The sequence below is a fragment of the Streptomyces hokutonensis genome (genome assembly GCF_000376565.1).
GTDB classification, from domain to species: domain Bacteria; phylum Actinomycetota; class Actinomycetes; order Streptomycetales; family Streptomycetaceae; genus Streptomyces; species Streptomyces hokutonensis.
Window position 1 is genome coordinate 1 of sequence record NZ_BARG01000057.1, and the last position, 57,126, is coordinate 57,126.

The window sequence follows — 57,126 nt, forward strand, 5'->3', positions numbered from 1 at the left end:
CTATGCCCACCCACCACCCGACTCGGTGAGTTGAAAAGTCACCCATCGGCCCGACTCGGTGATCCGACGAAGCCGTCCACCGGCCCGACTCAGCGCACCGCCCAAACCACCCACCAGCCCGACTCAGCGCACCGCCGAAACCGCCCACCAGCCCGACTCGGTGAACCGCCGAAACCGCCACCGGCCCAACTCGGTGGACCAACAAAGTCGCCCATCAGCCCGACTCAGCGCACCGCCCAAGCCACCCACCAGCCCAACTCAGCGCACCGCCCAAGCCACCCACCAGCCCGACTCGACGGACGGACCAAACCGCCCACCCGACTCAGCAAGTCGAAAAGTCCCCGTCCTACTGGTCAGAAGAGAACCGCACCGCCCCCGCCGGAATCCGCGCGTCGCACCACACGCGCATACCGTCCCGGAGTTCGTTGTCGGCGCCGATGATCGCGCCGTCGCCGATGACCGTGCCGGTGAGGACGGAGCGTTCGCCGACGCGGGCTCGGGTGCCGATGAGGGAGTCGGTGATGACGGCGCCGGGTTCGATGACGGCGCCGGGGAGGATCGTAGAGCCGAAGACGCGCGCGCCCTCCGCGACGAACGCGCCCTCGCCCACCACCGTGCCGCCCGTCAGCTTGGCGTCGGGGGCGACGCGGGCCGTGGGGAGGACGAGGCGGTCGCCGCAGCGGCCGGGGACCGCGGGGGACGGGGCGCGGCCCAGGACCAGGTCGGCGGAGCCCCGGACGAAGGCCGCGGGAGTGCCCAGGTCCAGCCAGTAGGTGGAGTCGACCAGGCCCTGGAGGTGGGCGCCCGCGGCGAGGAGGTCCGGGAAGGTCTCCCGCTCCACCGAGACCGGGCGGCCCGCCGGGATCGTGTCGATGACCGAGCGGCGGAAGACGTAGGCCCCCGCGTTGATCTGGTCGGTGACGATCTCCTCGGGAGTCTGGGGCTTCTCCAAGAAGGCCAGGACGCGGCCCGTGTCGTCGGTCGGGACCAGGCCGTAGGCGCGCGGGTCCGTCACCTTCGTGAGGTGGAGGGAGACGTCCGCTCCGGTCGCCTCGTGGGTGTCCACCAGCGCCCGGATGTTCAGGCCGGTCAGGATGTCGCCGTTGAAGATCAGGACCGGGTCGTCGGGGGCCGAGTGCAGGCGCGAGGCCACGTTGCGGATGGCGCCGCCCGTGCCGAGGGGCTCGTCCTCCGTGACGTACTCGATGTGGAGGCCGAGGGCCGAACCGTCACCGAAGTGCGGTTCGAACACCTCCGCCAGATAGGAAGTGGCCAGGACGATGTGTTCCACGCCCGCCGCTCTCGCCCGCGCCAGCTGATGCGTGAGGAACGGCACCCCCGCCGCCCTGACCATCGGCTTCGGGGTGTGCACCGTGAGGGGGCGCAGCCGGGTGCCCTTGCCGCCGACCAGGAGGATCGCTTCTGTCACCTGTCGTCTCTGCTTCCTGCCGGGACCGGCCGAACTGTCCGTTTCGGCCGGCCAGTCTATGCAGAACCCCGGTTCCCCTCCCGGTCCGCTCCCTCAGCGGCCCTGGAACCGGGCCGACGTGGAACGGGCCGAGCCGAGCTTGCCGTAGAGCTGCCGTCCTGGGCACTCCGTGGCGAAACCGTCCCGATGGCCGGAGATCGCGTTGAGTCGTACGTTCTTTCCTTTTCGGTAGAGATTGCCACCACCGGACTTCAGGTATGTCTTGCCGCGCGGATTGACTCCGTAGAGCCCGAGCTTCCACGCGGAGAGACGGGCGATGGCCGTCACTGCCGCCGAGGACGGTTTGGCGGTGCCGAAGGTTCCGAGGACGGCGATCCCCATGCTGTTCGTGTTGAAACCGAGGGTGTGCGCGCCCAGGACCGGCTTCGCCACTCCCCCGGCGCGGCCCTCGTAGATGTTTCCGCACTTGTCGACGAGGAAGTTGTAGCCGATGTCGCGCCAGCCACTGCTCTTGACGTGGTAGCGGTAGATACCACGAATGACCGAAGGGGCTTGCGAGCAGCTGTAGTTGTTGCCGGAGGCGGTGTGGTGCACGAAGACCGCCTTGACCTTCTTCGTGTACACGAACCCCTTCTCCCGCAGCTTCTCGTCGGCGCCCCAGCCGCGCCGGGTGATGATGCGCGGGCGCGGCCCGATGTACGGCTGGGACCGGCCGTACATCGCGACCGCCTCCCGCTCGGTGGCCGCCCGGCTCAGCGCCGGGAGCTCGGTGGCGGCGAGGGGCAGCGCGGTGGCGCGGCGGGCGGTCGCGCGGACGACCGCGGGCGGGGGTTCGGCGCCCGGGTCCACGAGTTCCAGGTGCAGGCCGGTGGGGAGCGCGGACGCCTGGGGTTCTACGGCCCGTGTCGCGCCCCGGTCCGCTCTGACACGTACGTCCACCGCGTCCGAGTCCCCCACCCACAGCGGGGCCGTGGAGCCGTGGACGTGGCCCGAGTCGCGTTCGGCGGTGCCGGGGTCGGCGCCGTGGTCCTCGTTGTGGGTGTCGACGTCCTGCCAGCCGGACCACTCACCGGTGCCGGTGGCCCGGGTGCGGACCTGGACCCGGCCGCGCAGTTCGGTGTCGGGGTCGGTCCAGGTGACGCCGACGAGGGAGAAGCGGTGGACGTCGTCCCGGGTCAGGCCCTGTTCGGGGGCCGCGCCCAGGGTGCGGTCGCGGGTGGTGGGGGTGAGGGGCAGCGACTGGGTGCTGCCGGGGAGGTCCGGTTCGGCGGCCGTCGGCGCGGATCTCGCGCCGCTCGTCTGCTGCGCCGCCGCCCGGGCCGGCGCCTCGGTCGGCGCGGCGGCTGCGGGCAGGGTGAGCGGGAGGGCCAGTGCGGCGGCGCAGGTGACGCCGATCGAGGAAGCAAGAAATCCACGCATGCCCCTGATACTGAACATTGTCATACATATCTGTCTATTTGGGATTTGACGGACCGTCGGCTGCGGTTCGTCCGAACCGGTGGTCCCGCACTGCGGGTACGGTCGCGTGCCCGCGTACGCTTTCGCGGGTGAACGCCACCGATCGCACCCCTGCCGACCTGCTGCGTTCCGCGCTCGCCGCGGATCCCGGCCGCCCCCTGGTGACCTTCTACGACGACGCCACGGGGGAACGTGTCGAATTGTCCGTGGCCACCTTCGCCAATTGGGTGGCCAAGACCGCGAATCTCCTTCAGGGGGATCTTGGCGCCGGGCCCGGTGACCGGGTCGTGTTGCTGCTGCCGGCGCACTGGCAGACGGCGGTGTGGTTGCTGGCGTGTTCGTCGGTGGGCGTGGTCGCGGACGTGGGTGGGGATCCTGCTGCTGCCGACGTGGTGGTCAGTGGGCCCGACTCGTTGGACGCGGCTCGGGCTTGTCGTGGGGAGCGGGTCGCTCTTGCGCTACGGCCTCTTGGGGGGCGGTTTCCGCAGACTCCCGCCGGGTTCGCCGACTATGCCGTCGAGGTGCCGAGTCAGGGGGATCGGTTCGTCGCGTTCTCGGCGGTGGATGCGGAGGAGCCTGCCCTTGTCGTGGGTGGGGTGGAGTTGACGGGCGCGGAGGTTGTCGAGCGGGCTCGGGGCGAGGGGGAGGCGGGGGCTCGGGTGTTGTCGGGGCTGTCGTACGACACGTGGGAGGGGTTGAGTGCGGGGTTGTATGCGCCGCTTGCCTCTGGGGGGTCTGTGGTGTTGTGCAGGAATCTCGATCAGCTGAGTGAGGAGTCCTTGGCGAAGCGGGTTGAGAGTGAGCGGGTGACTGTTACGCGCCTCTGAAGGGGGTGGTGCGGGTTGTTCGGCGGGTGCGGGCGCGTTGGGGCTGGTCGCGCAGTTCCCCGCGCCCCTTGGGTACATCCAGTCACCCGAATGGACCCCTACCGTCCGCCTCCCCCACCCCATTCACGCCATGGTCGTAGAAGCAGAACCACGCACTCCCACGACGGCCATGAGGGGTGGAACCGCACGTGTTCGACGACACCGCAGGAGGGGTTCTCGGGCCGGGTGCGGGGGTTTCCGCGTCCGGGGCGGGGCTGATACGGCGGCGGCGTCGGCGGTGGGTGCGTGGGGTGGGGGTCGGGGTCGGGGTGGTCGTGCTCGGGGCCGTGGGGGCCGGGTGGGCCGTCTACGCGAAGCTCGACGGGAACATCACGCCGGACAACGCCGCCGCGGCCGAGCTCGCCCGGTACGAGAAGGAGCGGCCGACCGCCCTTGTGAAGGGGGCGCAGAACATTCTGCTCATCGGGTCCGACTCGCGGTCCGGGGACGGGAACGCCGAGTACGGGCGGGACTCGGGGACCGAGCGGTCGGACACGACGATCCTGTTGCATCTGGCGGCCGACCGGCGCAGTGCCACCGCGGTGTCGTTGCCCAGGGATCTGATGGTGGACGTGCCGGGGTGCCTGCGGCCGGACGGGACGCGGACCGAGCCGATGTTCGCGATGTTCAACTACGCGTTCCAGGTGGGGGGTTCGGGGTGCACGATCCGGACCGTGGAGAAGCTGACCGACGTGCGGATCGACCATCACATGGTGGTGGACTTCCACGGGTTCAAGGACATGGTCGATGCCGTTGACGGGGTGGAGGTCTGTCTCAAGGCTCCTATACGTGACAAGGCCGCCAAGTTGAGGCTGCCCGCGGGCAAGGTCACGCTCGACGGGGAGCAGGCGCTCGGGTATGTGCGGGCGCGGAAGTCGCTGGGCAACGGCAGTGACACCGACCGTATGGACCGTCAGCAGCGGTTCCTGGGCGCGCTCGTCAACAAGGTGCAGAGCGACGATGTGCTGTTCAATCCGGCGAAGTTGTATCCGGTGCTGGACGCGGCCACCTCGTCCCTGACGACCGATCCGGATCTCGCGAGTCTGCGCGGGCTGTACGAACTGGTGCGCGGCGTACGGGACATCCCCACCGAACATGTGCAATTCCTGACCGTTCCACGGGAGTCGTACATCTACAACGCGAATCGCGACCAACTCGTGGAGCCCGAGGCCGAAAAGCTGTTCGCCAGGATTCGTACGGACGCGGCGGTCGCGGTGGCCGGGGAAGTTCCAGAGGTTCCGCGGGATTCCGGTGCAAACACCCTTATTCCGGCGGCCGGTTCGGGGGCCACGCCCGCGCCGACGTTTCGCGGGAACACCGCCGCCGAGGACGGCTGCGGGTAAAGCGCGCACCAAGTCGACGAACTTCTGTTCCGAAAAATAGGGCGGATTGACCGCTTGTAGGGACGTGGAATTTGTCACCGCCGTCACTTGACGCTCAACTGGCCGGATAGTGTGAGCGATCCGGTGTGCTTGCGCACCGGATGAACGAGACCCGAGCGCCTGAAGGGGGAAGGCGCCGCGTGGCCCCGACGGAGGATTCGGTAAACCGTGGACGCGCAAGGCCGTGGGCGGGCGGACAACATCGACCCCGCAGACCAGTGGGTACTCAATCCGAACACTGGCGAATACGAACTGCGACTGACTCCTTCCACACCGCAGTCAGCGGTGCCGGGGCCCCGTAGAGCCACTGCGCAGAACCGCAGTGTGGCGGCGCCGGAGCGGGAGGCGGTCCCGAGGACCCCCGGGCGTGAGGTGCCGGCGCCGCGCAGACGGCGGGGCGCGCCCGAGGAGCCACCCGCCCGGCGCGGTCGCCGACCGGTGAAGAAGAAGGCCAAGGGCAAGAAGATCCTGATGTGGACCGGCGGCGGTCTGGCCTTCGTGCTGGTCGCCGTCTCCGCGGCCGCGTACCTCTACATCCAGCACCTCAACGACAACATCACGACCGCCTCGGACGACGGCGCGAGCACCGGTGGCTTCAGCAAGGGCAAGGCCATCAACCTGCTGGTGATCGGTACCGACAAACGCACGGGCGCGGGCAACGAGGGCTACGGCGACGCCGGCAGCGTCGGCCACGCGGACACCACGATCCTGCTGCACGTGTCCAAGGACCGCTCGAACGCGACCGCGCTCAGCATCCCCCGCGACCTGATCACCGACGTCCCGGACTGTCCTACGACCCAGTCGGACGGCACGTCGAAGGTCATCCCGGGCTCGACGGGCGTCCGCTTCAACACCAGCCTCGGCCAGAGCGGTCGTACACCCAGCTGCACCGTGCGCACGGTCACCGAGCTGACCGGGATCCAGCCCGACGACTTCATGGTGGCCGACTTCAACGCCGTGAAGACGCTGACGGACGCGGTCGGCGGGGTCGAGGTCTGTCTCGCGAAGAACATCGACGACTCGGACTCGCATCTGAAGCTGTCCAAGGGCACGCACAATCTCACGGGCGAGCAGGCGCTGGCCTTCGTGCGGACCCGGCACTCGGTGGGCTTCGGCGGCGACCTGAGCCGGATCACGCTGCAGCAGCAGTTCCTCAGCGCGCTGATGCGGAAGCTGAAGTCCAACTCCACGCTCACCAGCCCCTCGAAGATGCTGAAGCTGGCCGAGGCCGGCACCAAGGCACTGACCGTCGACGACAACCTCAACACCATCGGCAAGCTGAAGGACCTCGGTCTCGAGCTGGGCAAGCTCAACCCGAAGAACCTCACCTTCACCACCGTGCCGGTCGTCGACAACCCGGCGGAGAAGACCCCGGTCACGGTCGTCCTCAACAACACGACCGCCCCGCAGGTGTTCTCCCTGATCAAGAGCGACACCTCCTTCACCGCGGTCAAGCAGAAGGCCGCGCAGGAGAAGGCCGCCGTGGCCGCCCGGCTCAAGGGCACCAAGTCCGCCGCCTCCGCGGTGCGGGTGCGGATCCTCAACGGAGGGGCCGTCGCCGGCAGCGCACAGGAAACTCTTACGTGGCTGCAGAATGATGAGGGCGTGCTCAAGTCCGAGAACGCGGGCAACGCTCCGGCCGCCCTCGCGAAGACGACTCTTGAGTACGCACCCGACCAGGCGGACCAGGCTCGACGGCTCGCCGCCATCATGGGCCTCTCGGGGTCCGCGATGAAGCCGGGCAAGAGTGTGCAGAACTCCCAGGGACTCCCGGCGATGACGCTGACCCTGGGCAAGGACTTCAAGGGAGCCGGCGTCCCGCTCACCTCGACCGCGGGGTCGACGCCGGAGGGGGTCCAGAAGTCCACGGCGGACAAGGTTGAGTGCGCCAAGTAAGTGACCACACGGGTCCGTTCCGCGTCTAACAGGGCGCGGGGCGGACCCGTGCGTCAGGGGCGCGGCGTGGGAGGGGTGGGGACTTGACTCAGAGCAGCGTGCGTGGGGAGGGGCCGGCGGTTGAGGACACGATGTCGCTCACGCCGGCGGACGGGAAGAGACCGGCGGACGGCGGCGGGGGCAGACGCAAGGGCGGCAGACGCCGGGCGCTGCGCTGGTCGGCGATCGTTCTCGCGGTGGTCATACTCGGGACGGCCGGCGCCGGATACCTCTACTACCAGCACCTCAACGACAACATCAACAAAGATCCCCTGAACCTCGGGGACGAGAAGGACCGGGCCGCCGCGTCCAAGGCCAACGCGGCCGGGCAGACCCCGCTGAACATCCTGCTGATCGGTTCGGACGCGCGGGACTCCGCGGAGAACCAGAAGCTCGGCGGCGCGAAGGACACCTTCGGGACACCGGCCCGCGCCGACGTCCAGATGCTGCTGCACGTCTCCGCCGACCGCTCGAACATGTCGGTCGTGAGCATGCCGCGCGACACCTTGGTGGACATCCCCAAGTGCACGGACCCGGACACCAGGAAGACGTACGCGGCCGAGACGAACGTCATCACGAACGACTCGCTGGGCCGCGGCGGCCCCGGCTGCACGGTGGCGACCTGGGAGAAGCTGACCGACATCCACATCGACCACTTCATGATGGTCGACTTCTCGGGTGTGGTGTCGATGGCGGACGCGATCGGCGGGGTGCCGGTCTGCGTGGACGCCAACATCTACTCGCACACCTCCTCCGGCAAGGGCTCGGGCCTGAAGCTGAAGAAGGGCACCACGTCCGTGAAGGGCAAGCAGGCCCTGCAGTGGCTGCGGACGCGCTACGGCTTCGAGGACGACACCGACATCGCCCGCACCAAGGCGCAGCACCAGTACATGAACTCGATGGTCCGCCAGCTCCGCGAGAACGCCACGCTGAGCAACCCGACCAAGCTGCGCAGCCTCGCCGAGACGGCCACGAAGGCGATCACGGTCGACAACGATCTCGGGACGGTCGCCAAGCTCTACGACCTGAGCAAGGAACTGAAGAAGGTTCCGACCAAGCGGATCACCATGACGACGATGCCGTGGGAGTACTCGGGCAGCAGCGGCCGGGTGGTGCCCAAACCGACGGACGCGGAGCAGGTGTTCCGGCTGGTCCGCGAGGACATCGCGCTGGACGGCAAGGACAAGAAGAAGACGACCACCGCGGTGAAGGCGTCCACCGATCCGGCCGCCGCCGACGACCGGATCGCCGTACAGGTGGAGAACGGCACCCGCACCAGCACGACGGGCGCGGTACGGGGACGGGCGACCGCGGTGGCCCAGCTCCTTGTCGGCAAGGGCTTCAAGGAGGCGGTGGCGGACTCGTCGGTGGTCCTCAGCGAGGCCACGACGGTCGTCCGCTACCCGAGCGCCGATCTGGAGGGCGACGCCCAGCGGGTCGCCAAGGCCCTCGGCATCCCGACCGGCGCGGTGAAGAAGTCGACGAGCGTCTCCGGGGTCACCCTGGTCGTCGGCGCGGACTGGAGCACCGGCACCAAGTACAAGGCCCCGGCCGCGGACGACACGACCCCGACGTCGGCCGACGCCCTCAACGGCTCGGACACCACGGCCTGTATGCACGTCGACCCGAACTACGTCTGGTAGCGGTCCGGGCCGTCGTTCCTTGTGGCGGTGCTCAGCTGTTGGACGGGCTGAGCACCGCGGGGCGCCGGGACGCGATCACCCTGCGCGCAAGGGACTTGGGGCTGGCGAGGAAGCCGTAGCCCCAGGACATGTGCATGGTGGCGAGGGCGACCGGGATCTGCAGGCGGGCCTTGAGCGAGAGGCCCTTGCCCGCCGGGAGGGAGCCCAGCGCGATCGCCGCGAGGTAGCCGCCCGGGATCAGGAAGCCCCAGGGCGTCAGGGCCGCGCCGACCACGATGCCGGCCGCGATCGCGCACACGGCGGTCGGCGGGGCGAGGTAGCGGAGGTTGATGGAGCCCTCGTGGTAGCGGGCGACGACGTGCCGCCAGCGGCCGTAGTCCTTGTACTGCTTGGCCAGTGCCTTCACCGACGGGCGGGGGCGGTACGACACCTTCAGCTCCGGCGAGAACCAGATCAGGCCGCCGGCCTCGCGGATGCGGAAGTTCAGCTCCCAGTCCTGGGCGCGGATGAACTCCTCGTTGTAGCCGCCCTGTTGTTCCAGCGCCTCGCGGCGGAACACCCCGAGGTAGACCGTCTCGGCGGAGCCCGCTTCCCCTCCCGTGTGGAAGGCCGCGTTGCCCACGCCGATCTTCGAGGTCATCGCGGCGGCGACCGCGTCCTCCCAGGCGTTCTCGCCCTCGGCGTGCATGATGCCGCCGACGTTCTGCGCGCCGGTCTCCTCCAGGAGGCGTACGGCGGTGGCGATGTAGTTCGGCGAGAGCATGCCGTGGCCGTCGACGCGGACGACGATCGGATGGCGGGAGGCCTTGATCGCGGCGTTGAGGGCGGCGGGCGTGCGGCCGGCCGGGTTCGGGACGGTGTGGACGCGATCGTCTTCGGCCACGAGCCGGGCCGCGATCTCGTCCGTGCGGTCCTTCGAGGGACCGAGGGCGAGCACGACCTCCATCTCGCCGGCGTACTCCTGCGCGAGGATCGCTTGGACGGCTCCGCGCAGATGCCGCTCCTCGTCGAGGACGGGCATGATCACAGAAACGGCGGGGAGCCGCACGTCGGGCTTGGCGTTCATAGGGGGCTCACGTTACCGCGAACGGGGGACACGGACGCGCCCCGCCCGGGCGGCTGCGGCGGTATCAGATCGTATGGGCCTACGGTGCTCAAGATCCCACGTACGGCCCTCGCGGAGGTGTCCCCCATGCCCACGCCGCCCCGCCGCTCCCCCGCCGCCCGTCCCCCGCAGCGCCGCCCACGGCCCCCCGTACGGCCGAAGAAGCCGCGCTGGGCCATGCGGGCGGCGACGACGCTGTCCGTGGTGGTGCTCGCGTCCGCCGGGATCGGGCACGCGGTGATCAGCAGCCTCGACGCGGACATCGCCCGCGTCGACCCCTTCAAGGACATGAAGAACCGGCCGCGCGCGGGCCACGGCATGAACGTCCTGCTGGTCGGCACCGACGGCCGCGACAGGATCACCGAGGACGAGCGGCACAAGTACCACCTCGGCGGCGCCCCCTGCCACTGCACCGACACGATCATGATCGTGCACATCTCGGAGGACCGGGAGCGGGCCAGCGTGGTCAGCCTGCCGCGCGACTCCTACGCCGAGGTACCGGGGATCGCGGGCCGTCCCGCGCACCCCATCAAGCTCAACGCGGCGTACGCGGAGGGCGGCCCCAACCTCACCGTGCAGACCGTCGAGAGCATGACCCATGTGAAGATCGACCACTACATGGAGGTCGACTTCACCAGCTTCATGAAGACGGTCGACGTCCTGGGCGGGGTGAAGATCTGCACCGCCGAACCGCTCAAGGACTCCTACACAGGCCTCGATCTGCCCGCCGGATCGCACACCCTGATGGGCGGTCAGGCCCTCCAGTACGTCCGCTCGCGGCACGTCGACGGCGCCTCCGACCTCGGCCGGATGAAGCGCCAGCAGCGCTTCCTGGCGGCGCTGATCGACCAGGCCACCTCCTCCGGGGTGCTGCTGAACCCGCTGAAGTTCCGCGACGTGACCCAGGCCGTGCTCGGCTCGGTCCGCGCGGACAAGGGCTTCGGCACCGACGAACTCCTCGACCTCGGCCGCGCGATGCGCTCCTTCTCCCCGTCCTCCTCCGAGTTCACCACCGTGCCCATCGGGCAGATGGGATACGTCGTGAAGGGCATCGGTTCCACCCTGAAGTGGGACGAGCCGAAGGCGGCGAAGCTCTTCGCGTCCCTGCGCGACGACAAGCCGCTGACCGTGCACCGGGCGCCGCGCGCCAGTGCCGTGAAGGTGGACGTGGCCCCGCAGCAGATCCAGGTCCAGGTGGAGAACGGGACGGCGACCGCCGGCCTCGGCAAGCGCGTCGACGCGGCACTGGCGGCGACCGGCTTCCGTACGACGCACCAGCCGGTGAGCGCCGCCGACCACGCCGTACGACGGACGGTGATCGCCTACGACCCCCGCTGGGACCGGTCCGCGAAGTCCCTCGCGGCGGCGCTGCCCGGGAGCGAGCTGCGGGCGGTGAACGGGCAGGGGCCGCTGCTGAAGGTGATCGCCGGGAGCGACTTCAAGCAGGTCACCCGGGTGCGGGCGGCGGATGTGCAGCAGGGCGAGTTCGGGGTGGTGACCGGGGACGAGGTGGGGTGTTCGTAGTGAAGTGGGGTGTTTTGTAACAGCGCCGGCGGGCGGGCCTCAGTCGTCGAGGCCCTCCGCCGCCCGCTTCTCGCGCAGCTCCATGATCGCGCGGCGGCGGGACAGCCGGTGGGTGCGGCGGATCTGGGCCTCCTGGCAGCGGCGCTCGTCGCGCTCGGTCTCCGGGATGACGGGCGGCACCGCGCGGGGCTTGCCGTCGGCGTCGACGGCCGCGAACACCAGATATGCCGAGCCGACCTGGGTGGCCGGGGTCGACTCGTTCCACCGCTCGGCCAGGACCCGCACACCGACCTCCATCGAGGTCCGGCCGGTCCAGTTGACCTGCGCCTTCACATGGACGAGGTCACCGACGCGGACCGGTTCCAGGAACGCCATCTCGTCCATCGACGCGGTCACGGCCGGTCCGCCGCTGTGCCGCCCGGCGACCGCGCCCGCCGCGTCGTCGACCAGCTTCATGATCACGCCGCCGTGCACGGTCCCCAGCAGGTTCGTGTCGGCGTTCGTCATGATGTGGCTGAGGGTGGTCCGGGAGGCGGACGTCGGCTTGCCCGGCAGATCTGTCATGGACGCCACCCTATGCCGGGGTGGACATCTGCGGACTTTGTGTTGGCTTCGCAACAGCAGTGCCCTGATTTTCCTACGACCCTTGTAAACGACATGGCCGCTACCTGCACACTGGGCCCCATGAACGATTGGCCCGAGGGATGGTCCGGCGGCAACCGCGGCAACGAGTACGGACGCGGTAGCGCGAACGCACAGCCGGAGAGCGCACGCGTGATGCGCCAGGTACGACGCGGCCCGCAGGCCCCGCCGTACGGCGCCGGAGTCCCCCCGCAGCCGTCGTACACGGGCGGCCAGGGCTATGACGAGGGCCAGAACGGCTACGGCCAGGGCGGCTACGACAACGGCTACGACGGCTACAACACCGGCCAGGTCTACGGCGGCGGCGGCCCGGTCGGCCCCGAGGGCCCGGACGACGGGCGCGGTCCGCGGCGCGCGCCGAACTGGCGGCGCCGTATCAAGTGGACCGCGATCACCGTGGTCACCGTGCTGGTCGCGACCACCATCGGCACCTACTTCTGGGCCGACTCCAAGCTGAACCGCGACGTCGACCTGTCGAAGGTGATCGACCGGCCGGCGGGCGGCGACGGCACGAACTACCTCATCGTCGGCTCCGACAGCCGCGAGGGGCTGACGGCCGCCGAGAAGAAGAAGCTGCACACCGGTTCCGCCGCGGGCAAGCGCACCGACTCGATGATGATCCTGCACGTCGGCGACAGCGGCGACACGCTGATCTCGCTGCCGCGCGACTCGAACGTCACGATCCCGTCGTACGTGGGCTCCACCTCGGGCAAGACGTACCCGAACACGGGCCGGCAGACCAAGCTCAACGCCGCTTACGCGGAAGATGGGCCGACGCTCCTCGTCCGCACCGTCGAGTACAACATGGGCCTGCACATCGACCACTACGTAGAGATCGGCTTCAACGGCTTCGCGGACATCGTGGACGCGGTCGGCGGTGTCACGCTCACCATCGACAAGGGCTTCAAGGACTCGTACTCGGGCGCCGACTTCAAGGCCGGCAAGCAGACGCTGAACGGCGAGGAGGCGCTGGCCTTCGTCCGCACCCGGCACGCGTTCGCCGCCTCCGACCTCCAGCGCACGAAGAACCAGCAGAAGTTCCTGTCCGCCCTCGCCCACCAGGTGGCGACCCCGGGCACCCTGCTGAACCCCTTCAAGCTCTACCCGACCCTCGGCGCCGGCCTGGACTCCCTGTCCGTCGACAAGGACATGTCGCTCTGGGACCTGGCGTCCATGTTCTGGGCGATGAAGGGCGTCAGCGGCGGCGACGGCACCTCGATGAACATGCCGATCTCCGGCTCCACCGGCGGCAACCTCCTCTGGGACAAGGCGAAGGTCAAGACGCTGGTGAACGAGCTGAACAACGACCAGAAGGTCACGGTCTCCGGCAACTGACCGGTGCCACGAAGAAGGGGGCCCCTGTCCACCAGGGGCCCCCTTCTTGTGCTCGCCGCTACGGCAGGTTGCGCGCCATGACGATGCGCTGGACCTGGTTGGTGCCCTCGTAGATCTGCGTGATCTTCGCGTCGCGCATCATGCGCTCCACCGGGTAGTCGCGGGTGTAGCCGTAGCCGCCGAGGAGCTGGACCGCGTCGACGGTGACCTCCATCGCCACGTCCGAGGCGAAGCACTTGGCCGCCGCGCCCTGGAAGGTGAGGTTCTTGTCGCCGCGCTCCGAGGCGGCGGCCGCCTGGTAGGTCAGGGCGCGGGCCGCCTCGATCTTCATGGCCATGTCGGCCAGCATGAACTGGATGCCCTGGAAGTCGGCGATCGGCTTGCCGAACTGCTTGCGCTCCTTGACATAGCCCTTGGCGTAGTCGAGGGCGCCCTGCGCGATGCCGAGGGCCTGGGCCGCGATGGTGATGCGGGTGTGGTCCAGGGTCTTCATCGCGGTGGCGAAACCGGTGCCCTCGGCGCCGATCATGCGGTCGGCCGGGATGCGGACGTTGTCGAGGTAGACCTCGCGGGTCGGGGAGCCCTTGATGCCGAGCTTCTTCTCCGGGGCACCGAAGGAGACGCCCTCGTCGGACTTCTCGACGACGAACGCGCTGATGCCCTTGGAGCGCTTCTCGGGGTCCGTCACGGCCATCACCGTGTAGTACTCGGAGACGCCCGCATTCGTGATCCAGCGCTTCACGCCGTCGAGGACGTAGTGGTCTCCGTCGCGGACCGCCTTCGTCTTCATGCCGGCCGCGTCCGAGCCCGCGTCCGGCTCGGAGAGGGCGTAGGAGAACATCGCGTCGCCCTTGGCGAGCGGGGTCATGTACCGCTTCTTCAGGTCCTCGGAGCCGGAGAGGATCACGGGGAGCGAGCCCAGCTTGTTCACCGCGGGGATGAGGGAGGAGGACGCGCAGACGCGGGCGACCTCCTCGATCACGATCACCGTGGCCAGGGCGTCCGCGCCGGTGCCGCCGTACTCCTCGGGGACGTGGACGGCGTGCAGGTCGTTCGCGACGAGGGCGTCGAGCGCCTCCTGCGGGAAGCGGGACTCCTCGTCCACCGCTGCGGCGTACGGCGCGATCTTCGCCTCGGCCAGTGAGCGGATCGCGTCGCGGAGCATGTCGTGCTCCTCTGACGGGCGGTACAGGTCGAAGTCAGCCGATCCGGCCAAGGTCTCTCACGCTCCAAGGACGCTGTGATGACGGCGCTAATTACCGTTAAGTAACCCAAATTTTAGGGGCCCGCCCACGGGAGTGATACGTGAGCTTGGCGACAGGGGGAAAGTTGCCCGTCAGAGCGTCCGACTATGCTCGGGCGCGCATCCGCCCGTAGACCTTCTGGAGCATCCATGGCCCTCAAGATCACCGTGATCGGCACCGGCTATCTCGGCGCCACGCACGCCGCGGCCATGGCCGAGCTGGGCTTCGAGGTGCTGGGTCTCGACGTGGTGCCCGAGAAGATCGCGATGCTCCAGCGGGGCGAGGTCCCGATGTACGAACCGGGGCTGGAGGAGCTGCTGCGCAAGCACGTCGCCGGTATCGAGGGCTCCACCGGGCGGCTGCGTTTCACCATGGACTGGGCGGAGGTCGCGGAGTTCGGCGACGTCCACTTCATGTGCACGAACACCCCGCAGAAGCACGGCGAGTACGCCTGCGACATGTCGTACGTCGACCGGGCCTTCGAGCTGCTCGCCCCGCACCTCACCCGCCCCGCGCTCGTCGTCGGCAAGTCCACCGTGCCGGTCGGTTCGGCGGACCGGCTGGCCGCGTATCTCGCCGAGCACGCGCCCGCCGGCGCGGACGCCGAGCTGGCCTGGAACCCGGAGTTCCTGCGCGAGGGCTTCGCCGTCCAGGACACGCTGCACCCGGACCGGATCGTGGTCGGCGTACGGAGCGAGCGGGCCGAGAGGCTGATGCGCGAGGTGTACGCGACGCCGATCGCGGCCGGGGCGCCGTTCGTGGTGACCGACTTCCCGACCGCCGAGCTGGTGAAGACGGCCGCGAACTCCTTCCTCGCCACCAAGATCTCCTTCATCAACGCGATGGCCGAGGTCTGCGAGGCCGCCGACGGCGATGTCGTGAAGCTGGCCGAGGCGATCGGGCACGACGAGCGGATCGGCAGCAAGTTCCTGCGGGCCGGGATCGGCTTCGGCGGGGGCTGCCTGCCCAAGGACATCCGGGCGTTCATGGCGCGCGCCGGCGAGCTGGGCGCCGACCAGGCCCTCACCTTCCTGCGGGAGATCGACTCCATCAACATGCGGCGGCGCGGCCAGATGGTCGAGATGGCGCGCGAGGCGCTCGGCGGCGGGTCCTTCCTGGGCAAGCGGGTCGCCGTGCTCGGCGCGGCCTTCAAGCCCGACTCGGACGACGTCCGCGACTCCCCCGCGCTGAACGTCGCCGGCCAGATCCACCTCCAGGGCGGCCAGGTCACGGTCTACGACCCGAAGGGCATGGACAACGCCCGGCGGCTGTTCCCGACGCTCGGGTACGCCGACACCGCCGTGGAGGCCGTGCGCGGCGCCGATGTCGTCCTGCACCTGACGGAGTGGCGGGAGTTCCGCGAGCTGGACCCGGCGGAACTCGGCGAAGGCGTGCGGGCCCGCCTCATTCTCGACGGGCGGAATGCGCTCGACCCGGAGCTGTGGCGGAAGGCCGGCTGGACTTACCGGGCGATGGGCCGGCCCACCGCATAACGGGTCCGGGACGGAGGGGGCCTTGGGGCCGAGGGAGTCCCGGGCGGGTAATTCCCCTGCGGCTCACCGGAATTCCAGGACGGGGGCGACCGCACGTGTGGATGCCGTGCCACCCCGCCCGGAGCCTGGGCCCTGGGCTCCTGAGGCTTGACCGCCCTTGTACGGCACGGACCCGAATGGGCATATGCCACCTCCGGGAATTCCCGCGCCGAGTTCGAATTCAATTCGAGTAATGTGTGGGAATCGGTCTGCCTCCTGCGCGCTTTCTTCACAGTCGCATTGCGTGGAATAACGTCGATGTCACCCGGTCTCACAGTCGGGCCACACCCGAAAGAGAGCCAGGCAACAGGCGGTTAACTGGCCCGTAGTCACGGGGAATCCGCACTCCACTGCACTGAGTCGCGTCCGCCGCATTCCGCGGCTGGATTGACCTGAGCATGCCAGGAGTGTCTCATCATGCCCTTGTTCCGCCGGGCGGAGTGGCCGAGAGATCACCGCGACGAGCTGGTCGCGGGCGCGCTGGTCGGAGCCGTGGTGATCGTGCTCGGCTACGCGTCGGGCATCGGCGCCCCCACCGCCTCCGGCGAGGCCGCCGCGCCCGCCGCCACGCCTCCCGCCGCCACCGCACCACCGGCCGCCGGACCGGCTCCGGCCGACTCCGCCCCGGGCGGTTCGGAGGTCCAGGTCCCGGGCGGCACAGGGGGGTTCCCGGTGACCGGCGGAACCGGCACGGGCACGGGGTCCGGCACCGGCCTCGGCACCGGAGGGACCGGCACCGGGCACGACCACGGCAGCTCGCCCACCTACGGGCCCACGCCGACCCCCGCCTCCCCGTCCCCCACCCCCGCCCCGTCCGGCTCCTCGACCACGGCACCGCCCGCCGACGGCAGCGGCTGCGAGGACGGCGAGGTGCGTGTCGTGGCACCGCTCCTGACCGGACTCACCCAGTCCCTCTTCGGCGTCCTCGACGGCGCGGACGCCGAAGAGCCCACCGCACAGCCCTCACCGTGCGTCGGACTCGCCCCGCTGGACGGCCTGTTGGGCGCCACGGCGGCACCGGCCTCCTCCGCGTCCCCGTCGCCGGAGGCCACGCGATGACGACCGTGACGACCGTCCGCCGCGCCCTCCTGGTTCTGCTCTCCGCCGTCCTCCTCGGTCTCCTCACCACCACCCCCGCCGCCGCCCACACCGAACTGGTCCGTTCCACGCCGAAGGACGGCGCCCGGCTGGAGAAGGCTCCCGACGACCTCACCCTCGTCTTCGACGAGGCCGTCGACCCGGCCGACATACGCGTCATGACCCCGGACGGCGACCGGCTGCCCGTGACCCGGATGCCGGGCAGGGGCAGTGCCACGGTGCGGGTCGCGCTCCCCCACGCGAGCGGGGACACCCTCGCGCTCACCTGGTCCGTCATCGACGAGGAGGACGGCCACGCCACCTCCGGGCGGCTGACCTTCGGCATCGGTACGCGGACCGCCCAGGACCGCGGCGGCGAGGCCACGGCCGCTCCCGCACCCTTCCCCTCGGTGCGCAAGGGCCTCGTCGCCGCCCGCTGGACCGGATATCTGTCGCTGGCCCTGTTCGTGGGCGGCCTCGCCTTCGTCGCCCTGCTGTGGCCGCGCGGCGCGGGCGAGCGGCGGGCGCGGGTGCTGCTCGGCCTCGCCTGGACGTGCGGGCTGGCGTCGACCGTGGCGAGCCTCGGCCTGCAGGGCGCGTACACCGCGCTCGGCGGTCTGCGGGACGCGCTGCGCCTGGCGACGTACGCCGACGTCCTCGTCACCGAGCCCGGCATCGCGCTCGCCGCCCGGGGCCTGTTGTGGGTGCTCGCGGCCGTGGTGCTGGCCGCGCTGCTGCAGGGCGGTGCGCGGACCGCGCGCTCGCCCGGCTGGCGGGTCGGGGCCGGCGCGGTGAGCCTCGGACTGCTGCGGGCCACCGGCATGGCGGGCCACGACTCCGAGGGCACCGAGCCCACTTGGGGCGCCGTCGCCGACCTCGTCCACCTGCTCGGCGTCTCGCTCTGGATCGGCGGCCTGATCATGCTCACGGTGGCCGTGCTGCCGCACCGCGAGCCCGGTGAGCTGGCGGCCGTGGTGCCCGGCTACTCGAAACTGGCCGCCGTGAGCGTGACGGCGATCGTGGCCGCCGGTCTGGTGCTCGCCTGGCAGATCGTGGGGTCCTACGACGCCCTGCTGCACACCTCGTACGGGCATCTGCTGCTCCTCAAGACGGGCGTCCTCGCCGTCGTCCTGGCCGCCGCCTGGTGCAGCCGCCAGTGGACGCGCACCCGCCTCGATCTCGCCGTGCTGCTGCGCGGCGACGCCGCCACCGTGCGGCCCTTCGGTTACTCGGTCGCGGCGGAGACGGGGCTCGTCCTCGTCGTGCTCGCCGTGACGAGTCTGCTGGTCACGGCCAACCCTGGCCGTTGAACTCCCCTATGGAACAAAGGAGTTGCTTTGAAACGCACTGAAGAGACCGGTGACCGGCGGCGCCGCGCACCGGCCGGCAACCGGGCCCTGCTGGTCGCCGGGCTCGGCGCGGCCCTCGCGGCCGTGCTCAGCCTGGGGCTCCTGCAGGCGGCCTCCGGCTCCGGCGCAACCTCGGACACGGCGCCAGCGGGCGCGGCTCAGGCGCCCGCAGCCGCGGCGGCCGAGGTGCGGCCCGCGGCGGCTGCCGAGCCGGACTACCAGGTCGACATCACGAACTACAAGTTCGGCGACGGCAAGCAGCTCGTCGTCAAGGTCGGCCAGACCGTCCGGTGGACCAACCACGACAGCGCGCCGCACACGGTCACCACCACGAAGGCTCCGGTGAAGTTCGACTCGGGCACCCTGAACCAGGGCGACTCGTGGTCGTACACGTTCACCAAGGCCGGGACGTACGAGTACTACTGCGCCGTGCACCCGGACATGGTGTCGTCGGTGAAGGTCGTCGCGGACGACGGCGGCGGCACGGGCGGCGGTACGACACCCACGGCCACGCCGACGGCGACCCCGACCGGCACGCCCACGGCCACCCCGACGGCCACCCCGACCGGCATGCCCATGCCCACCGACACGGCGACCGCCGCACCCACCGCCACGCCGACCGGGTCCGACGGCGGCAGCACCCGGTGCACCAGCGTCCAGGACGTACTGCTGCCGATCCTCCAGCACATCGACACCGCGCACCTGGAACGCTCCCCGGCCCAGCAGGTGCAGGACGCGCTCGCCCTCGACTCCTACATCAAGATGCACACGGTGTGGGTCGAGACGATCCTCAAGCCCGTCACCGAGGGCGGCGGCACGGTGCTCGACAGCACGCTCAGCGTGCTGCTCAACCACATCGACAAGGCACACCTGGAGGAGTCGCTCGGGCAGCAGATCACCGATCTGCTCGACGTCGACGGCTACGTGAAGATGCACACGGTCTGGGCCGAGCAGCTGCTCACGCCCACCGAGGACTTCGTCACCGGCAACTGCTGACCCGGTCCGCGACACGACAAGGACGCCGGTCCGGCCGAGGCTCAGTCGGCCGGACCGGCGCCCGCTCATTCTCCACGTGTTCACCACCACTCCGGAACCGCTTTCACAGGAGACCTGGATGACAACCGTCACTCTCCCCACCGTCCCGCCCCCACCGGAGTCGCACACCGGCACCCGTCGCCTGCCGCTGCCCGGCGACTACCCGGTGGCGCCCGGCCGCTCGCTCGTCGAACTCACCTGCTGGTACGGCCCGTTGCCCACGTTGCGCCGCCGCATAGCCCTCACCGGGGCGTCCCTCACGGTTCCCGACTCCTCCGAACACCCCTTGTTCCGCTTCGAGTTCGACGACCCGCGGCTCTCGGCCCGGCTCACCTCCGAGCGCGTGGAGCCGCTCGCCGGCGGCCGCCGGCTGCAGCTCACCGGCGACCTCGACATCGACGGGACCGCCTTCCCCGTACTGCTGCGGCTGCGCGTCGTCGAGCACGCGGAGGACCGGCTGCTCGTGGTGGGTACGGCCCGGCTGCCGTACCGGCCGCTGCGGCGGGCCACGGGTTTCCGGGCCGGCCGTCCCGCCACGCGGCTGCGGCTGCTGGTCGCCGCGGAGTTCGCGTGAGGGCGGCGGGGCGGGCATTGCCGGGTGCCGCCGTACTCGCCCTTCTCGGTCTGCTGGTGCTGCCCGCCGGACCGGCGTCGGCCGCGTCGTACCACGTGGTGATGAAGGGGTACGCCTTCTCGCCCGCGGCGCTGACGATCACGGCGGGCACGACGGTGACCTGGACCAACGAGGACACCGCACCGCACGACGTGAAGACCACGTCGGGTCCGGTCGCGATCCACTCCCCCATGCTGAGCAAGGGCGGGAGCTGGAGCTTCACGTTCGGCACGGCGGGCTCGTACGGCTATGTCTGCACCGTCCACCCGGGCATGACGGCCCAGTTGGTGGTGAAGGCGGCGGCACCGGCGACATCGGCGGCGCCCACGGCGCACGAGCACGGCGGCTCGTCGTCGGGTTCGTCCGGGTCGGCCGGATCGGCCGGGTCCGGGCAGCACCGCGCGACCGTGCCGGGCCGGACCGCCGCGGCGAGGACACCCGCGCACTCGCCGTCCCCGTCCCACGCGATGTCGATGCCGACGGCGGCGGCCGCACCGGCACCCGCGACGACCGCGCCGCAGGCCGCACAGGTCCAGCAGGCCGCGTCGACGTCCCGTCCGCTGGATCCGCTGCTGGTGCTGGCCGGGCTGGTGGCCGGAGTCGCCGTCGTGTGTCTGCTGCTGGTGGGGTCGCGGGCCGCGCAGGCGGACGGCGGGAGCGAGGCGAAGAGCTAGGACGGCTCTCCGGCCTGCCGGGCACGGTACGTCCGCATCTTCGCGCGCGCCCCGCACACCGCCATCGAGCACCAGCGGCCCCGGCCCGCCGGGCTGCGGTCGTAGTACGCCCAGTGACAGGTCGGGGCCTCGCAGGCCTTGAGGCGGGGCCAGGTGCCCGCGACGAGGGACTGGGCGATCGCCGCCGCGACACGGGAGAGCAGGGGTTCCGCGTCGGCGGGGGTCAGGCGCGCGGAGCCGTCGTGGGCGTCGAGCGCGATCAACAGCGGGGCGCGCGCGAGGAGTTCGCCGAGCGGGGTGACGTCCTGGTGCGCGGGGTGGCCCGCGTGGGCGAGCAGGGTGGCACGCAGGGACTCGCGGAGTTCGCGGGCCTGCGGGACCTGGTGTGCCGTGAGTCCGAAGGGGGCCCGGCCGTCCTCCGTGTCCAGCGCGTCGGCTCCCGCCTCGATGTCCAGCGTGTTCACCAGGGCCTCGATCAGGGCCAGGTCGCCGGGCGCGGGAACTCTCTCACTCATGCTTGCGACGTTACCGCCTATGCGGGAGCATGAGGTAACCGTTACCGCCTGACGCCACATATGGGTAACCCGAAGGAGTCCGTCATGGCCATCGCCGAGCTGGGTGCCGTCGTCCTGGACTGTCCCGACCCGCGCGCGCTCGCCGCGTTCTACTCCGGGATCCTGGGCGGCACCGTCGAGGACGAGGACGGGGGAGAGTGGGTGGATCTGAAGGTGCCCGGCGGGCAGACGCTGGCGTTCCAGCGGGCACCCGGGCACGTACCGCCGAAGTGGCCCGCGCCCGGCGACTCGCAGCAGTTCCATCTCGACCTGACCGTCGAGGACCTGGACGCCGCCGAGAAGGGCGTCCAGGAGCTGGGCGCGACCCCGCTGGACACCGAGGACCGCGCGCGCAGCTTCCGGGTGTACGCCGACCCGGCGGGGCACCCGTTCTGCCTCTGCGCCTGCTGACCCAGGAGATCGTCGTGACTGCCGTTCGCTTCCGTTCCACCGTGATCGACTGCCCGGACCCGCTCGCGCTCGCCGGCTTCTACGCCGGCGTCCTGGGCGGCACGCCCCGCGCCGCCAGCGACGAGTGGGTCGTCCTCGACATTCCGGACGGCCCCCGTATCGCCTTCCAGCGGGTGACGGACTACACCCCTCCCGAGTGGCCGCGCGCGGACCGGCCGCAGCAGTTCCACCTCGACTTCGACGCCGGGTCGACGTGGGAGTCGGTCGACGCGGCGGAGACCGCCGTACTGGCGCTCGGCGCGCGGCTGTTGCAGAAGGTGGACGAGGAGGACTTCCGGGTGTACGCGGATCCGGCAGGGCACCCCTTCTGCCTCTGCCGGATCGACCACTAGCCGGAGCGCTACCCGTCCAGCTCGGCGATCTTCGCCGTCGACGGCTCGCGGCGCTGCTGGGCGGCGCGGGCCGTGAAGTCGGCGCTGCGCAGGGCGCGTTGGACGTTGCCCCAGCTGAGCAGGGCGAGGTCGGGCTCGGACCAGCCGCGGTGGAGGAGCTCGGCGAAGAGGTTCGGGTAGCAGGAGGCGTCGGCGAGGTCCTGCGGGTGGGCGGTGCCGGCGTCGTAGGTGCCGGACAGGGCGACGGACTCCGGGCCCGCGATCCGGCGCACGTGGTCGAGGTGGTCGGCGACGTCCCGGACGGACGGGCCGGTCTGCTCGGCGGTGAGCGGCACCATGCACAGGCCCTTGGCGGCGCCGACCGCGGCGAGGAGCCCGTCGGAGAGGTTCGCCGGGTGCGGGCGCAGGGTGCGGGCGGCGGAGCGGGTGAACAGTACCGGTGCCTTCGAGGCCGCGAGCGCGCGGCGGATCGTCTCCTCGGAGGCGCCGGAGAGATCGGCGAGCACCCCGAGCCGGTTCATCTCGCGGACGACCTCCTCGCCGAACCGGGTCAGCCCCGCCTCGCTCGCCCAGGACACCCCGGACAGCGTGAGGACCCGCAGCCCCAGCGCGTGCAGCGAGCGCAGGATGCCCAGCGAGTCACCGAGCGCGGGCGCTCCGGCGGGGCCGAGCAGCACGGCGATACGGCCGCAGTTGCGCACGTCCGTGGTCTGCCCGGCGGTGTACGCCAGCCGCAGCCCCTCCGGGTGGGCGCGGACCACGGTGTTCACCAGGTCGAGCTGCTCCAGGGTCGCGCCCACCGCCCGGTCCCCGGCCAGTCCCTCCGGCAGGTGCAGCGACCAGAACAGCGCGCCGACATGCCCCTCCCGCAGCCGTGGCACATCGGTGTCCACGGAACTCTCCCCCAGCTCCAGGTCGAACCACGGCAGATGCCGCAGTGCCCACGGCAGCCCGCTGTAGCCGTCGGCGACCGGGTGCGCGGCGAGGATGGCGTGCGCCCGCTCCAGCGGGGCCGCGGCCGGGTCGGAGACGGGGTCGTACGGTTCCGCGCTGTCCGGTGGGAAGGGCCCGGCGGGAAAGGGCTCATGGACCAAGTCGTCGAGCTCGCCGACCTCGGTCGTCGCGTGCAGTTGGTCCTGGAGGTCGGCCATGGCGGGCTCCGTACGTCGTTACGGCAGTACGGTCACCGTCGCACGCTGACGTGGGGGCTTCCTGGTGGGCGGGGCGTTCGGGGTACGGCGCGGGAACAGGCGCTCCCGCGCCGCGCAGCTCACCCGTCGTTCAGCCGTCCAGCGACTCGATCGTCGCGTTGGACGGCCCCCGCGTCGCCCGGATGTCCCGGGCCACGTCCTCCGCCGCGCCCAGCACCCGTACCGCGTTCTGCCAGGTCAGCTTGGCCAGGTCGGCCTTGGACCAGCCGCGGTCGAGGAGTTCCGCGATGAGGTTCGGGTAGCCGGAGACGTCGTTCAGGCCGTCCGGGGTGAAGGCCGTGCCGTCGTAGTCGCCGCCGATGCCGAGGTGGTCGACGCCCGCGACCTCGCGCATGTGGTCGAGGTGGTCGGCGACCGTGGAGACGGTGGCGACCGGGCGCGGGTGGTGCTCCTCGAAGGCGCGGTGCACCTTCATCGCCTCTTCGGTGGTCTCCAGGTGGTGCAGCCCGTGCGCCCGCATGTTGTCGTCGGCCGCGGCCGTCCAGTCCACGGCGGCCTGGAGCACGAACTTCGGCACGAACGTCACCATCGCCATGCCACCGTTGGCGGGGAGGCGTTCGAGCACGTCGTCGGGCACATTGCGCGGGTGATCGCAGACCGCCCGCGCCGACGAGTGGGAGAAGATCACCGGAGCCGTCGACGTGTCCAGCGCGTCGCGCATCGTGGTGGCCGCCACGTGCGAGAGGTCGACGAGCATGCCCTCGCGGTTCATCTCCCGCACGACCGCCCGGCCGAACGCCGACAGTCCGCCGACCCCCGGTTCGTCCGTCGCCGAGTCCGCCCACGCCACGTTGTCGTTGTGGGTGAGCGTCATGTAGCGCACCCCGAGGGCGTACAACCCCCTGAGCGTGCCGAGGGAGTTGGCGATCGAGTGCCCGCCCTCCGCCCCCATCAACGAGGCGATACGACCCTCCGCACGCGCCGACTCCATGTCCGCGGCGGTCAGCGCGGGCGCCAGCTCCTGCGGATAGCGGGCCAGCAACTGCCGTACGCAGTCGATCTGTTCGAGCGTCGTCGGCACCGGGTCGGGCAGGTCCGAGCGGACGTACACCGACCAGTACTGCGCCCCGACACCGCCCTCGCGCAGGCGCGGGAGGTCGGTGTGCAGATGCGCGTTCTGGTGTACGGCGATGTCGCGGGCGTCGAGGTCGTAGCCGACCTGCTTGCGCAGCGCCCAGGGCAGGTCGTTGTGCCCGTCGACGACCGGGAACTCGCGGAGCAGCTCCCGGGCCTGGTCCAGCGACGTCATGCCCGTCACTTCCCGAAGCCGAAGCCGCTGCCGCCGGCGCCGCTCTCGACCTTGGCGCGCAGCCGCTTGCCCTTCTCGGTGGCCTGGTCGTTCAGCTCCTGCTGGAACTCCCGCATCCGGACGAGGAGTTCCTCGTCGTGGGTGGCGAGGATGCGGGCGGCGAGCAGGCCCGCGTTGCGCGCGCCGGCGACCGAGACGGTGGCGACGGGGACACCGGCCGGCATCTGCACGATCGACAGCAGCGAGTCCATGCCGTCCAGGTACTTCAGCGGTACGGGGACGCCGATCACCGGCAGCGGGGTCACCGAGGCGAGCATGCCCGGGAGGTGGGCGGCGCCGCCCGCGCCCGCGATGATCACCTTGAGGCCGCGGCCGTCGGCCTGCTCGCCGTACGTGATCATCTCGCGCGGCATGCGGTGCGCGGAGACGACGTCGACCTCGTAGCCGATCTCGAACTCGTCGAGCGCCTTCGCGGCGGCCTCCATGACGGGCCAGTCGGAGTCCGACCCCATGACGATTCCAACGACGGCGGGTCCTGCGACGGAGCTCATTCGGTGATCGTGCCTCTCAGATAGCCGGCTGCGTGGCGGGCGCGGTCCAGGACGTCGGCCAGGTCGGTGCCGTAGGTGTTGACGTGGCCCACCTTGCGGCCGGGCTTCACGTCCTTGCCGTACATGTGGATCTTCAGCTGGGGGTCGCGGGCCATGCAGTGCAGGTACGCGGAGTACATGTCCGGGTAGTCGCCGCCCAGGACGTTGCACATCACGGTCCAGGGGGCGCGGGCGCGCGGGTCGCCGAGCGGGAGGTCGAGGACCGCGCGGACGTGGTTGGCGAACTGGCTGGTGACCGCGCCGTCCTGGGTCCAGTGGCCGGAGTTGTGCGGGCGCATCGCGAGTTCGTTGACGAGGATGCGGCCGTCGCCGGTCTGGAACAGCTCGACGGCGAGATGGCCGACGACACCGAGTTCCTTGGCGATGCGCAGCGCCATCTCCTCGGCCTGGAGGGCGAGGGACTCGTCGAGGTCGGGGGCGGGGGCGATGACCGTGTCGCAGACGCCGTTCACCTGCTGGGACTCGACGACCGGGTAGGCGACGGCCTGCCCGTGCGGGGAGCGGACGACGTTCGCCGCCAGCTCCCGTACGAAGTCGACCTTCTCCTCCGCGAGGACCGGGACACCGGCGCGGAAGGGGTCAGCGGCCTCCTCCGGGCTGTCCACGACCCACACGCCCTTGCCGTCGTAGCCGCCGCGCACGGTCTTGAGGACGACCGGGAAGCCGTCCCCCTCCGCCGCGAAGGCGACGACATCCGCCGGATCGGCGACGATGCGGTGCCTCGGGCACGGCACACCGATCTCGACGAGCTTGGCCCGCATCACGCCCTTGTCCTGGGCGTGCACGAGCGCGTCCGGGCCCGGGCGCACGGGGATGCCGTCCGCCTCCAGGGCGCGCAGATGCTCGGTGGGTACGTGTTCGTGATCGAAGGTGATCACATCGCAGCCCCGCGCGAACTCACGCAGCGTGTCGAGGTCGCGATAGTCGCCGATGACGACATCGCCGACGACCTGCGCCGCGGAATCCTGAGGGGTGTCACTGAGGAGCTTGAATCTGATGCCGAGCGGGATGCCCGCCTCGTGTGTCATACGAGCGAGCTGCCCCCCGCCGACCATGCCGACTACCGGGAACGTCACTCCCCCAGGGTATCGGTCACGCCGCGGCGGCCCGATTTCCGTACCTCTTACCGTTCTTTTCCGGGTCTCTTCCCGACCTGTGAGCGGCTTCACGGGCGGCGGGGGAATGCGATGGTTAGCATGGCTGGGTCGACGAATCCGAGATGACAGGGGCCTGCACAACCATGGAACGTGGTTCCGAAGGGCCTTTCAAACGGCTCGCGCGCGAGGTCGCCAAGTTCGGCGCGGTGGGCGTGGTGGGCACCGTGGTGAACTTCGCGGTCTCCAACCTGCTGTGGCATCTGACCAGCCTGCAGGCCGTGCGCGCCAATGTGATCGCGACGATCGTCGCCATCGGGTGCAACTACGTCGGCTTCCGCTACTTCACCTACCGTGACCGCGACAAGAGCGCCCGTACCAAGGAACTCACCCTGTTCCTGGCGTTCAGCCTGGTCGGCCTGGTGATCGAGAACGGCGTCCTGTTCGCGGCGATCTACGGCTTCGGCTGGGACAGCTCGCTCCAGCGCAACGTCTTCAAGGTGCTCGGCATCGGCATCGCGACGCTGTTCCGCTTCTGGTCGTACCGCACCTGGGTGTTCAAGGCGCTGCCGGCCGAGGAAGCGGTCCTGGACGCCGAGGCTTTTCCTAAGCCGTCGGAGCCGCAGCCACTGCCCCGCCCCAAGCAGCGCGTGAGCTGAACCGGACCTCGCTCCTCAGCGGACCGTGGGCTCTTCCTCGTCCGCCGGCAGCCGCTTCGTCGGCGGTGTGCGCGACAGGAACAGCCCGAACACCGGCGGCTGCGCCTGCAGCATCTCCAGCCGGCCGCCGTCCGCCTCCGCGAGGTCACGGGCGACCGCCAGGCCGATCCCCGTGGAGTTGCGGCCGCTGATCGTCCGCTCGAAGATCCGCGCACCGAGATCGGTCGGAACCCCCGGACCCTCGTCCGTGACCTCCACGACGGCCTGGTTGCCGGTGACACGGGTGCGCAGGGCGACCGTGCCGCCGCCGTGCATCAGCGAGTTCTCGATCAGCGCGGCGAGTACCTGGGCTACGGCCCCCGGTGTGCCGACGGCCTGCAGATGCCGCTTGCCCGAGCTGACGATCGCGCGGCCGGAGCTGCGGTAGGCGGGCCGCCACTCGGCCAGCTGCTGCTGGATGACCTCGTCGAGATCGAAGGAGACGGCGGAGCCCGTACGGGGGTCACGCGCGTTGGTCAGCAGCCGCTCCACGACATCGGTGAGCCGCTCGACCTGCGTGAGCGCGATCGTCGCCTCCTCCTTCACCGTGTCCGGGTCGTCCGTGAGGGTGATCTCCTCGAGGCGCATGGACAGCGCGGTCAGCGGCGTACGCAACTGGTGCGAGGCGTCCGCGGCGAGCCTGCGCTCGGCGGTGAGCATGCGGGCGATGCGCTCGGCGGAGGAGTCGAGGACATCGGCGACCCGGTCCAGCTCCGGGACGCTGTACCGCTTGTGCCGGGGCCGCGGGTCACCCGACCCCAGCCGCTCGGCGGTCTCCGCGAGGTCGGTGAGCGGCGAGGCGAGCCGGTTGGCCTGCCGCACCGCGAGCAGTACGGCGGCCACCACGGCGAGCAGCGCCACGGCGCCGATGATCAGCAGCGTCCGCCCGACCTCACGGGTCACGGTCGAGCGCGGCTCCATCACGGTGACCGTCTCGCCCTCCTCGCCCTTGGCGGTGGAGCGGATGACGTCACCCGCCGGCTTGGTGCCGACCTCGATCACCGGGTCGCCGGGGATGCGGATCACGGCGTAACGGTCCTCCGTGACCTGGGTGCGCAGCACCTCCGAGTCGACGATCTCCGCGCCGAGGATCCGGCTGTCCACGATGCTGGCCAGCCGGAGCGCCTCGGAATCCACGCGTTCCTGGGCGCTGTTGCTGATCGTGCGCGTCTCGACGATGACAAGGGACACACCGAACACGGCGATGACCACGAGCACCACGGCGAGCGTGGACTGAATAAGACGACGACGCACGGCACTCTCCGGGAAACGGCGACTTCAGCGCCCCGTCAGGGGCGCGGGGAACTGCGCGACCAGCCCAAGACGACGGCCAGTCGCACACATCACACCAGCCACCCACGGCGCAACGCGCGTAGCCGACCTAGCTCTTTTCGAACCGGAACCCGACACCACGCACGGTGGCGATGTACCGAGGATTCGCCGCATCGTCACCGAGCTTCTTCCGCAGCCAGGAGATGTGCATGTCGAGGGTCTTGGTGGACGACCACCACGTGGTGTCCCAGACCTCGCGCATCAACTGGTCACGAGTCACCACCCGCCCCGCGTCCCGCACGAGAACGCGCAGCAGGTCGAACTCCTTGGCGGTGAGCTGGAGTTCCTCGTCACCCATCCACGCGCGGTGCGACTCGACGTCGATCCGCACGCCGTGCGTGGCCGGCGGCTGCGCCGGCTCCGCGGCGCCGCGCCGCAGCAGGGCCCGGACACGGGCGAGCAGTTCGGCGAGCCGGAAGGGTTTGGTGACGTAGTCGTCGGCGCCCGCGTCGAGGCCCACGACGGTGTCCACCTCGTCGGCGCGCGCGGTCAGGATGAGGATCGGGACGGTGTGGCCCTCGGCGCGCAGTCGGCGGGCCACTTCAAGGCCGTCCATGCCGGGCAGGCCCAGGTCCAGGACACACAGGTCGATGCCGCCCTGGATGCCGGCATCGAGCGCTGTCGGTCCGTCCTCGCGCACCTCGACCTCGTAACCTTCCCGTCGCAAAGCGCGGGCCAGCGGCTCCGAGATGGACGCGTCGTCCTCGGCGAGCAGTACACGGGTCATGAGGTGATGGTAGTCCGCCTCGGACAGCGGTCGGGGTGTGATCGCCACGAGTGATTCTTACCTTGGGGCAAGTCGGGTGTGCTCCGGTGAAGGATGTGGTCGGAACCTGTGCCTGTGGGATGCCATCCTGATATCCACCTTCGAATCGGCGCCCACGGTTCCACTTCTTCCTGTGATCCGTGTCTCAAGTCCTTCCATATCCGGCACTGTCCTGCCGTATGGTGACCTGACCGCTTGTAGTGACACCGGGGACCTTTGGCGAGCATTTACTGCTGAAGGTCTTTTTTGTGTGCGGCCCCCGGCCAACAAGGCCCGACCAGCAAGGATCGACCATGGCGTCCAGCCTGACGAAGGACTCGGTGACTCCGGGCACCCCCGGTTCCGAGAAGACCTTCTTCGGCCACCCCCGCGGACTGGCCACACTCTTCATGACCGAGATGTGGGAGCGCTTCTCCTACTACGGCATGAGGGCCCTGCTTCCCCTGTACCTGGTCGCCCCCGGCGGCCTCCACCTGAGCGCGGCCACCGCTACCGCGATCTACTCGGTGTACCTGTCCCTCGTGTACCTGCTCGCCCTGCCCGGCGGCTGGTTCGCGGACCGGGTCCTCGGCCCCCGCAAGACCGTCGCGGTCGCCGGCGTGATCATCATGCTCGGCCACCTCACGCTCGCCCTCCCCACCTCGGGCACGTTCTTCGCAGGTCTCGGCCTGGTCGCGATCGGCTCGGGTCTCCTCAAGGCCAACATCTCCACGATGGTCGGCCACCTCTACGAGGGCCCCGACGACCCGCGCCGCGACGGCGGCTTCACCCTCTTCTACATCGGCATCAACCTCGGCGCGTTCGCCGCACCGCTGGTCATCGGCACCGTCGGTGAGAACGTCAACTGGCACCTCGGCTTCGCGCTCGCCGCGGTCGGCATGGCGCTGGGCCTCGCGCAGTACCTGCTCGGCACCCGCCACCTCAGCTCCCGCTCGGACGTCGTCCCCACGCCGCTGTCCGCCGAGGAGAAGGCGGCCACGCTCCGCAAGTCGGGCCTCTGGGCGGCCGTCGCGATCGTCTTCTACGCGGTCGTCGGCTTCTCCGGCCACTACACGCTGAACTGGCTGCTCGTCCCGATCACCGTCGCCGGTCTGCTCATCCCGGTCCTGGTCATCGCCCGCATCAAGCGCGACAAGACCCTCGACCGCGCCGACCAGTCGAAGATGTCCGCGTACATCTGGTTCTTCGTCGCCGCGGCCGTGTTCTGGATGATCTACGACCAGGGCGGCTCGACGGTGTCCCTGTTCGCCGACTCCTCCGCCAAGAACACCGTCTTCGGCTGGGACTTCCCGGTCTCCTGGTACCAGTCGGTCAACCCCGTCCTCATCATGGCCCTCGCCCCGGTCTTCGCCTGGGCCTGGCTGGCCCTGGCCCGCCGCGGCAAGGAGCCGAGCACGGCCACGAAGTTCGCGATGGGCCTCATCCTCATCGGCGCGTCCTTCTTCCTCTTCCTGGCCCCGCTCGCGATCGCCGACGGCGGCCACAAGGCGGCGGCGATGTGGCTCGTGGCGATCTACTTCGTCCAGACGGTCGGCGAACTGACCCTCTCCCCCGTCGGCCTCTCCGTCACCACGAAGATGGCTCCCGCCAAGTACGCCTCCCAGATGATGGGCGTCTGGTTCCTCGCGGTCACCGCGGGCGACGCGACGACGGGTCTGCTGTCGATCGCCGGAGTGGACCTGAACAAGACCGGCATCGTCGCGTTGCAGGCCGTTCTCGCGGTGCTCGCCGGTGCGGCGGTGTGGATGTACCGGAAGAAGGTGCGGGAGCTCATGGGGGATGTGCACTGACGCCGGAGTTCTGACGGTGCTGGTTGGCCACTCGCTTCTTGCCAGTGGCCAACCCGCACTTGTCTACCGCAGCCGCCTCCGCCCCGGCAGGAACGTAAACACCGCCACACCCAACAGGATCGCCGTACCGGACACCAGCCCGAGCGCCTTGAGACCGCCGTGGCTGTCGGAGCCGGTCTCCGCGAGCCCGCCCGAGGACGACGTCGACGTACCACCAGAAGACGTCGTGCTGCCGGACGCGCCGCTCGCCTGCTCCGTGGTGTCCAGGGTCAGCGACACCTCGGACTTGGTCGGCGTGCAGGTCGTCGTCGTGCCGAGGGCCTTGACCGTCAGAACCCCGGGAGCCAGCGTCGACGTACCGCTCGCGCCGGGCTTGTACGTGCCGGTCAGGTCGGGGATCTCGATCGGGTCGCCGGACTTGATGGCGGAGGAGTTCGTCGGTCCCTCCACATGCACGGTGCCCTTGTCCGCGCCGCCGAGGACCACCTCCATCGAGGGGCTGACGGAGTTCGCCGGGATGTCGGCGGGGCTGTCCATCACGGAGCCGTTGAACTGCACGGTGAGGTCGTAACTCCCGCCGTCCTTCTTGGCGTTGATCTGCACGGGCGAGGTCGCGCTCTTGTCACCGATGGGCGTCTTGCACGCGTACGGGACGGAGACCTCTTTGCCGGTGAAGTCGGTCTGGCCGGTGCCGTCGCTCGCGCTGGCGGATGCAGAGTCGCTGGGGCTGCTCGACGCGGACTCGGAGGCCGATCCGGAGGCGGATTCGGACGCGGACTCCGATGCGGATGTCGAGTCCGTCGGGGTCGGTGTCGTGCTCGGCGAACTGCCGTCCCCCGCCGTGACGTCGATCGTCGCCGACGTCGGAACCGTCACCGTCGGCGCGCACTTGGTGTCCGTCCCGAACGCGTTGACCGTGTACGCGCCCGGCGTCAGCGTCACCTCGCCGGCCGTGGTGAGTTTCAGGGTGCCCTTCATGTCGGACAGCGTCATCGCGCCGCCCTTGGGAATCGCCGGGTTCTCGCGCGGACCCAGCATCGCGATGTCGGCGGTCTGCGCGCCTCCCGCCTTCAAAGTCCCCGACGGCTGAACGGAGTTGGCGGGCAGGTCGATGATGTCGGGGTTCTTGGACGCGGCCTGCGTGAACTTCCACACGACGTCGACCGTGTCGCCGACGTGTGCCGTGGCGGGCGCGGTGATCTCGACCTTGGTGGTGCCGTCGACGGGGTCGATGCCCGCGGGCGGCACGCAGTGGGTGGCGTAGGACACCTCGGCGGCCTGCGCGGACCCGGCGCTCATGCCGAGCAGGACGCCCGCGCCGCCGAGAACCATCGCGGCGGCCGCCGCACCCGCCCTCATTCCGCCGGCCGGTATGACTCTCCTTCGCTTTCTCACTGAAGTCCCTTCCTGGTGGGAGTCGTTGGACTCGTCGGACTGTCGTCGTGCGGTGCGGAGAGCCGGCCGGCCGTGCCCGGATCGGAGTCCGGGGTGAACCACGGCAGGGTCGAGGTCACGGGGGTCGTGGTCGGTGCGGGCGTGCCGGACTTCGGCAGGCGCAGGGCGAGTTGTTCGGGCAACCGCGGTCGCAGGCGCAGGCCCCGGTGCCGGGCCGGTCCCTTGCTGCGGCCCGCCTTGCGCGGCCGTAGCCGGTCCACCACGGCCATGCCGACGCGGAACACCGCCGCCGGTACGACCACGCAGAGCAGGATCCAGAACAGGGTCACGCCCCAGGGGCGGCCCACGCCCCACGGCTCCTCGGCGAGCACCCGGCCGCCGTACTTGAGGGAGACGCTGTAGTCGCCGTGCGCCCCGGCCGACAGTTCGACCGGGAGCTTGATCTCCGCCTTGCCGCCGGGCGCGATCGTGCCGCTGAACTGCTGGTCGTCCCACTGCGGTGCGAACACCCCGTGGGAGGTGCCGACTTGGAACACGGGGTTCTTGACGGGGGACGAGCCTGCGTTGCCGACGGTGAAGACGAGCGTGCGGGACGCGGGTGCCCCGAACCAGGTCAACAGCCCGCTGGAACCGTCCAGTCGGGTGTCGGAGAGGACCGACAGCCGTCCGGTCGACGGCTCGGCGGGCAGTGGTTCGACCGCGTGGCCCGCCACCTGGAAGACGGCGTCCGCCGACGCGCTCGCCCCGGTCACCGTCGCCACATGCACCACGCACGGGCAGGGCACCGGCGGTTCGGACACCGGCAGTTTCTTGCTGAAGACGCCCTTGGCGTCGGTCGTGACGGCCCGGCCGTCCGCGTTGGCACAGGAGTTGGTGCCGCCGATCACCCCGCGCGCGGGCGTGGCCTGCCCGCAGATCAGCACCATCAGCAGGGCGTGCGTCCGCCAGCCGCTGCCGGAGACGGTGATCGAACCGCCGGTCCCCGCCTGCGACTTGGAGAGCGTCACCTTCGGTCCGTCGGCCGCCGCGACCGGTGTCGCCCCCGCCCACGACAGCAGAAGCAGCGCGACCGCCGCCACCAGCGCCGAGATCCGCACCTTGCCGCTCACATCACCGCTCCCGTCAACTCGGCTTCCGTGCGCGGAGGTTCGGCCGCGCGACCGTCGTCGTCCCTACGGCGCCGCCGGCGTCGTACGAGAAACAGCGCGCCCCCGGCCGTCAGCGCACCCGCGGTTGCCGCCACCGCGCCCCAGGGCACGAAGCGTGCCGATGTCTCCGCCGTGTCGTGGGCGCCGCCCGGTGCCGTGACGGTGAGGCGGAGGTCGACCGCGTCGAGGGCGGGGCGGTGCCAGGGTTCGGTGAGTTTCAGGCGGCGGCCGGGCGGGAGCTGGACGGGGAGGGTGCGCGGGGCGCGGTCGAGGCGGGCACCGAGGAGGCCGGTGGCGTGGACGGCGAGGCTCGGGGTGAGGGGTGTGGTGCCGCGGTTGACCAGGTCGTAGGTGATGCGGTCGCCGTGTACGGCGAGGTGTTCGACGGTCAGTGCGGACAACTCGGGGCCGTTGACGCGGAGTTGGAGTCGTACCGTCGCCTCCCGGCCGTCCGTGTCGCGGGCCGCGATCGTGCCGGTGCGGTCGCCGGGTGCGGCGGTGGCGGGGACGTTCACCGTGAACGGGATGTCGGCCCGGGTACGGGCGGGGACCCGAACCGCCGTCGCGGCGAAGGTGATCGGCACGCCCGTGCCGCGCAGTCGTACGGTGACCGGCCGGGTGGTGGGGTTGGTCACGGACACCGTGTCCTGGAGGGTCGTACCGGGCTCGCCCTCGGCGTAGCAGGCCGGGCGTCCGCCGCCCGCGGGCGCGAGGGACCAGCCGTCGGCGGCCGTCGCGGTGGGCGCGGCCGTCAGCACGGCGAGGAGGGACAGGCACAGGACGCGGGCGGTCGACAGCATGGGCGGCTCCACGGCGGACGTGCGGGGGCTGTCAACGGCGGGCGCGGGCCGTCTGGTTGCGCCGGGTCAGCCACAGGGTGCCCGCCGCGCCCGCGAGCAGCACCGTGCCGCCGAGCGTGCCGAGGGCGATGACCGAGTCGTCGGGGCCGGTCTTGGGGAGCGTGCCGCCGGAGTCCGTACCGGTGTCACTCCCGGTCGAGCCGCTGGATCCCGATGACCCGCCCGCCGCCGTGACGTCCAGCGTGAGGGACGGTCCTGGGCTGTTGGTGGGGGTGCACGTGGTCGTCGTGCCGAGGGCCTTGATGGTGAGAACGGCCGCGGTGAATGTGACCTTGCCGCTGGCCTTCGGGGTGTACGTGCCGGTCAAGTCGTTGATTTTGATGGGGGTGTTGGCGGGGATCGCGGCGGCGTTGGCGGGGCCCGACACGGAGACGGTGCCGCTGTCGGCGCCGCCCACCTTGATGGTGGCGCTCGGGCTCATCGCGCCCTTGCCGAGTTCGACAGGGCTGGAGGAGACGCCCTTCTGCCAGGACATGGTGAGCTTGTAGCCGCTGCCGCTCTTGACGCCCTTGATGTCGATGGGCGAGACGGCGGTCTTGACGCCGATCGGTGTCTGGCACTTGTAGTTGACGTCGACCACGTCGGCCCGGGCTGCGGGGGCGGCCATGAATACCGCCGAGCCGGCCAGGGCCGCGACGGACGCGAGCGCTGCGGTTCGTTTCTGGTACGACACGGTCCCCTCATTCCTGACGGCACATCAGATCGGCCGTCAAGGTACGCCCGGGGTCGTGAGGAGGGAAGGCAAAGCGCACGCCGGAGTTGTGACGATCCGGCGTGCGTCAGTTGTCGGGGAAACGATTTTCTTGTAGAGCTCCCGTGGGCGCCGAGCCGGCGCTAGGCCGGTGCTCCCAGCTCCGCCCACACGGTCTTTCCGGTGACGCCCGGGGTCCGTACGACCCCCCAGTCCAGGCACAGCCGCTGCACGATGAACATGCCGTGGCCACCGGGGCGGCCGGCGCGGTGCGGGGTTCTGGGGGCGGGCTGGCCGGTGCCGCGGTCGGCGACCTCGACCCGGATCACCTTGTTCTCGCAGGTGATCCACATCTCGTCCGGCCCTTCGGCGTGCAGACAGGCGTTGGTGACCAGCTCGGAGACGACGAGAAGCACGTCCTCGGCGGCGGCGCGGCGGTCGGCACCCTCGGCGGGCAGCCAGCCCCAGGCGTAGAGGGCCTGGCGGGCGAAGTCGCGGGCGAGGGGGACGACCCCGCTCTCACCCGCGAAACTGAGTCTGCGGGTGTGCCGGCCGACGGCCGGTTCGGCGTCGTCCCCGGTGGACGGCACGGAAGCGCCCCCCGCGGGCGCCCCCGTAGCGCCACCGGGCTCCGGGCGGTCGCCCGGCGGGTAGGGCCGGGTGGTGCTCATCAGCGCTTCACCTCACCGATTCACCGGTTCACGAGTCAAGAGTCGGTACGTGTTCAACAGTCAGTAGTACGTGGGCCATGGGCGTTTTCGTCGCTCCCGTCGCCGACAGGTTCAGATGTTCTCCTGCCCGGGCGAACCGGCAAAACACCCCTTATTCGTCGGCGAGAGCAGCCTCAAGGGTGTCGTGGACGGTGAAGACCGCATCCGCCCCTGTGATCTCGAATACGCGCGCCACCGCGGGCTTCATCCCCGCGAGGTGCACTCCGCCGTCCGCGGCTTCCGCCTTCAGGCGCGCGCCGAGCAGTACGTTCAGGCCCGTGGAGTCGCAGAACTCCAGCCGTGAGCAGTCCACGACGAGCCGTGCGTACCCATGGGCGAGCAGGTCGTCCAGCGGCTCGCGCAACAGATCGGCGGTGTGGTGATCCAACTCACCCGCCGGTGTCACGACGGCGCTGAGGCCCTGTTTCCGCACCTCGACCAGAAGCCGGCCAGACTGTGCGCTGCCGACCGTCCCGCGGTCCATGCCGTCTCTCTCTCCCGAGGTCGTGGCTGTTGACGTTCGCCCTGGAACACTACGCCTTCCTCACACTCTCCGACACCCGAACAACCGCCCATAAATGGACATATGGGTACGCAGCGCACTTGCGGCGGGCTCCGGAAAACGGGTAGGGCTAGTAGGGACAAGTTTTTGGACATGCGATTACGACCAATCGACCCGACCGACACGACCGGCTTTGGAGGCGCCGCACTCCGCAGTGCACGCACCGGCTCCGGCAGCCATATGCCGAGAACGATGGAGGACACCATGTCACCCCGGCTCGACGCATCGCCTACCCCGACAGCGACGTCGACACCCCCACCGGCACAACTGGATCCCAATCCCATCATCGAGGGGCTCCCCGAGATCCCCCCGTACGACGAGGTCGGAGCCGTAGACGCACGTGCTCTGTCCAAGACGCTCTTCGAGCGGCTGGAGTCCCTCGAAGAAGGGACGCACGCGTACTCGTACGTCCGCAACACGCTCGTCGAACTCAACCTCGCGCTGGTCAAGTTCGCCGCCTCCCGCTTCCGTTCGCGCAGCGAGCCGATGGAGGACATCATCCAGGTCGGCACGATCGGCCTGATCAAGGCGATCGACCGCTTCGAACTCAGCCGCGGCGTCGAGTTCCCCACCTTCGCGATGCCCACCATCGTCGGTGAGATCAAGCGCTTCTTCCGCGACACCTCGTGGTCCGTGCGCGTCCCGCGCCGGCTGCAGGAACTCCGGCTCGACCTGGCCAAGGCCGGCGACGAACTGGCCCAGCAACTCGACCGCGCCCCCACCGTGGCCGAGTTGGCGGAGCGTCTGAAGCTCTCCCGCGACGAGGTCGTGGAGGGCATGGCGGCGTCAAATGCCTACACGGCCAGCTCACTCGACGCCCAGCCCGAGGAGGACGACTCCGAGGGCGCGCTCGCGGATCGTATCGGATACGAGGACCACGGGCTCGAAGGCATCGAGTACGTCGAGTCGTTGAAGCCGCTGATCGCCGAACTCCCGCAGCGGGACCGGCAGATCCTCTCCCTGCGCTTCGTCGCCAACATGACGCAGTCGGAGATCGGCGACGAACTGGGCATCTCGCAGATGCATGTGTCGCGGCTGCTGTCGCGGACGCTGGTGAAGCTGCGAAAGGGCCTGACGGTCGAGGAGTAGCCCTCGGCCCGTCCCCCTGCCCGCCACTGAGCGCGGCGCGCGTGTGCGTGCGCCGCGCTCAGGCGTTCCCCCGCCCCGGCCCTGCCGGGTTACCCACAGAAACCTCTTTCCCCACCGGTCCTCTTCCACCACTATGGTCACCCGACAAACTGGCTGGTACGTCAGGACCGGCGCGAGGAGGCGGGTGAATGGTTCGCTCCGAGGAGTACGGCGACGCATCGGCCGACGCTTCCGACGCGCGGCTCACGGAACTGCTGCGGGCCGGCCCGGCCACGGTCTATCCGGCGCTCCAGGAACTCCGCGCCCGGCACCAGCCCGCCGTGCTGTCCTACGCCCGCCTGTGCACCACGAGCGAGTCGGCGGCACGGCAGCTGGCGGCGCAGACGTTCACCCTCGCGGCCCGGGAGACGGCACGCGGGGTGGACCCGGGAGTCCCCTGGCGGCACCAACTCCTGTTGCTGACAGGGCGGGTGGCCACCTCGTGGTCCCTGGACGACCGCTCGGCCGGCCTGGATTCCGGCCTCCTCCTGCTCCTGAACACGGCGGCCCCGAAGCCCACCATGCTCCCGGCCTTCCAGTCCCTCCCCGCCCGTACCCAGGGCCTGGTCTGGTACGGCGTCGTCGAGCGGGAACCGGAGACCGTGACCGCCGCCTTCCTCGGCCTCACCCACGAGGACGTCGTCCACGGCACCGAACGGGCCCTGCGGGCCATGGCCCAGGCCTGCCTGAAGTCCCGTCTGGCCGCCTCCGACGACCCGCGCTGCGGTGACTTCCGGCGCCTGATCGAGGAGTCGGTACGCCCCGACCACCCCCGCGACAGCGCCGATCTGCACGCCCACATGGCGCACTGCGCCCACTGCACGGGCGCGTACGAGGAACTGACGGCGCTGCGGGACGCTCCGCGGGCGACGCTGGCGGAGGGGCTGCTGCCGTGGGCGGGGGCGTCGTACGCGCTGCGGGACCGCGCCGAGGCGAGGGGCAACACCCGCAACGCCCTTGGGACTCCCGCGACTTGGGCGCCCTCGACCTGGTCGCCCGCGCGCCGGCTGGTGCTGGCCTCGGCGGCGCTGGGCGTGGCGTTGGTGCCGCTGCTGTTCTTCCTGCTGCGGCCGGGCGACTCACCGCGTCCGGGCGCTGCGGCGGCCACGGTGGCGATCCCGTCGACCCCGTCGGAGGTGACGGTGACGGCGACGGTCCCGGTGACGCCGTCGACGTCACCCTCCAAGTCGCCTTCCCCGACGCGGAGTTCGAAGCCGACGCACTCGGCGAGCCCCACCCCCTCTCCCACCGCCCACGCGCCCGACGGCACCTACGCCCGGATCGTGAACGTCTCCACGAGCCGGTGCCTGGACGTCCGGGACGGCGACCTGACGGAGGGCACGGATGTGATCACGGCCCCCTGCACCTCGTCCAACACCCAGCTGTGGCGCGTGGATTCGGCCCGCGGAGTGGTGCAGTCGTCCGCCGACTCCGACCTGTGCCTGGACAGCCGGGGGTCCGTGGACAAGGGGGTCGGCATCTGGGAGTGCGCTTCGGTGGGCGGGAGTCACGGCGAGAACCTGAAGTTCACGGTGGACGACGACGGGGTGATCCGCCCGGCGATCGCGATCCTGACGGGGATGACGCCGGGGGACGGTGACGGGGTTTCACTGGAGCCGCTGACCGGGGGCACGGAGCAGCGGTGGCGGGCGGGGTGAAGCACGCATGTGCGTGTGAGCCGTACCGCAGCGGCCGGTATCGGTGAGACTGGGCAGTCCGAACTGTGGCTCCGGCAAAGGGAGTTGGGCATGGCGGCACAGAACATCGACGAGGTCGTGGACGGGCTCGCCGAGATCGTGCGGGAGGCGACCCGCACAGGAGACCGGATCGGATACTTCGCGGCCCTGTACCGACAGGTGACCGTCGAGATCCGCAAGGCCATCCACGAGGGACGGTTCGAGGACGGCCCCCGGATGGACCGTTTCGACACGCTCTTCGGCAACCGCTACTTCGAGGCCCACGACGCCTGGCTCCGCGACCGCGGCGGACCGCGCTGCTGGCGCGAGACGTTCGGGCTGCTGGACGACCGCGACACCGTCATCGTCCAGCACCTGATCCTCGGCGTGAACGCCCACATCAACCTGGACCTCGCCGTCGCCGCCGCACGGACCAGCCCCGGCGCGGACATCCACGCCCTCCAGCACGACTACCTGCTGATCAACGACATCCTCGCGCGGGTGGTCCTGGCGGTGCAGGACTCGGTCGACGCCCTGTCCCCGCTCCTGTCCCTCCTGGACAGGGTCGGCGGCCGCACCGACGAGCAGATCCTCGACTTCAGCATCGTCCAGTCCCGCGCGGAGGCCTGGCACAACACCGTCCTGCTCGCCGGCCAGACCGAAGCGGAACGCGCGACCACCATCGACCGCCTCGACATCCGCGCCGCCGTACTCGCCCGCCTGATAGCCCGCCCGGGCGCCCTGGTCCGCCCGGCCCTGGAACTGATCCGCCACACGGAGAGCGACGACGTGGCGGCGGTCATCACCCACCTGGACAACGCGATGCAGAAGGCGGGGTAAGGCACTGGGCCGTCCCTGGCGTCGAGCGCGTGAAAACGTGTATCGCCGCGGATGACGTGCGCCTGGCCTGTGGGCCATGCATCAGGGTCGGCGGCGCGACCGGCGTCCAGTTCATCGAGCGGAACCCGTCCGGCATCCCACTCCGGTCCCGGTCGTCACAGGGGCCGATGTCGTGATCGTCGGCTGTTTCTCCGGTAAGGGCCGGGAAGCAGCGCTGCTCTGCGAGAAGACCGCCGCCGAAGCGGCGGTCTTCGTGACCCCTCTGACGCCGCGTCAACGTCGCGCGCTGACCGGAATGCTCGGCTGTCCCGCCGTAAGTCTCGCTGAAGTCCTGGCAGTTGCCTGAAGGCCGCTCACTCCACCGTCACCGACTTCGCCAGGTTCCGTGGCTGGTCCACCTCGTTGCCGCGGGCCGTGGCCAGTTCGCAGGCGAAGACCTGCAACGGGACGGTGGCGACGAGGGGTTGGAGGAGGGTGGGGGTGGCGGGGATGCGGATCAGGTGGTCGGCGTACGGGACGACGGTCTCGTCGCCCTCCTCCGCGATGACGATGGTCATCGCGCCCCGCGCCCGGATCTCCTGGATGTTGGACACGATCTTGTCGTGGAGTACGGAACGGCCGCGCGGGGAGGGCACGACGACCACGACCGGCATACCCTCCTCGATCAGCGCGATCGGCCCGTGCTTCAACTCCCCCGCCGCGAAGCCCTCGGCGTGCATGTACGCCAACTCCTTGAGCTTCAGGGCGCCTTCGAGAGCGACGGGGTAGCCGACATGGCGGCCGAGGAACAGCACGGTGTTCTTGGAGGCCACCGAGCGCGCCAACTCCCGTACCGGCTCCATGGTTTCCAGCACGCGTTCGACCTCGCCGGAGATCTGCGAGAGGTCGCGGATGACGGCCTGGATCTCGTCGCCCCACTTGGTGCCCCGCACCTGGCCGAGATACAGGGCGACCAGGTAGCACGCCACCAGCTGTGTCAGGAACGCCTTCGTCGACGCCACGGCGACCTCAGGACCCGCGTGCGTGTACAGCACCGCGTCCGACTCACGGGGAATCGTCGAGCCGTTGGTGTTGCAGATGGCCAGGACTTTTGAGCCCTGCTCCCTCGCGTGCCGCAGCGCCATCAGCGTGTCCATCGTCTCGCCGGACTGCGAGATCGCGATGACCAGGGACCGCGCGCCCAGGATCGGGTCCCGGTAACGGAACTCGCTCGCCAGCTCCACCTCGCACGGGATACGCGTCCAGTGCTCGATGGCGTACTTGGCGATCAGCCCGGCGTGGAAGGCCGTACCGCAGGCGACGATGACGACCTTGTCGATCTCCCTCAACTCGTGGACGGGGATGCGGACTTCGTCCAGCGTGAGCAGGCCCGCCGCGTCGATCCGGCCGAGCAGCGTGTCCGCGACCGCCTTCGGCTGCTCGGCGATCTCCTTGAGCATGAAGTAGTCGTAGCCGCCCTTCTCGGCGGCGGAGGCGTCCCAGTCGACGTGGTAGGAGCGGACCTCGGCCGGAGCGCCGTCGAAACCGGTGACCGTCACGCCGTCGCGGCGCAGCTCCACCACCTGGTCCTGGCCGAGCTCGATCGCGGACCGCGTATGGGCGATGAACGCGGCGACGTCGGAGGCGAGAAAGGCCTCGCCCTCGCCGACGCCGACCACGAGCGGCGAGTTCCGCCGCGCGCCCACGACCACGTCCGGCTCGTCCGCGTGTACGGCGACCAGCGTGAACGCGCCCTCCAGCCGCCGGCACACCTGCCGCATCGCCTCCGCGAGGTCCGCGCACGCCGAGAACTCCTCGGCCAGCAGATGCGCGACCACCTCGGTGTCCGTGTCGGAGGCGAGATCGTGCCCGCGCTCGGTCAGCTCGGCCCGCAGACAGGCGAAGTTCTCGATGATGCCGTTGTGGACGACGGCGACGCGCCCCGCGTTGTCGAGATGAGGGTGGGCGTTGGCGTCCGTAGGACCGCCATGCGTGGCCCAGCGCGTGTGCCCGATGCCGGTCGACCCCGCCGGCAGCGGCCGATCGACCAGTTCCTTCTCCAGATTGACGAGCTTCCCGGCCTTCTTGGCCGCCGCCAGCCCGCCGTCGGCGAGCACGGCGACGCCCGCCGAGTCGTACCCCCGGTACTCCAGCCGCTTCAGTCCGGCCATCACCACATCGAGCGCCGACTGCGACCCCACGTATCCCACGATTCCGCACATGCGCGGCAGCCTAGGCGTCGAAGCCCTCCCGAACACGGCACTTCGTGCCCGATTTCGGAAATTCCGGCCACCGATGGAAGCGCCTGCTATGGCTTCCGGACACCCGGGGTGACGCACCCCACCCACCACCCCGTTCAAACTCCGTTAACAATGGACTGTGATCTCTCCGGTCTCCCCGATGCCCCGGAGCGCCCACCGGCACAAGCCGGAGGCGACTCCCTACGTCGACCTCACCCGAGCCGAGTGGAGCGCGCTGCGCGACAAGACGCCGCTGCCGCTCACCGCCGACGAGGTCGAGAAGCTGCGCGGTCTCGGTGATGTCATCGACCTCGACGAGGTGCGGGACATCTACCTCCCGCTGTCCAGACTCCTCAACCTCTACGTCGGCGCCACGGACGGCCTCAGAAGCGCCCTGAACACCTTCCTGGGCGAGCAGGGCTCCCAGTCCGGCACCCCGTTCGTGATAGGCGTCGCCGGCTCCGTGGCCGTAGGGAAATCGACCGTCGCGCGCCTCCTCCAGGCGCTGCTCTCCCGCTGGCCCGAGCACCCCCGCGTCGAGCTGGTCACCACCGACGGCTTCCTGCTGCCCACACGGGAGCTGCAGGCGCGCGGGCTGATGTCGCGGAAGGGGTTCCCGGAGTCGTACGACCGCCGGGCGCTCACCCGTTTCGTCGCCGACATCAAGGCGGGCAAGGACGAGGTCACCGCGCCCGTGTACTCCCACCTCATCTACGACATCGTGCCCGACCAGCGGCTCACGGTCCGGCGGCCCGACATCCTGATCGTGGAGGGGCTGAACGTGCTGCAGCCCGCGCTCCCCGGCAAGGACGGCCGTACGCGGGTCGGTCTCGCCGACTACTTCGACTTCAGTGTGTACGTCGACGCGAGCGCCGAGGACATCGAGCGCTGGTACCTGAACCGGTTCCGCAAGCTGCGCGCGACCGCCTTCCAGAACCCGGACTCGTACTTCCGCAAGTACACCCAGGTCTCCGAGGACGAGGCCGTCGACTACGCCCGCACCCTCTGGCGCACGATCAACAAGCCCAACCTGGTCGAGAACATCGCCCCCACGCGGGGCCGCGCCACCCTGGTCGTCCGCAAGGGCCCGGACCACAAGGTGCGGCGGCTCAGCCTGCGGAAGCTGTAGAGCCGCCTGATAGAAGTGCGTCATGCTGCACCTGCGCCTGATCACCCCCGCCGACCGGACCGACGACGTGGTCCGGCTGATCGAGACGACCGTCGGCACCACGCATCTCGTCGTCCTGACCGGCGCCGCCCGCAACCCGTCCGGCGATGTCGTGATGTGCGATGTCGCCCGCGAGGCCGGTGACGAACTCATCGGCGGGCTGCGGGAGTTGGGGGTCGACCGGACCGGCTCGATCGCCGTCGAGAACATCGACCTGTCGTTGTCGGAGCGGGCCGACACGGCTCAGGACGAGGCGCCCGGCGAGGGCGCGGACGCGGTGCTGTGGGAGCACCTGGCGGACGCGACGCACGAGGAGTCGACGCTCACCGTCACCTACGTCGCGTTCCTGGCCGTCGCCACGATGCTCGCGGCCTGCGGTGTGATGCTGGACAACGCGATCCTGATCGTGGGCGCGATGGCCGTGGGACCGGAGTTCGGGCCGCTCGCGGGGATCTCGACCGCGCTGGTGCGGAAGGCGCCGCAGCTGGTGTGGCGGTCGCTGTGGGCGCTGCTCGCCGGGTTCGCGGTGGCCATGGTGCTGACGGTGGGCTTCAGTTGGCTGCTGGACGCCTTCGGACTGTTCGAGAAGTCCATGGTGGAGGCGGCCCGGCCCAACACCGCCTTCATCTGGAAGCCGGACTGGATGTCCTTCGTCGTGGCGTTCCTGGCCGGCATCGCGGGCACGCTGTCGCTGACGTCCGCGAAGTCCGGTGCGCTGATCGGGGTGGCGATCTCGGTGACGACCGTCCCGGCCGCCGCGAACGCCGCCGTGGCCCTCAGCTACACGGACTACTCCCAGACGTGGGGCTCCACTTGGCAGCTGCTCGCCAACCTCGGCGGGATCGTGCTGGCGGGCACGCTCACGCTGCTGGCCCAACGGGCCTTCTGGGCCTGGCAACGTGAGCGCGCCCCCGCCGAACTCTCCTAGCCGAGCGCCGACTTCACCGCGTCGGCCAACCGCCCGGCCACAGACCGCGCCTGGTCGATGTCGGCGGCCTCGACCATCACCCGCACCAACGGCTCCGTACCCGAAGGCCGCAGCAACACCCGCCCCGTGGACCCGAGTTCACGCTCCGCCTCGGCGACCGCGGCAGCCAGGTCCGCGGACGTGCCGACCCGCGTGCGGTCCACGTCCGGCACATTGATGAGCACCTGCGGCAGCCGCACCATCACGGACGCGAGGTCCTTGAGCGTACGGCCGGTGTCGGCGACCCGGGCCGCCAGCATCAGGCCGGTCAGCGTGCCGTCGCCGGTGGTGGCGTGGTCCAGGATGATCACGTGCCCGGACTGCTCGCCGCCCAGCGCGTAGCCGTGCTCCTTCATCTCCTCCAGGACGTAGCGGTCGCCGACCGCGGTCTGGACGAGGGTGAGGCCCTCGCGTTCCATGGCCAGTTTGAAGCCGAGGTTCGACATGACGGTCGCGACGACGGTGTCGGAGCGCAGTGCGGAACGCTCCCGCATCGCCAGCGCGAGCACGGCCATGATCTGGTCCCCGTCAACCTCTTCGCCGGTGTGGTCCACGGCCAGGCAGCGGTCGGCGTCGCCGTCGTGCGCGATGCCGAAGTCGGCGCCGTGCTCGACGACGGCGGCCTTGAGCAGCCCGAGGTGGGTGGAACCGCAGCCGTCGTTGATGTTGAGGCCGTCGGGGTCGGTGCCGATGGTGATGATCTCGGCGCCGGCCCGGGAGAAGGCCTCCGGGGAGACGCGGGCGGCGGCGCCGTGCGCCTCGTCGAGGACGATCTTCAGCCCGTCGAGCCGGTTCGGGAGCACGCCGATGAGATGGGCGACGTACTGGTCGAAGCCTTCGTTGTAGTGCCGGACCCGGCCGACGCCCGAACCGGTCGGACGGTCCCAGGGGGCGCCGGTGCGGTGCTCCTCGTAGACCTTCTCGATCCGGTCCTCCAGCTCGTCGTCGAGCTTGTGCCCGCCGCGCGCGAGGAACTTGAGGCCGTTGTCGGGCATGGCGTTGTGGCTCGCGGAGAGCACCACACCGAGGTCGGCGCCCAGCACACCGGTGAGATACGCCACCGCGGGGGTGGGCAGCACACCGACGAGCAGTACGTCCACTCCCGAGCTGGCGAGGCCGGCGACCACGGCGGCCTCCAGGAACTCCCCGGACGCGCGCGGGTCCCGCCCGACCACGGCCGTTGCCCGGTGGCCGGCGAACGTGCCCGCCTCGGCGAGTACATGCGCCGCCGCGACGGAGAGGCCGAGGGCCAGTTCGGCCGTCAGATCCGCGTTGGCGACACCGCGCACGCCGTCCGTGCCGAAGAGTCGTCCCACTTGTCCTCCTGAGGAAGGCGAAAGTTCTGCAGGGCGAAAGTCCTGCGTTCCAGGCATACGATGCCTGTTCATCCGATCACACAAGCCTTTGAGCGCCTTGTGCCGTTATACGCCCCAGTCTGTGATAAACGAACGCCCCGACGGCACGAGTGGCGTGCCGCCGGGGCGTTCGGAGTACAGACAGCAGGCGAGTCTTAGCGCTTGCTGTACTGCGGAGCCTTGCGGGCCTTCTTGAGACCGGCCTTCTTGCGCTCGACCGCACGGTCGTCGCGACGGAGGTAACCGGCCTTCTTGAGGGCGCCGCGGTTGTTGTCCACGTCGGCCTCGTTCAGCGCGCGGGCCACGCCGAGGCGCAGGGCGCCGGCCTGGCCGGAGACGCCGCCACCCGAGATGCGGGCGATGACGTCGTAGCGGCCGTCGAGCTCGAGCACCTTGAAGGGCTCGTTGACTTCCTGCTGGTGGACCTTGTTCGGGAAGTAGTCCTCGAGCGTGCGCCCGTTGACCTTCCACTTGCCGGTGCCGGGCACGATGCGAACGCGCGCGATGGCGTTCTTGCGGCGGCCCAGGCCGGCGGCCGGCTGCGGGTCGCCGAAGCGGCCGGCGAGCGACTCGGAGGTGTACTCGCCCTCGACGGGCACCTCGGACTCGGTGGTGTAGCTCTCGATGTCGACGAGCTCGGTCTCGGTCTCTTCGACCGGCTGCTCAACAGTGGTCTCGGCCACGGTTCTCCTCAGATCTTTTCTGTTTAGGGGTGTGGCCGGAACTACTGCGCGACCTGGGTGATCTCGAACGGCACCGGCTGCTGCGCAGCGTGCGGGTGCTGGTCGCCCGAGTAGACCTTCAGCTTCGAGATCATCTGACGGCCCAGGGTGTTCTTGGGGATCATGCCCTTGATGGCCTTCTCGACGGCCTTCTCGGGGTTCTTCGCCAGCAGCTCGTCGTAACGGACGGAGCGCAGACCACCCGGGTAGCCGGAGTGGCGGTACGCCAGCTTCTGGGTCTTCTTGTTGCCGGACAGGTGAACCTTGTCGGCGTTGATGATGATGACGAAGTCGCCCATGTCCATGTGCGGGGCATAGGTCGGCTTGTGCTTGCCGCGGAGGAGGTTCGCGGCAGTGGTAGCCAGACGGCCGAGGACGATGTCCTGGGCGTCGATGACGTGCCACTGGCGAGTCACATCGCCGGGCTTGGGGCTGTACGTACGCACTTCGCAGCCTTCTTCTTCAGTGGATGGGTGCTGAAATTGGCATCACTGAAGCGATCGTGCAGCTGGGGACGACAGTGCCGGGTCCAGCGCCCGTATGCCGCCCACTGGTAACTGCTCCAGGGAACCTACGTAGGGGCTTCTCGTGTGAGAACGACCAAGCCGATACGCATAACAAACCGTAAGAGTACTCGTGCCTGGCCGGACGGGTCAAAACGCGGCGGGACCGGCAAGGAGCGCGTGCGGAAAGTGACGGCGAAAACACTTACCGCGACATCCCAACGTCAGTTCCCACAGGCCTCGTTGAGGCGCACCGGTACCCCCGTCCCCCCGTCTAGGATGCGACCCATGAGCTTCGGGCAGGGGGGACCCCAGTCCCAGTGGGATCCCTGGAAACCGCAATCGCAGCAGCCGTGGGGCGGCAACGTCGACGACGAGACCCCGGACTGGGCCGCGCTCGCCGACCGGGCGGAGACGCGCAACCGGCGCAAGAGACTGCTGCTGATAGGCGGCGGCGCGGTCGCGACGATAGCCGTCGGGACGGCCGTCGCCATGGCCGTGATGTCCGCGAACGGCGACGACACCGCCTCCGGCAAGCCGACGAACCTGCCCGCGAGCGGGTCCCTGCCGAGCGTCGGCGCCACCTCGCCGTCCTTCGCGCCGACCAGCGCGCCGCCGCCGCTGGACCCGAAGGAGTTCATCTCCAGCAAGGCCAAGGACACCGCGCCGCTCAGCGCGGAACTCCTGTTCCCCGGCACGCAGTTGACCATGGGCTCGACCGTGTACAAGAAGGGCCCGACGGCCGACACCACCAACTGCGCCTCGGCCGCCCAGTCGACCCTCCCGAAGGTCCTCACGGCCAACGACTGCACCCGTCTGATGCGCGTCACCTACACCAAGGGCAATGTCGCGGTGACCGTCGGCGTGGCCGTCTTCGACTCCGAGGCCCAGGCGACGAAGGTCAAGACCCAGGCGGACAAGAAGGCCATCATCCGCTCGCTGTCCGGCAAGGGCGTCAAGCCGTTCTGCGACGGCGCCGTGTGCCGTACGACCACCAACTCCTACGGCCGCTACGCCTACTTCACGATCGCCGGCTTCACCAACGGCACGGACGTGACGACGAAGGACACCCAGGTCTTCACCATCGGCGACGACCTGGCCGAGTTCGCGTTCCGTCAGATCGGCAGGCGGGGCGAGGCGCAGGCCTCGGCGGCAGCGGCGGCCGGATAGCGGGTCGGCCCCGCCCTGCCCGTGGTGTCGCGTCAGCTCCAGTCGCGCGCCTCGGCCAGCACCGGTGCCTCCCGGTAGGGCGGGAACGCGGGTGCCTCGTCACGCGGGTCCGACGTGAAGACCCACGTCCGGTAGGACCAGAACCGGAAGAGGGTCGCGACGCCGATGCCGAGGAACTTGCAGACGTTGGTGGCGATCGGGCTGTCCCAGCCGAGTCCGTAGGTGGTCGCGTAGAGGACCGAGTTCTCGATGACGAGGCCGACCGCGCTGAAGAAGAGGAAGAGGCCCAGCTCCCGCCGCCTGCCGGTCCGGTCGTCCTGGGTCCGCTCCCGGTAGGCGAAATACCGGAGGCCGAGGTAGTTGCCCAGGATGGCGCAGGCCGTCGCCACGACACCCGCCCTCACCGTCTGCCAGTGGGCGAGGCTCCTGATGAGGTTGAAGACCCCGAGGTTGACCACGAATCCCGACAGCCCGACCACGCCGAACTTCGCGATCTCGCGGTACAGATGCCCCCACCGCGAGGGAGTCGCATGCCGTCCGCTCACGGTCCGGATCAGCCCCGTCTGTGGCGCAGCCGCAGCCGCAGCGGCACCACGGCCGACTCCAGCTGTGTGGCGAAGTTCATCTTGGACACGCCTTCGGTGCGCTCCTCGAACCGGATCGGGATCTCGACCGCGCTGTGTCCGGCCCGTACGGCCTTGAACTTCAGCTCGACCTGGAAGCTGTAGCCGGCGCTGTCCAGAGTCGCGAGGTCCACGTCACGCAGCGTCTGTGCCGACCACAGGTTGAAGCCGGCCGTGATGTCCCGGATCTTGGTGCCGAGCACGGTCCGGGCGTAGCGGTTGGCGAACCGGGACAGCAGGACGCGGTGCCTGCCCCAGTCCTCGTCCAGTGAGCCGCCCTCGACGTACCGGCTGCCGACGACCAGGCCGACTCCCGAGGCCACGGCCGTGCCGAGCATCCGCGGGACCGCCTCGACGGGATGGCTTCCGTCGGCGTCCATCTGGACGACGTAGGCGGCGCCCTCCGCGAGCGCGGCGCTCATGCCCGCGACGTAGGCGCGCCCGAGGCCGTCCTTCTCGGTGCGGTGCAGCACGCTCATCCGGCGCACGCCGTCGGCGTTGTACTTCTCCGCCAGCTCCTCGGCGATCCGCCCGGTGCCGTCGGGGCTCGAGTCGTCGACGATCTTCAGGTGCAGCCCGTCGAGCGGCAGGCCGAGGACCAGCTCGGCCATCCGGGGCAGGTTCGCCGCCTCGTTGTACGTCGGCATCACGATGGTGACCGGTACGCCGGGGTGTCTCTCGTGGTCCGTCATGTCTTTCCGTTCCCTCCCCTAGAGTCCCCGCAGGGACCTCTCCCCATCCGGCGCGGGTCTGCCCAGCGCGCGGAAATGCCAGCCCGCCGCGGTCCAGCGGTCCGCGTCGAGCACCCCCCGGCCGTCCACGAGGTACGGACGGGACACCAGCCCCGCGGCCCGCTCCGGGTCGATCTCCCGGAACTGCGGCCACTCGGTGAGATGCAGCACGAGGCCGGCTCCCCTGAGCGCCTCCTCGGCCGACATCGCGTAGCCGAGGAGCGGGAACGCCTTGCGGGCGTTGTCCAGCGCCTCGGGGTCGTAGACCGTGACATCGGCGCCGTCGAGCCGCAGCCGGGCGGCCACGTTGAGCGCGGGCGAGTCGCGGATGTCGTCGGAGTCGGGCTTGAAAGCCGCTCCCAGTACGGCGATCCGGGCGCCGAGCACCGATCCCCCGCACAGCTCGCGCGCCAGCCCGACGACCTTGTCGCGGCGGCGCATGTTGATCGCGTCGACCTCGCGCAGGAACGCCAGGGAGACGCCGAGTTCGTCGGCGCGGTGCGCGAAGGCGCGGATGTCCTTGGGCAGACAGCCGCCTCCGAAGCCGACTCCGGCGCGCAGGAACTTCCGGCCGATCCGGTCGTCGTGGCCGATCGCCTCGGCGAGGACGCCGACGTCGCCGCCGGCCGCCTCGCAGATCTCGGCCATCGCGTTGATGAAGGAGATCTTGGTGGCGAGGAAGGCGTTGGCGGCCGTCTTGACGAGTTCGGCGGTCGGGAAGTCGGCGGTGACCAGCGGGGTGCCGGCGTCGAGGACGGGGGTGTACACCTGACGAAGGATCGTTTCCGCGCGCGAAGACCGTACCCCGAGAACCAGCCGGTCCGGCCGCAGCGTGTCCTCGACGGCGAAGCCCTCGCGCAGGAACTCCGGGTTCCAGGCGACCTCGACACCCTGGTGCACCGTCGCCAGCCGGCCGGCCGTCCCCACCGGCACGGTCGACTTGCCGACCAGCAGCGCGCCCTCCCCCGCGTGCTCGGCGATCGCCGCGAAGGCCGCGTCGACGTACGTCAGGTCGGCGCCCTCGGAGTCCTTGCGCTGCGGGGTGCCGACACACACGAAGTGCACGTCGGCGAAGGCGCCGGCCGCCGGGTAGTCGGTGGTGAACCGGAGCCGTCCGCTGGCCGTGTGCTTCGCGATCAGCTCCGGCAGCCCGGGCTCGTGGAACGGCACCCGCCCCGCCTGCAGCGCGGCGACCTTGTCGGGGTCCACGTCGACCCCGAGCACCTCGTGTCCCAGCTCCGCCATGCAGGCGGCATGGGTGGCACCCAGATAGCCGGTGCCGATGACTGTGAGCCGCATCCAGCGGCCTCCTTCACAACTCCGTGTCGGCCGCTACTTGCGTTCGAGAACCTGCACCACGACATGGTTCAACTTCACCGTGCGACCGGCTCTGAAGGACTTCTCGATCGCCGCCGCGGTCTTCTCGTTCATGCCGGTGAGCAGCGGACGCCCGTCGCTGACGGTGGAGACCAGCCACAGCCGGTCGGTGCCCTTGAGACAGCTCGCCGGCTTGCGGCACTCGGTGGCGCCGTAGGACCCGTTCTGCTGCGGGGTGTACTCCATGAGCACGTCCTCGGGGGCCTTGCGGTCCCGCAGTTCGTACGCCATGGCCCGGCGCTCCGACATCCCGCCGTTGAAGATCATCCCGTCGCCGGACCTCTCGCCCGCCGCGATGGCGTTCGCCGCGCCCCGGAAGTCCGGTTCCGTCGGCAGGTCCTTCTTGGCGTCGCCGATCGCCGGCCACGCCACGAAGGCGTACCCGGCCGCCACGGCCGCGACCAGCAGCCCGCTCAGCACCTGCGCGCCGGTCCCCCGGCGGGCGTCGGGGTCGAGCCTGCCGACGAGCCGGGTCAGGCCTGCGGCCACCAGCAGCGTCCAGGCCGGGATGGTGAACAGCAGGTACCGCGGCAGGAAGAGGTGCAGCTGGTTGGCGGTCACGAAAGTGAGCACCGGCGGCAGGACGGCCCAGGCGGCGAGCAGCACCGAGTACCGCCCGGCCACCAGCAGGCCGACCACGCCGAGGGCCATCACCGCTCCGCCGGTGATCCACGACCCGAACAGGGTGTCCGGGAGCTGGGTCAGGTCCTTGGTCGTGGTGACGTTCCAGGCGATCTGGCCGCTCTGCCCGGTACCCTGCGCGACCATCGGGAAGGTGATGGACAGTCCGAGCATGGCCGCGCCGGCGAAGGCGTAGTGGGCGATGCGGTCGCCCCGCTTCTTGGCCAGGAAGACGAGCCACACATGCCCGGCGAGCACCGCCATGGCCACCAGGTGGCTGAACCCCGTGGCCGCGAGGGCGAGCCCGTACAGCGTCCAGTTGCGCAGGCTCGGCCTGTCCAGCGCCCGGATCAGCCACAGGGTGGCCAACAGAGCGAACATCGTCGCGAAGGCGTACGGCCGGGCCTCCTGACCGTACCTGGTGATCGCCGGCACCACGGCGAACAGCAGTCCGGCCAGCACTCCGGTGCGCACCGCGAACATCCGGCGCCCCAGGAGCCCGACCAGACCGGCCGAGACCGCCATGGCGAGCGCCTCCGGCAGCCGCAGCATCGCCGCCGAGTCCCCGGCGACGTCGATCCACAGATGCATGACCGCGTAGTACGGCGCGATCACGACGTCGATGCTGCCGATCAGCCGTCCGAGGTCGTGCCACGAGATCGTGGACGCCCACCAGGTGGCGTGCTCGTCGCGCCACAGCTGGCGCCCGCCCAGCCCGGGCACCACACAGACGGCCGCGACCAGCGCGGGCAGCACGAAGGCGAGCCATGCCGAGCCCCGGCCGGCGCCGTCGGCGGACCTCCGGTGCTCGGAGGAGGCGCCCTCCTCGGGTTCCTCGGCGGCCGTCTCGTCGACCGATGGTGTGTACGCCGTCATCGCTTCACCCAGATCCGGTACGGCTCCTGTCCGCCGTCCTTGTCGGAGGGCCGCAGCACGGCCAGCAGCCGGTAGTCCGCACTTCCGCGCAGCGCCTCGGGAACGGAGCCGGTCCGCAGCACGATCGCGTCGTAGGAGCCCTTCTTCACCTCGGCCGTCAGAGCCGCGCCCTGCCCGGCCTGGTGCCACTGAGCCGGCTTCGTCTGCGCCTTGAGGTAGTAGGCGGAGATCTCCGGGTCGTCCGTCAGGTACTCGCCCTTGGTGTCCACGACCTCGCGCAGGGCGCCGATCATGGCGGCCGAGTCCGGCGGCCGGTACAGCCCCCCGGTCTGGGCCATGCCGATGACCAGGGCGGCGACGTAGATCATGATGCCGATCTGCGGGTACCGGAAGTGGGCGCCCATCATCCGCGAGACGCCGAGACCGGCCATCGGCACCGCGAAGAGCAGTCCGAAGCCGACGTGGATGTACAGCGAGCTGCCGTTGCCCAGCCAGGCCTGGTAGAGCGGGGCGAGCAGGGCGGTGGCGCACATCGTCAGACCGAGCAGGGAGCGCCGGACCGCGCCCGGAGCGCCGCCCTCGGCCCACGGCATCTCGCCCATCCGGGCCCGCCGGATGAAGCCGACGGCACCGATCACCGCGACCAGCAGGACGACCCCGCCCCACTCGGCGCTCTCCTTGAGCAGCTCGACGGCGCTGTCGGTGCCCTTCACGTTCCAACCGCTCGGCGTGCCGGCGAGCTGGACGCCGGCGAAGCACAGGGCACCGGTGGCCCCCGCGAAGATCGCACCCCGCAGGAAAGCTCCCGCGCCCCGGAAACGGTAGGCGGTCAGTACGGCGAGCACGGTCAGCGTGGGCAGGTAGAGGGCGGCCGCGTAGGCGGCGAACGGCGCGAGGGCCGCGAAGGGCGCCGCGAGCAGCACGGCCGCGGGGCCGGCCTGCCGGGTCCGGGCCAGCAGCCACAGGGCGGCGGCGAGCAGGAACAGCGACAGGGAGTGCGGGGAGGCGTAGCGACCGGTGAAGGCGGTCGACTCCAGCACGGAGTACATGGCGGCGGCCGCGAGACCGGCCCGCGCGTTGAACAGCAGCCGGGTGGCGCCGAACAGCAGCGCCGTGGCCCCCAGCGCCCACGCCAGACTCAGTGCGCGGGCCCCGGCGAGGCCGAGCTGGGAGACCAGCCCCGAGAGCTCGCCGTCGGATGTGAGGAACTTCGCCTCCTGGGGGAAGGCGCTGCCGTCGAGCCGGAAGGACAGCCCGGCCTGCACAAGCAGGATCAGGAGCAGGACGCCCCGGCTGATCCACGCCGAGCGGCTGTTGTCGACCGACCAGGCCGACACCGGGACCTCGGGCAGCACATAGCCCGGCTCCGGCTCGGGCTCCGGCTCAGGTTCGACGACGGTGTACTCCGGCACGTAGTACTCGGCGTCGGAGCCGCCCGTGTTGGGACGCGCGTAGTGCTGCTGCCCGGGTGTCGGCTGCTGGGGGATGTAGGGCTGCTGCCCGCCGTACGGCTGCTGGTAGCCGTAGGCCTGCTGATCGCCGTACGCCTGCTGGTCTCCGTAGGCCTGCTGATCGCCGTACGCCTGCTGGTCTCCGTAGGCCTGCCGGTCGTCGTAGACCTGTTGCTGCTGCTCGGAGTAGGGCGGGTGGTGCTGCTGCCAGTCCTGTTGCTGCCCGGGCTCCGACCAGCCGCCGTCCTGCTGCTGCGTCGTCATGAACGCGGCACCTCGAATCCGAAGTCGTCGTCGGCGATGAGGCGCTTGAACTCGGCCAGGGCGAGCGGGCTGCTCTGAATGCGCCAGTCGGCCCGCTTGGGGATGTTGAACCACAGAAAGCCGATGACGTCCTTGTCCGCCTTCACGCCTCCGAGCAGCGCGCGCACATCGGCGCGCCGCCGCTCCCCGGGCTCGGACGAGGTCTCGCTGATCAGCACCGGCTTGTCGGTGAACGCGTCGATCTGTTCGCGGGTCGGGCCGTAGAGGGTGTCGAAGGTGTGCGCACCGGTCCGCGTCCAGTAGCCGACGATGCCGACCCAGTCGACGTAGGCGTCACCGGGCCAGTACGGCTTCAGCTTCACGGAGGGGACCGGGTTGACGACGTTCGGGCTCCACACCCAGATGACGTTGGTGGCGCCGACGTCCTGGAAGACGTCGTGGATGTGCCGCCACGCCTTCACGAAGGTCGCGGGGGTGGTGTCCTTGGTGCCCCACGGATACCAGTGACCGTTCATCTCGTGGCCGAAGCTGATCGCCACGGGCACGTTCGTCTTGCGCACGCTGTCCGCGTACTTCTTGATGTACGTGTCCTGCGAGCCGTCGGCGATCTTGTCGAGGCCGGGCTTGAACGGCTCCCACGACACGTACATCAGACCGCCGTCGCCGAAGATGTTCTGCGCGCCCTTGGCGTTGAAGCCGTCGCCCCACGACGAGTAGGAGCCGACCATGTCGGGCTTCTTGCCGACGGTCTCCGCGAAGGCGTCCACCGGCTTCAGCGAGCTGGGCGCGCCGTTCAGGGCCACCCCGAAGTACTCCTTGTCGGGGTGCAGCAGCGGTTTCACGTCGTACGGCGGCTGCGCCCCGGACGCCTTCGAGGAGGACCCGGCGGCCGGTTTCTTCGCGGCCTCCGCGGCAGGGTCGTCGCCCCCGAGCACACCGCAACCGGCGACCGCCGCCAGGGACATCACCGCCGCGCACAGCGGGAGGACGGTCTTGCGGATCATGCGGGTTCACCTGCTGACGTATGTTCCCTGGGCTGGATGAGCGCTCGCGCGACGACCAGCGCGTAGAACAGTCCGGAGGACAGGACGAGGGCGAAGTCCGGCGGATAGCCGGTGAACAGCCGGTACACGGCCGCGCCGACCCAGACCACGGCGGTGCCGCCGCTCCAGATCCACAGGCCGAGCCAGAACCGGCGGGTCTTGTTCTTCTTGGCGCCCTTGGAGCCGGTCGGCTGCCAGCCCATGCGCTGCTTGCGCAGGATGTCCCAGATGGCGAAGACATGCGCCCAGCCGTACATCATCCGCGCCGACCAGGCCTCCAGCCGGTACGGCGCCTTGTGCCACATCGGGAAGACGAGGGTGGTGTAGACGATGCTGGGCAGCACCCAGACGAGGTGCTTGACCTGGAGCATCTCCGGGCTGGTGAGCAGCAGCATGATGGGCACGAGCGGCGCGAGGAAGGTGAACAGCGCCGTGTGGATGTAGTAGAAGAAGCCGGACATGTAGCAGAGCCGGCTGAAGAAACTGATCGGCGCGTCCCAGAACTTCTTGCTGGCGAGCAGCGACATCGAGCCGGAGCACCAGCGGTACTGCTGGTTGAAGAAGGCACCGGCGGTGTCCGGGCACACGCCCGTGGACAGCGCGACCGGCACGTACTTCAGGTCCCAGCCGAGCCCGCGGAGGTCGAACCCGGTGTGCACGTCCTCGGAGTGCTCGATGAGGGTCGTGCCGCCGTTGGTGTCCAGCGCGGCCCGCCGGTAGACGGCACAGGAACCGACGCAGATGGCGCCGTCGCTGTTCTGCCGGGACACCTGCACGGACCGGTAGAACAGCTCCTGCACGGCACCGGCACCGCGCTCGATCCAGTTCTGCGAGTCCAGCACCCGGAAGTACTGCGGGGACTGCACGATCCCGATGCGCTCGTCGGCCTCCATGTACGGCAGCAGCTCCTCCAGGAGGTCGGAGCGCGGCGTGAAGTCGGCGTCGAGGATCAGGATGTACTTGCCGTCGGACTGGCCGAACCCGAAGTGCAGGTTGCCGGCCTTCTTGAACCAGCCGCGGTTCTCGCGGGTGCCGTAGCGGAAGCCGAAGTCCCGGGCCATGGCGGCGAGCTCGGGGCTCGCGCCGTCGTCGAGGACGAAGGGCACACAGGTGCCGGGGTAGCGGTCGGCCAGCTGCCGCACATGGGTCCAGGTGTTGTGCAGCACCTCGATGGGTTCGCCGCACACCGGCAGGAAGACGTCCACGCTGGGGTAGACCGGGGGTCGCCAGTCGCGGACGAGCTGCTGGTGGTACTCGAAGTCGAAGTCGCGCGTGAAGCCGTTGACCTTCAGCGACACGAGGTAGTAGACGACGGTGAAGAACAGCGGTGGCGCGAAGATCCACATCAGTGGGCTGGCCTTGGTCAGCGCCACCTGACTGACGGTCAGGCACCCGAAGCTGACGATCGAGGCGAGCGTCAGCACCCACAGGCGCCTCTTGACGTACGAATACTTCTCCGCATACGACGGCGGCGCGGGCAGAAGTCCCAGGGACGCCTGTTCGGCGCCACGCTTTCCTCCACGCCTTGTCGATCGGTGCCCCCCGGCACCGGTCACTCCGGACATGCGGGCAGAGTCAATGGATGACATTCCTACCCTCCGGGCCACGGGCCCGATGTGTTCCCCACCCCAAAACGCCCCTTTCGAACAAAGGGGCTGGATGGGAAAGATTATCCGAGGGATGTGAATGACGTAAGAGCACTGTGGAGATATACGACCGACAAGTCCCCTTATGGGCCTTATCTTTCTTGAAGAGTGGGGTAACCATCAGGTTTCAGATCCGGACCACCCGGGCATACCCCTCCACTTGTGCGCTTCTTGTCACACCCCCCGCAGGCCTGGAAACCGGCTGCCGATCTTCTTTCAGCCAGGGGGCACCCCACACGACCGGTTCGAACGCGCGACGCTCCGCACTCGGATCGACGCTCGCGGTAGGCGGCGACGCCACCGGCGGCACGAAGTTCGTGAAGGGCACGCTCGTTGGTGCGGGCCGCGAACACGCCGTTCCCACTGACGATGCCGAAGCGAAACGCGCCCCATAGTGCCCAAAAACCTCAACTGATGATAAGAACAACC

Annotated in this window: 51 protein-coding genes; 22 read left to right on the forward strand and 29 right to left on the reverse strand. The window is 70.1% G+C overall.

The genetic code is table 11. The features are described 5' to 3' along the window. Positions 1-346 precede the first annotated feature (346 nt). Complete coding sequence (gene manB, locus SSP08S_RS34480) at positions 347-1,429, reverse strand: mannose-1-phosphate guanylyltransferase (RefSeq protein ID WP_019072222.1); 1,083 nt, start codon at positions 1,427-1,429, stop codon at positions 347-349. A 93-nt stretch (positions 1,430-1,522) separates the two neighbouring features. Further along, on the reverse strand, positions 1,523-2,848 hold the full coding sequence (locus SSP08S_RS34485) for a peptidoglycan recognition protein family protein (RefSeq protein WP_102133481.1): 1,326 nt from the start codon (positions 2,846-2,848) through the stop codon (positions 1,523-1,525). A 128-nt stretch (positions 2,849-2,976) separates the two neighbouring features. On the opposite strand from SSP08S_RS34485, the gene SSP08S_RS34490 reads away from it, so the two are divergent. The 4 genes from SSP08S_RS34490 to SSP08S_RS34505 all read left to right on the forward strand — a co-directional run bounded on the left by SSP08S_RS34490 (position 2,977) and on the right by SSP08S_RS34505 (position 8,713). Next, the gene (locus SSP08S_RS34490) at positions 2,977-3,714 is read left to right on the forward strand and encodes a TIGR03089 family protein (RefSeq protein ID WP_019072224.1); all 738 of its coding nucleotides are present in this window, start codon (positions 2,977-2,979) and stop codon (positions 3,712-3,714) included. A gap of 188 nt (positions 3,715-3,902) precedes the next feature. Further along, positions 3,903-5,096, forward strand: a complete 1,194-nt coding sequence (locus SSP08S_RS34495) for an LCP family protein (protein WP_026179081.1) — start codon at positions 3,903-3,905, stop codon at positions 5,094-5,096. Between the two features lie 207 nt (positions 5,097-5,303). Next, positions 5,304-7,031 carry an LCP family protein gene (locus tag SSP08S_RS34500; protein WP_026179082.1) on the forward strand — a complete coding sequence of 576 codons (1,728 nt, stop codon included), beginning with the start codon at positions 5,304-5,306 and terminating at the stop codon, positions 7,029-7,031. A gap of 131 nt (positions 7,032-7,162) precedes the next feature. Beyond that, positions 7,163-8,713, forward strand: a complete 1,551-nt coding sequence (locus tag SSP08S_RS34505; protein WP_019072227.1) for an LCP family protein — start codon at positions 7,163-7,165, stop codon at positions 8,711-8,713. A gap of 31 nt (positions 8,714-8,744) precedes the next feature. Here the strand turns inward: SSP08S_RS34505 and SSP08S_RS34510 are convergent, their stop codons facing one another. Then, positions 8,745-9,779 carry a glycosyltransferase family 2 protein gene (locus tag SSP08S_RS34510; RefSeq protein WP_019072228.1) on the reverse strand — a complete coding sequence of 345 codons (1,035 nt, stop codon included), beginning with the start codon at positions 9,777-9,779 and terminating at the stop codon, positions 8,745-8,747. Between the two features lie 126 nt (positions 9,780-9,905). Here SSP08S_RS34510 and SSP08S_RS34515 point away from each other — a divergent pair, with 126 nt between their 5' ends. Then, complete coding sequence (locus SSP08S_RS34515) at positions 9,906-11,342, forward strand: LCP family protein (RefSeq protein ID WP_078532604.1); 1,437 nt, start codon at positions 9,906-9,908, stop codon at positions 11,340-11,342. Between the two features lie 39 nt (positions 11,343-11,381). Here SSP08S_RS34515 and SSP08S_RS34520 read toward each other — a convergent pair whose 3' ends face one another. Next, on the reverse strand, positions 11,382-11,906 hold the full coding sequence (locus tag SSP08S_RS34520) for an acyl-CoA thioesterase (protein ID WP_019072230.1): 525 nt from the start codon (positions 11,904-11,906) through the stop codon (positions 11,382-11,384). Positions 11,907-12,026: 120 nt separating this feature from the next. Here SSP08S_RS34520 and SSP08S_RS34525 point away from each other — a divergent pair, with 120 nt between their 5' ends. Then, a complete protein-coding gene (locus SSP08S_RS34525; RefSeq protein ID WP_019072231.1) occupies positions 12,027-13,319 on the forward strand; it encodes an LCP family protein in 1,293 nt (430 codons plus the stop codon). 58 nt (positions 13,320-13,377) lie between these two features. Here SSP08S_RS34525 and SSP08S_RS34530 read toward each other — a convergent pair whose 3' ends face one another. Beyond that, entirely contained in the window at positions 13,378-14,535 is a 1,158-nt protein-coding gene (locus tag SSP08S_RS34530) for an acyl-CoA dehydrogenase (RefSeq protein WP_026179085.1), read from the reverse strand. Between the two features lie 177 nt (positions 14,536-14,712). On the opposite strand from SSP08S_RS34530, the gene SSP08S_RS34535 reads away from it, so the two are divergent. The 6 genes from SSP08S_RS34535 (at position 14,713) to SSP08S_RS34560 (ending at position 20,843) form a co-directional block, all read left to right on the forward strand. Then, positions 14,713-16,056, forward strand: a complete 1,344-nt coding sequence (locus SSP08S_RS34535) for a UDP-glucose dehydrogenase family protein (RefSeq protein ID WP_019072233.1) — start codon at positions 14,713-14,715, stop codon at positions 16,054-16,056. 456 nt (positions 16,057-16,512) lie between these two features. Continuing rightward, positions 16,513-17,154: a hypothetical protein gene (locus SSP08S_RS34540; RefSeq protein ID WP_019072234.1), complete on the forward strand. Its 642-nt coding sequence runs from the start codon at positions 16,513-16,515 to the stop codon at positions 17,152-17,154. Then, positions 17,151-18,482, forward strand: coding sequence for a copper resistance CopC/CopD family protein (locus SSP08S_RS34545; protein ID WP_019072235.1), 1,332 nt, complete (start codon positions 17,151-17,153; stop codon positions 18,480-18,482). Before SSP08S_RS34540 ends, SSP08S_RS34545 begins: the two co-directional genes overlap by 4 nt. A 27-nt stretch (positions 18,483-18,509) precedes the next feature. Beyond that, complete coding sequence (locus SSP08S_RS34550) at positions 18,510-19,517, forward strand: cupredoxin domain-containing protein (protein ID WP_019072236.1); 1,008 nt, start codon at positions 18,510-18,512, stop codon at positions 19,515-19,517. Positions 19,518-19,635: 118 nt separating this feature from the next. Beyond that, positions 19,636-20,130 carry a hypothetical protein gene (locus SSP08S_RS34555; protein WP_019072237.1) on the forward strand — a complete coding sequence of 165 codons (495 nt, stop codon included), beginning with the start codon at positions 19,636-19,638 and terminating at the stop codon, positions 20,128-20,130. Beyond that, positions 20,127-20,843, forward strand: a complete 717-nt coding sequence (locus SSP08S_RS34560) for a cupredoxin domain-containing protein (protein WP_043259895.1) — start codon at positions 20,127-20,129, stop codon at positions 20,841-20,843. Before SSP08S_RS34555 ends, SSP08S_RS34560 begins: the two co-directional genes overlap by 4 nt. Here SSP08S_RS34560 and SSP08S_RS34565 read toward each other — a convergent pair. Further along, complete coding sequence (locus SSP08S_RS34565; RefSeq protein WP_019072239.1) at positions 20,840-21,358, reverse strand: CGNR zinc finger domain-containing protein; 519 nt, start codon at positions 21,356-21,358, stop codon at positions 20,840-20,842. The two genes, SSP08S_RS34560 and SSP08S_RS34565, sit on opposite strands and share 4 nt — an antisense overlap. A gap of 84 nt (positions 21,359-21,442) precedes the next feature. On the opposite strand from SSP08S_RS34565, the gene SSP08S_RS34570 reads away from it, so the two are divergent. Together SSP08S_RS34570 and SSP08S_RS34575 are read left to right on the forward strand one after the other, a co-directional pair. Further along, on the forward strand, positions 21,443-21,808 hold the full coding sequence (locus tag SSP08S_RS34570) for a VOC family protein (protein WP_019072240.1): 366 nt from the start codon (positions 21,443-21,445) through the stop codon (positions 21,806-21,808). A 14-nt stretch (positions 21,809-21,822) separates the two neighbouring features. Beyond that, positions 21,823-22,200 carry a VOC family protein gene (locus SSP08S_RS34575; protein WP_019072241.1) on the forward strand — a complete coding sequence of 126 codons (378 nt, stop codon included), beginning with the start codon at positions 21,823-21,825 and terminating at the stop codon, positions 22,198-22,200. Between the two features lie 8 nt (positions 22,201-22,208). Here the strand turns inward: SSP08S_RS34575 and SSP08S_RS34580 are convergent, their stop codons facing one another. The 4 genes from SSP08S_RS34580 to SSP08S_RS34595 form a co-directional block, all read right to left on the reverse strand. Continuing rightward, positions 22,209-23,351, reverse strand: a complete 1,143-nt coding sequence (locus SSP08S_RS34580; RefSeq protein WP_019072242.1) for a dipeptidase — start codon at positions 23,349-23,351, stop codon at positions 22,209-22,211. A gap of 130 nt (positions 23,352-23,481) precedes the next feature. Then, on the reverse strand, positions 23,482-24,660 hold the full coding sequence (locus SSP08S_RS34585; protein WP_019072243.1) for a dipeptidase: 1,179 nt from the start codon (positions 24,658-24,660) through the stop codon (positions 23,482-23,484). Between the two features lie 5 nt (positions 24,661-24,665). Further along, on the reverse strand, positions 24,666-25,211 hold the full coding sequence (gene purE, locus SSP08S_RS34590; RefSeq protein ID WP_078532605.1) for a 5-(carboxyamino)imidazole ribonucleotide mutase: 546 nt from the start codon (positions 25,209-25,211) through the stop codon (positions 24,666-24,668). Beyond that, the gene (locus tag SSP08S_RS34595) at positions 25,208-26,347 is read right to left on the reverse strand and encodes a 5-(carboxyamino)imidazole ribonucleotide synthase (protein WP_026179087.1); all 1,140 of its coding nucleotides are present in this window, start codon (positions 26,345-26,347) and stop codon (positions 25,208-25,210) included. The genes purE and SSP08S_RS34595 overlap by 4 nt, the downstream gene beginning before the upstream one ends. Before the next feature lie 164 nt (positions 26,348-26,511). On the opposite strand from SSP08S_RS34595, the gene SSP08S_RS34600 reads away from it, so the two are divergent. After that, positions 26,512-27,024 (forward strand): GtrA family protein, encoded by a 513-nt coding sequence (locus SSP08S_RS34600; RefSeq protein ID WP_019072246.1) that lies wholly within the window; start codon positions 26,512-26,514, stop codon positions 27,022-27,024. Positions 27,025-27,039: 15 nt separating this feature from the next. On the opposite strand, the gene SSP08S_RS34605 is transcribed toward SSP08S_RS34600, so the two are convergent. After that, positions 27,040-28,317, reverse strand: a complete 1,278-nt coding sequence (locus tag SSP08S_RS34605; RefSeq protein ID WP_026179088.1) for a sensor histidine kinase — start codon at positions 28,315-28,317, stop codon at positions 27,040-27,042. 127 nt (positions 28,318-28,444) lie between these two features. Next, the gene (locus SSP08S_RS34610; RefSeq protein ID WP_174447603.1) at positions 28,445-29,122 is read right to left on the reverse strand and encodes a response regulator transcription factor; all 678 of its coding nucleotides are present in this window, start codon (positions 29,120-29,122) and stop codon (positions 28,445-28,447) included. Between the two features lie 332 nt (positions 29,123-29,454). Here SSP08S_RS34610 and SSP08S_RS34615 point away from each other — a divergent pair, with 332 nt between their 5' ends. Then, a complete protein-coding gene (locus SSP08S_RS34615) occupies positions 29,455-30,951 on the forward strand; it encodes an oligopeptide:H+ symporter (protein WP_019072249.1) in 1,497 nt (498 codons plus the stop codon). A gap of 63 nt (positions 30,952-31,014) precedes the next feature. On the opposite strand, the gene SSP08S_RS34620 is transcribed toward SSP08S_RS34615, so the two are convergent. From SSP08S_RS34620 to SSP08S_RS34645, 6 genes are all read right to left on the reverse strand, one after another. Then, the gene (locus SSP08S_RS34620) at positions 31,015-32,310 is read right to left on the reverse strand and encodes a hypothetical protein (RefSeq protein WP_019072250.1); all 1,296 of its coding nucleotides are present in this window, start codon (positions 32,308-32,310) and stop codon (positions 31,015-31,017) included. A gap of 32 nt (positions 32,311-32,342) precedes the next feature. Then, positions 32,343-33,455 carry a hypothetical protein gene (locus tag SSP08S_RS34625; protein WP_019072251.1) on the reverse strand — a complete coding sequence of 371 codons (1,113 nt, stop codon included), beginning with the start codon at positions 33,453-33,455 and terminating at the stop codon, positions 32,343-32,345. Continuing rightward, entirely contained in the window at positions 33,452-34,294 is an 843-nt protein-coding gene (locus SSP08S_RS34630) for a COG1470 family protein (RefSeq protein ID WP_019072252.1), read from the reverse strand. The genes SSP08S_RS34625 and SSP08S_RS34630 overlap by 4 nt, the downstream gene beginning before the upstream one ends. 31 nt (positions 34,295-34,325) lie before the next feature. Continuing rightward, on the reverse strand, positions 34,326-35,027 hold the full coding sequence (locus SSP08S_RS34635) for an LPXTG cell wall anchor domain-containing protein (RefSeq protein ID WP_019072253.1): 702 nt from the start codon (positions 35,025-35,027) through the stop codon (positions 34,326-34,328). A gap of 161 nt (positions 35,028-35,188) precedes the next feature. After that, a complete protein-coding gene (locus tag SSP08S_RS34640; RefSeq protein WP_026179089.1) occupies positions 35,189-35,716 on the reverse strand; it encodes an ATP-binding protein in 528 nt (175 codons plus the stop codon). Positions 35,717-35,867: 151 nt separating this feature from the next. Continuing rightward, positions 35,868-36,239, reverse strand: coding sequence for an STAS domain-containing protein (locus SSP08S_RS34645; protein WP_019072255.1), 372 nt, complete (start codon positions 36,237-36,239; stop codon positions 35,868-35,870). 282 nt (positions 36,240-36,521) lie between these two features. Between SSP08S_RS34645 and SSP08S_RS34650 the strand changes: the two genes are divergently transcribed. The 3 genes from SSP08S_RS34650 (at position 36,522) to SSP08S_RS34660 (ending at position 39,961) form a co-directional block, all read left to right on the forward strand. Then, a complete protein-coding gene (locus SSP08S_RS34650; RefSeq protein ID WP_019072256.1) occupies positions 36,522-37,406 on the forward strand; it encodes an RNA polymerase sigma factor SigF in 885 nt (294 codons plus the stop codon). 188 nt (positions 37,407-37,594) lie between these two features. Further along, positions 37,595-39,103, forward strand: a complete 1,509-nt coding sequence (locus SSP08S_RS34655; protein WP_019072257.1) for an RICIN domain-containing protein — start codon at positions 37,595-37,597, stop codon at positions 39,101-39,103. 90 nt (positions 39,104-39,193) lie between these two features. Further along, positions 39,194-39,961 (forward strand): DUF5995 family protein, encoded by a 768-nt coding sequence (locus SSP08S_RS34660; RefSeq protein ID WP_019072258.1) that lies wholly within the window; start codon positions 39,194-39,196, stop codon positions 39,959-39,961. Between the two features lie 353 nt (positions 39,962-40,314). On the opposite strand, the gene glmS is transcribed toward SSP08S_RS34660, so the two are convergent. Next, a complete protein-coding gene (gene glmS / locus SSP08S_RS34665; protein WP_078532606.1) occupies positions 40,315-42,162 on the reverse strand; it encodes a glutamine--fructose-6-phosphate transaminase (isomerizing) in 1,848 nt (615 codons plus the stop codon). A gap of 178 nt (positions 42,163-42,340) precedes the next feature. Here glmS and coaA point away from each other — a divergent pair, with 178 nt between their 5' ends. Continuing rightward, positions 42,341-43,309: a type I pantothenate kinase gene (gene coaA / locus SSP08S_RS34670; RefSeq protein WP_019072260.1), complete on the forward strand. Its 969-nt coding sequence runs from the start codon at positions 42,341-42,343 to the stop codon at positions 43,307-43,309. 22 nt (positions 43,310-43,331) lie between these two features. Then, the gene (locus tag SSP08S_RS34675) at positions 43,332-44,276 is read left to right on the forward strand and encodes a DUF389 domain-containing protein (protein ID WP_019072261.1); all 945 of its coding nucleotides are present in this window, start codon (positions 43,332-43,334) and stop codon (positions 44,274-44,276) included. On the opposite strand, the gene glmM is transcribed toward SSP08S_RS34675, so the two are convergent. From glmM to rplM, 3 genes are all read right to left on the reverse strand, one after another. Continuing rightward, positions 44,273-45,631, reverse strand: a complete 1,359-nt coding sequence (glmM, locus tag SSP08S_RS34680; RefSeq protein ID WP_019072262.1) for a phosphoglucosamine mutase — start codon at positions 45,629-45,631, stop codon at positions 44,273-44,275. The genes SSP08S_RS34675 and glmM overlap by 4 nt on opposite strands. A gap of 194 nt (positions 45,632-45,825) precedes the next feature. Continuing rightward, complete coding sequence (gene rpsI / locus SSP08S_RS34685; RefSeq protein ID WP_019072263.1) at positions 45,826-46,353, reverse strand: 30S ribosomal protein S9; 528 nt, start codon at positions 46,351-46,353, stop codon at positions 45,826-45,828. 41 nt (positions 46,354-46,394) lie between these two features. Then, the gene (gene rplM / locus SSP08S_RS34690) at positions 46,395-46,838 is read right to left on the reverse strand and encodes a 50S ribosomal protein L13 (protein ID WP_013001400.1); all 444 of its coding nucleotides are present in this window, start codon (positions 46,836-46,838) and stop codon (positions 46,395-46,397) included. 345 nt (positions 46,839-47,183) lie between these two features. On the opposite strand from rplM, the gene SSP08S_RS34695 reads away from it, so the two are divergent. Then, positions 47,184-48,065: a hypothetical protein gene (locus SSP08S_RS34695; protein WP_019072264.1), complete on the forward strand. Its 882-nt coding sequence runs from the start codon at positions 47,184-47,186 to the stop codon at positions 48,063-48,065. A gap of 32 nt (positions 48,066-48,097) precedes the next feature. Here the strand turns inward: SSP08S_RS34695 and SSP08S_RS34700 are convergent, their stop codons facing one another. From SSP08S_RS34700 to SSP08S_RS34730, 7 genes are read right to left on the reverse strand one after another with little or no spacing between them, the layout of a single operon-like run. Beyond that, entirely contained in the window at positions 48,098-48,610 is a 513-nt protein-coding gene (locus SSP08S_RS34700) for a GtrA family protein (protein WP_019072265.1), read from the reverse strand. 8 nt (positions 48,611-48,618) lie between these two features. Beyond that, complete coding sequence (locus SSP08S_RS34705) at positions 48,619-49,380, reverse strand: polyprenol monophosphomannose synthase (protein WP_019072266.1); 762 nt, start codon at positions 49,378-49,380, stop codon at positions 48,619-48,621. An 18-nt stretch (positions 49,381-49,398) separates the two neighbouring features. Then, positions 49,399-50,718 (reverse strand): UDP-glucose dehydrogenase family protein, encoded by a 1,320-nt coding sequence (locus tag SSP08S_RS34710; RefSeq protein WP_019072267.1) that lies wholly within the window; start codon positions 50,716-50,718, stop codon positions 49,399-49,401. 33 nt (positions 50,719-50,751) lie between these two features. Continuing rightward, entirely contained in the window at positions 50,752-52,293 is a 1,542-nt protein-coding gene (locus SSP08S_RS56435) for a glycosyltransferase family 39 protein (protein ID WP_019072268.1), read from the reverse strand. Beyond that, entirely contained in the window at positions 52,290-54,008 is a 1,719-nt protein-coding gene (locus SSP08S_RS34720) for a glycosyltransferase family 39 protein (protein ID WP_019072269.1), read from the reverse strand. Before SSP08S_RS34720 ends, SSP08S_RS56435 begins: the two co-directional genes overlap by 4 nt. Next, positions 54,005-55,012, reverse strand: a complete 1,008-nt coding sequence (locus SSP08S_RS34725; protein WP_019072270.1) for a glycoside hydrolase family 26 protein — start codon at positions 55,010-55,012, stop codon at positions 54,005-54,007. The genes SSP08S_RS34720 and SSP08S_RS34725 overlap by 4 nt, the downstream gene beginning before the upstream one ends. After that, a complete protein-coding gene (locus tag SSP08S_RS34730) occupies positions 55,009-56,475 on the reverse strand; it encodes a glycosyltransferase family 2 protein (protein ID WP_019072271.1) in 1,467 nt (488 codons plus the stop codon). The genes SSP08S_RS34725 and SSP08S_RS34730 overlap by 4 nt, the downstream gene beginning before the upstream one ends. Positions 56,476-57,126 lie beyond the last annotated feature (651 nt).

Bases quoted from the DNA above. Each gene is read 5' to 3' on its own strand.
- SSP08S_RS34580 (WP_019072242.1), bottom strand. From the start codon at position 23,351: ATGGCCGACCTCCAGGACCAACTGCACGCGACGACCGAGGTCGGCGAG.
- SSP08S_RS34535 (WP_019072233.1), top strand. From the start codon at position 14,713: ATGGCCCTCAAGATCACCGTGATCGGCACCGGCTATCTCGGCGCCACG.
- SSP08S_RS34545 (WP_019072235.1), top strand. From the start codon at position 17,151: ATGACGACCGTGACGACCGTCCGCCGCGCCCTCCTGGTTCTGCTCTCC.
- SSP08S_RS34565 (WP_019072239.1), bottom strand. From the start codon at position 21,358: ATGAGTGAGAGAGTTCCCGCGCCCGGCGACCTGGCCCTGATCGAGGCC.
- SSP08S_RS34710 (WP_019072267.1), bottom strand. From the start codon at position 50,718: ATGCGGCTCACAGTCATCGGCACCGGCTATCTGGGTGCCACCCATGCC.
- SSP08S_RS34600 (WP_019072246.1), top strand. From the start codon at position 26,512: ATGGAACGTGGTTCCGAAGGGCCTTTCAAACGGCTCGCGCGCGAGGTC.
- SSP08S_RS34540 (WP_019072234.1), top strand. From the start codon at position 16,513: ATGCCCTTGTTCCGCCGGGCGGAGTGGCCGAGAGATCACCGCGACGAG.
- SSP08S_RS34520 (WP_019072230.1), bottom strand. From the start codon at position 11,906: ATGACAGATCTGCCGGGCAAGCCGACGTCCGCCTCCCGGACCACCCTC.
- SSP08S_RS34555 (WP_019072237.1), top strand. From the start codon at position 19,636: ATGACAACCGTCACTCTCCCCACCGTCCCGCCCCCACCGGAGTCGCAC.
- coaA (WP_019072260.1), top strand. From the start codon at position 42,341: ATGCCCCGGAGCGCCCACCGGCACAAGCCGGAGGCGACTCCCTACGTC.
- SSP08S_RS34570 (WP_019072240.1), top strand. From the start codon at position 21,443: ATGGCCATCGCCGAGCTGGGTGCCGTCGTCCTGGACTGTCCCGACCCG.
- SSP08S_RS34630 (WP_019072252.1), bottom strand. From the start codon at position 34,294: ATGCTGTCGACCGCCCGCGTCCTGTGCCTGTCCCTCCTCGCCGTGCTG.
- SSP08S_RS34650 (WP_019072256.1), top strand. From the start codon at position 36,522: ATGTCACCCCGGCTCGACGCATCGCCTACCCCGACAGCGACGTCGACA.
- SSP08S_RS34585 (WP_019072243.1), bottom strand. From the start codon at position 24,660: ATGACGTCGCTGGACCAGGCCCGGGAGCTGCTCCGCGAGTTCCCGGTC.
- SSP08S_RS56435 (WP_019072268.1), bottom strand. From the start codon at position 52,293: ATGACGGCGTACACACCATCGGTCGACGAGACGGCCGCCGAGGAACCC.
- glmS (WP_078532606.1), bottom strand. From the start codon at position 42,162: ATGTGCGGAATCGTGGGATACGTGGGGTCGCAGTCGGCGCTCGATGTG.
- SSP08S_RS34705 (WP_019072266.1), bottom strand. From the start codon at position 49,380: ATGACGGACCACGAGAGACACCCCGGCGTACCGGTCACCATCGTGATG.
- SSP08S_RS34515 (WP_078532604.1), top strand. From the start codon at position 9,906: ATGCCCACGCCGCCCCGCCGCTCCCCCGCCGCCCGTCCCCCGCAGCGC.
- SSP08S_RS34610 (WP_174447603.1), bottom strand. From the start codon at position 29,122: ATGACCCGTGTACTGCTCGCCGAGGACGACGCGTCCATCTCGGAGCCG.
- SSP08S_RS34675 (WP_019072261.1), top strand. From the start codon at position 43,332: ATGCTGCACCTGCGCCTGATCACCCCCGCCGACCGGACCGACGACGTG.
- SSP08S_RS34525 (WP_019072231.1), top strand. From the start codon at position 12,027: ATGAACGATTGGCCCGAGGGATGGTCCGGCGGCAACCGCGGCAACGAG.
- SSP08S_RS34485 (WP_102133481.1), bottom strand. From the start codon at position 2,848: ATGCGTGGATTTCTTGCTTCCTCGATCGGCGTCACCTGCGCCGCCGCA.
- SSP08S_RS34695 (WP_019072264.1), top strand. From the start codon at position 47,184: ATGAGCTTCGGGCAGGGGGGACCCCAGTCCCAGTGGGATCCCTGGAAA.
- purE (WP_078532605.1), bottom strand. From the start codon at position 25,211: ATGAGCTCCGTCGCAGGACCCGCCGTCGTTGGAATCGTCATGGGGTCG.
- SSP08S_RS34620 (WP_019072250.1), bottom strand. From the start codon at position 32,310: ATGAGGGCGGGTGCGGCGGCCGCCGCGATGGTTCTCGGCGGCGCGGGC.
- SSP08S_RS34655 (WP_019072257.1), top strand. From the start codon at position 37,595: ATGGTTCGCTCCGAGGAGTACGGCGACGCATCGGCCGACGCTTCCGAC.
- SSP08S_RS34725 (WP_019072270.1), bottom strand. From the start codon at position 55,012: ATGATCCGCAAGACCGTCCTCCCGCTGTGCGCGGCGGTGATGTCCCTG.
- SSP08S_RS34645 (WP_019072255.1), bottom strand. From the start codon at position 36,239: ATGGACCGCGGGACGGTCGGCAGCGCACAGTCTGGCCGGCTTCTGGTC.
- SSP08S_RS34660 (WP_019072258.1), top strand. From the start codon at position 39,194: ATGGCGGCACAGAACATCGACGAGGTCGTGGACGGGCTCGCCGAGATC.
- SSP08S_RS34640 (WP_026179089.1), bottom strand. From the start codon at position 35,716: ATGAGCACCACCCGGCCCTACCCGCCGGGCGACCGCCCGGAGCCCGGT.
- SSP08S_RS34615 (WP_019072249.1), top strand. From the start codon at position 29,455: ATGGCGTCCAGCCTGACGAAGGACTCGGTGACTCCGGGCACCCCCGGT.
- SSP08S_RS34720 (WP_019072269.1), bottom strand. From the start codon at position 54,008: ATGACGACGCAGCAGCAGGACGGCGGCTGGTCGGAGCCCGGGCAGCAA.
- SSP08S_RS34510 (WP_019072228.1), bottom strand. From the start codon at position 9,779: ATGAACGCCAAGCCCGACGTGCGGCTCCCCGCCGTTTCTGTGATCATG.
- SSP08S_RS34505 (WP_019072227.1), top strand. From the start codon at position 7,163: ATGTCGCTCACGCCGGCGGACGGGAAGAGACCGGCGGACGGCGGCGGG.